Annotated in this window: 55 protein-coding genes and 1 pseudogene (1 of these 56 only partly in view); 23 read left to right on the top strand and 33 right to left on the bottom strand. The window is 67.4% G+C overall.

Going from position 1 to position 53,955, the window contains the following annotated elements; all coding sequences use genetic code 11:
* From ACGLHR_RS09730 to ACGLHR_RS09720, 3 genes and pseudogenes are all read right to left on the bottom strand, one after another.
* Positions 1-128 carry the 5' portion of a hypothetical protein gene (locus ACGLHR_RS09730; RefSeq protein WP_400093501.1) on the bottom strand. 115 nt of this gene lie to the left of the window's left edge, so the window shows 128 of its 243 coding nt (coding positions 1-128); the start codon lies at positions 126-128; the stop codon falls past the left edge of the window.
* Between the two features lie 10 nt (positions 129-138).
* Positions 139-327, bottom strand: a pseudogene (locus tag ACGLHR_RS09725) (esterase); the annotation flags it as partial.
* Positions 328-343: 16 nt separating this feature from the next.
* Entirely contained in the window at positions 344-1,252 is a 909-nt protein-coding gene (locus tag ACGLHR_RS09720; protein ID WP_400093500.1) for a LysR family transcriptional regulator, read from the bottom strand.
* Positions 1,253-1,373: 121 nt separating this feature from the next.
* On the opposite strand from ACGLHR_RS09720, the gene ACGLHR_RS09715 reads away from it, so the two are divergent.
* The 7 genes from ACGLHR_RS09715 (at position 1,374) to alaC (ending at position 7,509) form a co-directional block, all read left to right on the top strand.
* Entirely contained in the window at positions 1,374-2,261 is an 888-nt protein-coding gene (locus ACGLHR_RS09715; RefSeq protein ID WP_400093499.1) for a pirin family protein, read from the top strand.
* Between the two features lie 61 nt (positions 2,262-2,322).
* Entirely contained in the window at positions 2,323-3,012 is a 690-nt protein-coding gene (locus ACGLHR_RS09710; RefSeq protein WP_400093498.1) for an isochorismatase family protein, read from the top strand.
* A gap of 49 nt (positions 3,013-3,061) precedes the next feature.
* Positions 3,062-3,688 carry an isochorismate family cysteine hydrolase YcaC gene (gene ycaC, locus ACGLHR_RS09705; RefSeq protein WP_400093496.1) on the top strand — a complete coding sequence of 209 codons (627 nt, stop codon included), beginning with the start codon at positions 3,062-3,064 and terminating at the stop codon, positions 3,686-3,688.
* A 174-nt stretch (positions 3,689-3,862) separates the two neighbouring features.
* Positions 3,863-4,579: a PadR family transcriptional regulator gene (locus tag ACGLHR_RS09700; RefSeq protein ID WP_400093495.1), complete on the top strand. Its 717-nt coding sequence runs from the start codon at positions 3,863-3,865 to the stop codon at positions 4,577-4,579.
* A 62-nt stretch (positions 4,580-4,641) separates the two neighbouring features.
* Positions 4,642-5,463 carry a siderophore-interacting protein gene (locus ACGLHR_RS09695; RefSeq protein ID WP_400093494.1) on the top strand — a complete coding sequence of 274 codons (822 nt, stop codon included), beginning with the start codon at positions 4,642-4,644 and terminating at the stop codon, positions 5,461-5,463.
* A 149-nt stretch (positions 5,464-5,612) separates the two neighbouring features.
* Positions 5,613-6,074, top strand: a complete 462-nt coding sequence (locus ACGLHR_RS09690; protein ID WP_400093492.1) for a winged helix-turn-helix transcriptional regulator — start codon at positions 5,613-5,615, stop codon at positions 6,072-6,074.
* Between the two features lie 178 nt (positions 6,075-6,252).
* Positions 6,253-7,509 carry an alanine transaminase gene (gene alaC / locus ACGLHR_RS09685; protein ID WP_400093491.1) on the top strand — a complete coding sequence of 419 codons (1,257 nt, stop codon included), beginning with the start codon at positions 6,253-6,255 and terminating at the stop codon, positions 7,507-7,509.
* Positions 7,510-7,574: 65 nt separating this feature from the next.
* On the opposite strand, the gene ACGLHR_RS09680 is transcribed toward alaC, so the two are convergent.
* The 5 genes from ACGLHR_RS09680 to ACGLHR_RS09660 form a co-directional block, all read right to left on the bottom strand.
* A complete protein-coding gene (locus ACGLHR_RS09680) occupies positions 7,575-8,732 on the bottom strand; it encodes an enoyl-CoA hydratase/isomerase family protein (RefSeq protein ID WP_400093490.1) in 1,158 nt (385 codons plus the stop codon).
* 10 nt (positions 8,733-8,742) lie between these two features.
* Positions 8,743-9,513: an enoyl-CoA hydratase gene (locus ACGLHR_RS09675; RefSeq protein ID WP_318232679.1), complete on the bottom strand. Its 771-nt coding sequence runs from the start codon at positions 9,511-9,513 to the stop codon at positions 8,743-8,745.
* Positions 9,510-10,409 carry a 3-hydroxyisobutyrate dehydrogenase gene (mmsB, locus tag ACGLHR_RS09670; protein WP_400093489.1) on the bottom strand — a complete coding sequence of 300 codons (900 nt, stop codon included), beginning with the start codon at positions 10,407-10,409 and terminating at the stop codon, positions 9,510-9,512. Before mmsB ends, ACGLHR_RS09675 begins: the two co-directional genes overlap by 4 nt.
* A 385-nt stretch (positions 10,410-10,794) precedes the next feature.
* Positions 10,795-12,315 carry a CoA-acylating methylmalonate-semialdehyde dehydrogenase gene (locus ACGLHR_RS09665; RefSeq protein WP_400093487.1) on the bottom strand — a complete coding sequence of 507 codons (1,521 nt, stop codon included), beginning with the start codon at positions 12,313-12,315 and terminating at the stop codon, positions 10,795-10,797.
* Between the two features lie 64 nt (positions 12,316-12,379).
* Positions 12,380-13,513: an acyl-CoA dehydrogenase family protein gene (locus ACGLHR_RS09660; RefSeq protein ID WP_400093485.1), complete on the bottom strand. Its 1,134-nt coding sequence runs from the start codon at positions 13,511-13,513 to the stop codon at positions 12,380-12,382.
* A gap of 223 nt (positions 13,514-13,736) precedes the next feature.
* Here ACGLHR_RS09660 and ACGLHR_RS09655 point away from each other — a divergent pair, with 223 nt between their 5' ends.
* From ACGLHR_RS09655 to ACGLHR_RS09645, 3 genes are all read left to right on the top strand, one after another.
* Entirely contained in the window at positions 13,737-14,774 is a 1,038-nt protein-coding gene (locus tag ACGLHR_RS09655; RefSeq protein WP_400093483.1) for an AraC family transcriptional regulator, read from the top strand.
* Positions 14,775-15,527: 753 nt separating this feature from the next.
* Positions 15,528-16,487 (top strand): LysR substrate-binding domain-containing protein, encoded by a 960-nt coding sequence (locus tag ACGLHR_RS09650; protein ID WP_400093482.1) that lies wholly within the window; start codon positions 15,528-15,530, stop codon positions 16,485-16,487.
* Between the two features lie 232 nt (positions 16,488-16,719).
* A complete protein-coding gene (locus tag ACGLHR_RS09645; protein WP_400093550.1) occupies positions 16,720-17,490 on the top strand; it encodes a substrate-binding domain-containing protein in 771 nt (256 codons plus the stop codon).
* 10 nt (positions 17,491-17,500) lie between these two features.
* Here ACGLHR_RS09645 and ACGLHR_RS09640 read toward each other — a convergent pair whose 3' ends face one another.
* Positions 17,501-18,421: a LysR family transcriptional regulator gene (locus ACGLHR_RS09640; RefSeq protein WP_400093480.1), complete on the bottom strand. Its 921-nt coding sequence runs from the start codon at positions 18,419-18,421 to the stop codon at positions 17,501-17,503.
* Between the two features lie 105 nt (positions 18,422-18,526).
* Here ACGLHR_RS09640 and ACGLHR_RS09635 point away from each other — a divergent pair, with 105 nt between their 5' ends.
* Together ACGLHR_RS09635 and ACGLHR_RS09630 are read left to right on the top strand one after the other, a co-directional pair.
* Positions 18,527-19,885, top strand: a complete 1,359-nt coding sequence (locus ACGLHR_RS09635; RefSeq protein ID WP_400093479.1) for an FAD-dependent oxidoreductase — start codon at positions 18,527-18,529, stop codon at positions 19,883-19,885.
* Between the two features lie 36 nt (positions 19,886-19,921).
* Positions 19,922-20,890 carry a tripartite tricarboxylate transporter substrate binding protein gene (locus ACGLHR_RS09630; protein ID WP_318234840.1) on the top strand — a complete coding sequence of 323 codons (969 nt, stop codon included), beginning with the start codon at positions 19,922-19,924 and terminating at the stop codon, positions 20,888-20,890.
* A gap of 262 nt (positions 20,891-21,152) precedes the next feature.
* Here ACGLHR_RS09630 and ACGLHR_RS09625 read toward each other — a convergent pair whose 3' ends face one another.
* The 8 genes from ACGLHR_RS09625 to ACGLHR_RS09590 all read right to left on the bottom strand — a co-directional run bounded on the left by ACGLHR_RS09625 (position 21,153) and on the right by ACGLHR_RS09590 (position 28,579).
* Positions 21,153-21,614, bottom strand: a complete 462-nt coding sequence (locus tag ACGLHR_RS09625) for a hypothetical protein (protein ID WP_400093477.1) — start codon at positions 21,612-21,614, stop codon at positions 21,153-21,155.
* A 246-nt stretch (positions 21,615-21,860) separates the two neighbouring features.
* A complete protein-coding gene (locus ACGLHR_RS09620) occupies positions 21,861-22,037 on the bottom strand; it encodes a hypothetical protein (protein WP_400093476.1) in 177 nt (58 codons plus the stop codon).
* Positions 22,001-23,353, bottom strand: a complete 1,353-nt coding sequence (locus ACGLHR_RS09615; RefSeq protein WP_400093474.1) for an FAD/NAD(P)-binding protein — start codon at positions 23,351-23,353, stop codon at positions 22,001-22,003. The genes ACGLHR_RS09620 and ACGLHR_RS09615 overlap by 37 nt, the downstream gene beginning before the upstream one ends.
* 7 nt (positions 23,354-23,360) lie before the next feature.
* Positions 23,361-24,677, bottom strand: coding sequence for an acyl-CoA dehydrogenase family protein (locus ACGLHR_RS09610; protein ID WP_400093473.1), 1,317 nt, complete (start codon positions 24,675-24,677; stop codon positions 23,361-23,363).
* A gap of 50 nt (positions 24,678-24,727) precedes the next feature.
* Entirely contained in the window at positions 24,728-25,672 is a 945-nt protein-coding gene (locus ACGLHR_RS09605) for a substrate-binding periplasmic protein (protein ID WP_400093471.1), read from the bottom strand.
* A 3-nt stretch (positions 25,673-25,675) separates the two neighbouring features.
* A complete protein-coding gene (locus ACGLHR_RS09600) occupies positions 25,676-26,506 on the bottom strand; it encodes an ABC transporter ATP-binding protein (protein ID WP_400093469.1) in 831 nt (276 codons plus the stop codon).
* Positions 26,500-27,534: an ABC transporter permease gene (locus ACGLHR_RS09595; RefSeq protein WP_400093467.1), complete on the bottom strand. Its 1,035-nt coding sequence runs from the start codon at positions 27,532-27,534 to the stop codon at positions 26,500-26,502. Before ACGLHR_RS09595 ends, ACGLHR_RS09600 begins: the two co-directional genes overlap by 7 nt.
* Complete coding sequence (locus ACGLHR_RS09590; protein ID WP_400093466.1) at positions 27,515-28,579, bottom strand: ABC transporter substrate-binding protein; 1,065 nt, start codon at positions 28,577-28,579, stop codon at positions 27,515-27,517. Before ACGLHR_RS09590 ends, ACGLHR_RS09595 begins: the two co-directional genes overlap by 20 nt.
* Before the next feature lie 227 nt (positions 28,580-28,806).
* On the opposite strand from ACGLHR_RS09590, the gene ACGLHR_RS09585 reads away from it, so the two are divergent.
* On the top strand, positions 28,807-29,805 hold the full coding sequence (locus ACGLHR_RS09585) for a GlxA family transcriptional regulator (RefSeq protein ID WP_400093464.1): 999 nt from the start codon (positions 28,807-28,809) through the stop codon (positions 29,803-29,805).
* An 8-nt stretch (positions 29,806-29,813) separates the two neighbouring features.
* On the opposite strand, the gene ACGLHR_RS09580 is transcribed toward ACGLHR_RS09585, so the two are convergent.
* From ACGLHR_RS09580 to ACGLHR_RS09565, 4 genes are all read right to left on the bottom strand, one after another.
* Positions 29,814-30,311 (bottom strand): hypothetical protein, encoded by a 498-nt coding sequence (locus tag ACGLHR_RS09580; protein WP_400093463.1) that lies wholly within the window; start codon positions 30,309-30,311, stop codon positions 29,814-29,816.
* Between the two features lie 53 nt (positions 30,312-30,364).
* A complete protein-coding gene (locus ACGLHR_RS09575) occupies positions 30,365-30,733 on the bottom strand; it encodes a VOC family protein (RefSeq protein ID WP_318234849.1) in 369 nt (122 codons plus the stop codon).
* A 270-nt stretch (positions 30,734-31,003) separates the two neighbouring features.
* Positions 31,004-31,855, bottom strand: a complete 852-nt coding sequence (gene fghA / locus ACGLHR_RS09570; protein WP_400093461.1) for an S-formylglutathione hydrolase — start codon at positions 31,853-31,855, stop codon at positions 31,004-31,006.
* Between the two features lie 8 nt (positions 31,856-31,863).
* Positions 31,864-32,970, bottom strand: coding sequence for an S-(hydroxymethyl)glutathione dehydrogenase/class III alcohol dehydrogenase (locus ACGLHR_RS09565; protein ID WP_318234851.1), 1,107 nt, complete (start codon positions 32,968-32,970; stop codon positions 31,864-31,866).
* A gap of 324 nt (positions 32,971-33,294) precedes the next feature.
* Between ACGLHR_RS09565 and ACGLHR_RS09560 the strand changes: the two genes are divergently transcribed.
* A complete protein-coding gene (locus tag ACGLHR_RS09560; RefSeq protein WP_400093460.1) occupies positions 33,295-34,077 on the top strand; it encodes an IclR family transcriptional regulator in 783 nt (260 codons plus the stop codon).
* A gap of 24 nt (positions 34,078-34,101) precedes the next feature.
* Here the strand turns inward: ACGLHR_RS09560 and ACGLHR_RS09555 are convergent, their stop codons facing one another.
* Entirely contained in the window at positions 34,102-34,617 is a 516-nt protein-coding gene (locus tag ACGLHR_RS09555) for a hypothetical protein (protein WP_400093459.1), read from the bottom strand.
* Between the two features lie 19 nt (positions 34,618-34,636).
* Complete coding sequence (locus tag ACGLHR_RS09550) at positions 34,637-35,326, bottom strand: flagellar brake protein (protein WP_400093458.1); 690 nt, start codon at positions 35,324-35,326, stop codon at positions 34,637-34,639.
* Positions 35,327-35,698: 372 nt separating this feature from the next.
* On the opposite strand from ACGLHR_RS09550, the gene ACGLHR_RS09545 reads away from it, so the two are divergent.
* Positions 35,699-36,418, top strand: a complete 720-nt coding sequence (locus ACGLHR_RS09545) for a flagellar brake protein (RefSeq protein WP_400093456.1) — start codon at positions 35,699-35,701, stop codon at positions 36,416-36,418.
* A gap of 37 nt (positions 36,419-36,455) precedes the next feature.
* Here the strand turns inward: ACGLHR_RS09545 and ACGLHR_RS09540 are convergent, their stop codons facing one another.
* The 8 genes from ACGLHR_RS09540 to ACGLHR_RS09505 all read right to left on the bottom strand — a co-directional run bounded on the left by ACGLHR_RS09540 (position 36,456) and on the right by ACGLHR_RS09505 (position 44,108).
* Positions 36,456-37,439, bottom strand: coding sequence for a GNAT family N-acetyltransferase (locus ACGLHR_RS09540; RefSeq protein ID WP_400093455.1), 984 nt, complete (start codon positions 37,437-37,439; stop codon positions 36,456-36,458).
* A gap of 109 nt (positions 37,440-37,548) precedes the next feature.
* Positions 37,549-37,899 (bottom strand): hypothetical protein, encoded by a 351-nt coding sequence (locus ACGLHR_RS09535; RefSeq protein WP_400093454.1) that lies wholly within the window; start codon positions 37,897-37,899, stop codon positions 37,549-37,551.
* 48 nt (positions 37,900-37,947) lie between these two features.
* Entirely contained in the window at positions 37,948-39,300 is a 1,353-nt protein-coding gene (locus tag ACGLHR_RS09530; RefSeq protein ID WP_400093452.1) for an acyclic terpene utilization AtuA family protein, read from the bottom strand.
* Positions 39,301-39,341: 41 nt separating this feature from the next.
* On the bottom strand, positions 39,342-40,328 hold the full coding sequence (locus tag ACGLHR_RS09525) for a Bug family tripartite tricarboxylate transporter substrate binding protein (protein WP_400093450.1): 987 nt from the start codon (positions 40,326-40,328) through the stop codon (positions 39,342-39,344).
* A 542-nt stretch (positions 40,329-40,870) separates the two neighbouring features.
* On the bottom strand, positions 40,871-41,269 hold the full coding sequence (locus ACGLHR_RS09520) for a mechanosensitive ion channel protein MscS (protein ID WP_400093449.1): 399 nt from the start codon (positions 41,267-41,269) through the stop codon (positions 40,871-40,873).
* A gap of 125 nt (positions 41,270-41,394) precedes the next feature.
* Positions 41,395-41,673, bottom strand: a complete 279-nt coding sequence (locus tag ACGLHR_RS09515; protein ID WP_400093447.1) for a hypothetical protein — start codon at positions 41,671-41,673, stop codon at positions 41,395-41,397.
* Between the two features lie 124 nt (positions 41,674-41,797).
* A complete protein-coding gene (locus ACGLHR_RS09510) occupies positions 41,798-43,165 on the bottom strand; it encodes an NTP/NDP exchange transporter (RefSeq protein ID WP_400093446.1) in 1,368 nt (455 codons plus the stop codon).
* 7 nt (positions 43,166-43,172) lie between these two features.
* The gene (locus ACGLHR_RS09505) at positions 43,173-44,108 is read right to left on the bottom strand and encodes an aldo/keto reductase (RefSeq protein WP_400093445.1); all 936 of its coding nucleotides are present in this window, start codon (positions 44,106-44,108) and stop codon (positions 43,173-43,175) included.
* A gap of 160 nt (positions 44,109-44,268) precedes the next feature.
* On the opposite strand from ACGLHR_RS09505, the gene ACGLHR_RS09500 reads away from it, so the two are divergent.
* The 7 genes from ACGLHR_RS09500 (at position 44,269) to ACGLHR_RS09470 (ending at position 49,995) form a co-directional block, all read left to right on the top strand.
* The gene (locus ACGLHR_RS09500) at positions 44,269-44,448 is read left to right on the top strand and encodes a hypothetical protein (RefSeq protein WP_400093444.1); all 180 of its coding nucleotides are present in this window, start codon (positions 44,269-44,271) and stop codon (positions 44,446-44,448) included.
* Positions 44,449-44,677: 229 nt separating this feature from the next.
* Positions 44,678-45,868, top strand: coding sequence for a 4-hydroxybenzoate 3-monooxygenase (pobA, locus tag ACGLHR_RS09495; protein WP_400093442.1), 1,191 nt, complete (start codon positions 44,678-44,680; stop codon positions 45,866-45,868).
* Positions 45,869-45,947: 79 nt separating this feature from the next.
* Complete coding sequence (locus tag ACGLHR_RS09490; RefSeq protein ID WP_400093440.1) at positions 45,948-46,814, top strand: branched-chain amino acid ABC transporter permease; 867 nt, start codon at positions 45,948-45,950, stop codon at positions 46,812-46,814.
* Complete coding sequence (locus ACGLHR_RS09485) at positions 46,811-47,827, top strand: branched-chain amino acid ABC transporter permease (RefSeq protein WP_400093439.1); 1,017 nt, start codon at positions 46,811-46,813, stop codon at positions 47,825-47,827. The genes ACGLHR_RS09490 and ACGLHR_RS09485 overlap by 4 nt, the downstream gene beginning before the upstream one ends.
* Positions 47,824-48,576, top strand: a complete 753-nt coding sequence (locus ACGLHR_RS09480) for an ABC transporter ATP-binding protein (RefSeq protein WP_400093438.1) — start codon at positions 47,824-47,826, stop codon at positions 48,574-48,576. The genes ACGLHR_RS09485 and ACGLHR_RS09480 overlap by 4 nt, the downstream gene beginning before the upstream one ends.
* A complete protein-coding gene (locus ACGLHR_RS09475) occupies positions 48,569-49,270 on the top strand; it encodes an ABC transporter ATP-binding protein (RefSeq protein WP_400093436.1) in 702 nt (233 codons plus the stop codon). The genes ACGLHR_RS09480 and ACGLHR_RS09475 overlap by 8 nt, the downstream gene beginning before the upstream one ends.
* Before the next feature lie 125 nt (positions 49,271-49,395).
* Positions 49,396-49,995: a DUF6869 domain-containing protein gene (locus ACGLHR_RS09470; RefSeq protein ID WP_400093434.1), complete on the top strand. Its 600-nt coding sequence runs from the start codon at positions 49,396-49,398 to the stop codon at positions 49,993-49,995.
* Here the strand turns inward: ACGLHR_RS09470 and ACGLHR_RS09465 are convergent.
* Complete coding sequence (locus ACGLHR_RS09465; RefSeq protein ID WP_318234870.1) at positions 49,976-51,151, bottom strand: ABC transporter substrate-binding protein; 1,176 nt, start codon at positions 51,149-51,151, stop codon at positions 49,976-49,978. The genes ACGLHR_RS09470 and ACGLHR_RS09465 overlap by 20 nt on opposite strands.
* Positions 51,152-51,347: 196 nt before the next feature.
* Between ACGLHR_RS09465 and ACGLHR_RS09460 the strand changes: the two genes are divergently transcribed.
* Positions 51,348-51,908, top strand: a complete 561-nt coding sequence (locus tag ACGLHR_RS09460; RefSeq protein ID WP_400093433.1) for an NADPH-dependent FMN reductase — start codon at positions 51,348-51,350, stop codon at positions 51,906-51,908.
* Between the two features lie 42 nt (positions 51,909-51,950).
* On the opposite strand, the gene ACGLHR_RS09455 is transcribed toward ACGLHR_RS09460, so the two are convergent.
* Positions 51,951-53,495 carry a methyl-accepting chemotaxis protein gene (locus ACGLHR_RS09455; RefSeq protein ID WP_400093432.1) on the bottom strand — a complete coding sequence of 515 codons (1,545 nt, stop codon included), beginning with the start codon at positions 53,493-53,495 and terminating at the stop codon, positions 51,951-51,953.
* Positions 53,496-53,955 lie beyond the last annotated feature (460 nt).

Raw genomic sequence — 53,955 nt, 5'->3', positions numbered from 1 at the left:
GACTGGCCCTTGTCGGTCTTGCTGCGCAGTGGCGTCAACTGGCCTTCGATCGGCTTGCGCTTGCCTTGCGCCGGAGAGGTCCAGGACGCCATGGTGCCGTCGGTGCCGTCATTCAGCACCTTGCCCACAAGGCGTTAAATCCGAACTCAGGCCCAGCCCGAAACGCAGGTCATTCGGGCCGTAGGATTTCTCGATGACTTGATCAACCGAGAGGATGCGCTTGCCAGGTTCCTCGAGGAAACGATAGTTGACGTGCTCGAAGTCGCCGGTGCCGAACAGCCGGCGCATATCCTGGTCGAGCTCCTCCTGGTGGATTGGCTCTCCGGGCGCCGGCTTGCGAGGCCTATTCCTCCACGAGCTGCTCGAAACGCAGGGCGAGAAAGTCGATCAAGGCACGTACCGCGGGCAGCAGGCCCCGCCGCGAGGGATAGACGGCATGGATGACGCCGCCCTTGGGCCGCCATTGCGGCACCAGCATGACCAGCCGGCCCTGCTTCAACTCGTCCTCCACCACCATGCTTGGCAATGCCACCGCGCCGACCCCCGCCAGCGCGGCGAGGCGCAGGGAAAGCATGTCGTCGGTAACCAGCCGCGGGTTGTGCCGGATTTCCATGCTGGCGCCTTCCGGCCCTTGCAGTTGCCAGCCATGCATCGATTGCGGCGGGCCCCAGTCCAGCGTCGGCAGCTGCGCCACGTCGGCCGGCACCGCGGGCAGGCCGCGGTCGGCGAGCAGCGCGGGACTCGCGACCAGGCACCACGCACGGGTAGCCAGCGTGCGCATCACCAGGTCGCTGTCGCTCAAGGGCGGCACGCGCACCCGGATCGCCACGTCGATGCGCTCGGCAATCACGTCCACGCTGCGGTTGGTGGCCTCGAGATGCACGACCACCTTGGGGTAGGCGGCCATGAACTCCGCCACCATGGCGCCGATCCGCGCGTGCAGCAGGGCCACCGGGCAAGTCACACGGACGATGCCCTGGGGCTCGGAACGCGTCAGGTCGATGGCCTGCTGCGCGGCATCGGCCTCGACCAGCATGGCCTTGCAGTGCCCGTAGTAGCTCTGCCCGATCTCGGTGACGCTCAAGCGCCGCGTCGAGCGCTGGATCAGGCGAGTGCCCAGGCGCTCTTCCAGCACGCCGATACGGCGGCTCAGCTTCGACTTCGGTATGCCGAGGGCGCGGCTTGCCGGCGCGAAGCCTTGATGGTCCACCACCTGGGCGAAGTAAAAGAGGTCGTTGAGGTCGGGGTGCATCGGGTCATCGTCCTATCGATAGGACACTGAGGATAGCGCACAGCGACTACCGCCGCGCCTGTCCACGGCCTAATCTCTTCCTCACCAGGCGAAGTCAGCCCGCCATCGTTCAGGAATCCCCATGAAGCAGATCATCGGCACCTACAGCAGCCCGCATGCCCATTGGGTGGGCGACGGCTTTCCCGTACGCACGCTGTTCTCCCAGCAGAGCCTTGGCAGCCACCTGAGCCCGTTCCTGATGCTCGACCATGCGGGCCCGGCCGAGTTCGCGCCGGCCACCCGGCGGCGCGGCGTCGGCGAGCATCCCCATCGCGGCTTCGAGACCGTGACCATCGTCTACCAGGGCGAGCTGGAGCACCGCGACTCCACCGGGCAGGGTGGGCGCATCGGCCCGGGCGACGTGCAATGGATGACGGCGGCGTCCGGCATCCTGCATGAAGAGTTCCACTCGGAGGCCTTCACCCGCACCGGCGGCACGCTGGAAATGGTGCAGCTGTGGGTGAACCTGCGCGCCAGCGACAAGATGGCCGCGCCGGGCTACCAGACCATCGTGTCGTCGGATATCCCGTCGCTGCCATTGCCGGGCGGCGCAGGCGAGATGCGCGTGATCGCCGGTGAATTCCGGGGCGCCCGCGGGCCGGCCCACACCTTCACGCCGATGGATGTGTGGGACATGCAGCTGCGCAAGGGCGCGGATGTCGACCTGGATGCGCCGGCGGGCCGCATCGTGGCGCTGGTCGTGCTGCGCGGCAATGTGCGGGTCAACGGCAGCCAGGCCGCGCAAGCGGGGCAGATGGTCTTGCTCGATCGCGCCGGCACCGCGTTTTCGGTGGAGGCCACCAGCGATGCCATGGTGCTGGTGCTGCACGGCGACGCCATCGACGAACCGGTGGCGAGCTACGGGCCGTTCGTGATGAACACCGAGGAAGAAATCGCGCAGGCGCTGCAGGATTTTCGCAGCGGCCGCTTCGGGCATATCGAGGCAGCGCACGAGCGGCGCTTGCAGTGAGCGCACCTGAGGATCGGGCGGGCCGTGGGCCCGCCGCAACCAAACCGGAGAATCCATCAACATGAACGCCTTTGCCAATATCGCCAATTTCAACGGGCAGAAACCGGTGATCGATCCCGACGATGCAGCCATGCTGCTGATCGATCACCAGAGCGGCTTGTTCCAGGTGGTCAAGGACATCGACCTGCCGCAACTGCGCGCCAATGTGACCGCGCTGGCCAAGGCGGCCAGCCTGCTCAAGATGCCGGTGATCACCACCGCGTCGGTGCCGCAAGGCCCCAACGGGCCGCTGATCCCCGAGATCCACCAGGCCGCGCCGCATGCCAGGTATGTGGCCCGCAAGGGGGAGATAAATGCCTTCGATAACCCGGAATTCGCGGCCGCCGTCGAGGCCACCGGCAAGAAGACCCTGGTGATCGCCGGCACCATCACCAGCGTGTGCCTGGCGTTCCCCTCCCTGAGCGCGGTGGCTGCGGGCTACAAGGTGTTCGCCGTGGTGGACGCTTCGGGCACGGTGTCGAAGATGGCCTCCGACCTGACCATCGCGCGGCTGGTCCAGGCCGGCGTGGTGCCCATCGACACCATGGGCACGCTGTCGGAAATGCAGAAATCGTGGAACCGGCCGGATGCCCAGGAATGGGCGGAGGTCTACGCACAGGCCATGCCGCACTATCAACTGCTGATCGAAAGCTACATCAAGGCGCAGCAGGTTGCATCCGAACACGAGACGCTGGATTCGCAGCGTAGCTGAGCGTCAATCGTCGAACACCGATCCTCAAATCCTCAAGAAGGAGATTCGCATGACTACCCCATACAAGCGCCTGGACAAGAGCCAGGCCGCCGTGCTCCTGGTCGATCACCAGGCTGGCCTGCTATCGCTGGTCCGCGATATCGAACCCGATAAATTCAAGAACAACGTGCTTGCGCTGGCGGACCTGGCGAAGTATTTCAATCTGCCCACCATCCTGACCACCAGCTTCGAAGACGGCCCGAACGGACCGCTGGTGCAGGAACTGAAGCAGACCTTCCCCGATGCGCCTTATATTGCGCGGCCGGGCCAGATCAACGCCTGGGACAACGAGGACTTCACCAAGGCGGTAAAGTCCACCGGCCGCAAGCAACTGATCATCGCCGGCGTGGTGACCGAGGTGTGCGTGGCGTTCCCGGCCTTGTCCGCGATGGCCGAAGGCTACGACGTCTTTGTGGTAACCGACGCCTCGGGCACCTTCAACGAGATCACCCGCAATGCCGCGTGGACCCGCATGGCGGAAGCCGGGGCGCAGATGCTGAGCTGGTTCGGCGTGGCTTGCGAGCTGCATCGCGACTGGCGCAACGATATCGAAGGACTGGGCACGCTGTTCTCCAATCACATTCCCGACTATCGCAACCTGATGGCGAGCTACAGCACGGCGAAGGGCGCCAGGTAGCCCTGCGTGGCCGGCGCATGTGGCGCTGGCCATCCATGTTTCATGGGCTTTGCGCCTGCCATGGCGCAGTCCCGGCGGGCCGGCTTCTCCAGCCGTGCCCGCAAAGATCGCCTTGACATCCTTACTTACGATATATATCTTACGATATGTCTTTCGATAGTAGGAGTCGCGATCATGCGTCACCATCCGCTTCTGGGCAGGCTTAGCCATCACATGCTTGCCCACCTGTCTTCCCAATTTTCCTTTCCCTCTTCGTCCCACGGGGCGCGTCATGCCATTGGCCGTCACCGCCACGGCGGCGGTCCCGGCGGCTTCTTTGGCGGTGGCGGGGATGGCTTCGACGGCGACGGCGATAGCTGGCGGCGCGGCCGCAAGTTCAGCTCGGACGATCTCCAGTTGATGCTGCTGTCCCTGCTGGAGGAGAAGCCCAGCCACGGCTACGAACTGATCAAGGCACTGGAGGCCCGCACCAACGGCTTCTACAAGCCCAGCCCGGGCATGGTCTATCCCGCGCTGACCTTCCTGGAGGAAGTCGGCTACGCCACCGTGGATACCGAGGGCAACAAAAAGCGCTACCAACTGGCCGGGCCGGGCCTGGCGCACCTCGAAGCCAACCGCGAGCGGCTGGCGATGATGCTCAACAAGCTCAAGCATGTGGCGCGCAAGATGGAGTGGGTGCGGCGCGCGCTATCGGGCGAGGGGGCCGAGGCTGGCAACGAGGGTGAAGCCGAAGGCGGCTGGCTGCCCGAGTTCGTCGAGGCACGCCTGGCGCTCAAGCGGGCGCTGCTGCTGCGCACCGAGGCCACGCCGGCCGAGCAGCGGCGCATCGCCGCCATCCTTGCGCGAGCCACCGCCGAGATCAATGCCGGGCCACACCGGCAGGGCGCCTAGTGCTGAGCCGCATCCCGACACTCCATCTCCCGTATCCCATATTCCAGTCACCCAGGAAATCCATGAGTACTCGCGACCTTACCGTGCAACGTGTTCGCCATGAACTCAAGATGCGCTTGCTGCAAGTCGTGCGCACCCAGTCGGTTTCGCCGCAGTTGCTGCGCGTCACGCTGGCCGGCGACGACCTGAAGGGTTTTGTCTCCGCTTCCTTCGATGATCACGTCAAGGTGTTTTTCCCGGCGCCCGGGCTGGACAAGCCCGCGCTGCCCGAACCTGGCCCCAACGGGCCGGTGTTTCTAGAGGGCGCGCCGAAGCCCGCCGCGCGCGACTACACGCCGCGCCGCTATGACGCGGCTGCCGGCGAGCTCGATATCGAGTTCGTGCTGCATGGCGATGGTCCGGCATCCACCTGGGCCGCGCAGGCAGCGCCCGGCCAGTATCTCGGCGTGGGCGGCCCGCGCGGCTCGTTCGTGATTCCCGAGGCCTTCGACTGGCACCTGCTGGTGGGCGATGAAACCGCGCTGCCCGCGATCGCCCGCCGCATGGAGGAACTGCCGGCCGGCGTGCGCGCGCTGGTGGTGCTGGCGGTGGACAACGCCGCCGCCGAAATCCCGCTGCCCAGCCGCGCCGATGCCGATATCCGCTGGCAGCACCGCGATAGCGCGCCGGCGGGTGCAACCGCCGGCAACCTGCTTGAGCAAGCCTTGCGCGAGCTGACGCTGCCGCGCGGCGAGGGCTATGCCTGGGCCGCCGGCGAAGGCGCGGCGATCCGTGCCGTGCGCCAGTACCTGGTGGGCGAGCGCGGCATTGAGAAGGGACGTATCCGCGCCGCCAGCTACTGGAAGGCAGGCGCCGCCGCCGTGCACGAGAATATCGACGACTGACGGCCGCCGCGGCGGTTTGCCCGGAGGTTGAAGACTGGATCGGCTGGTTTTACAATGCAACCGCCTCGCCGTGGGCGCCGAAGCCGGCGCCATTGCAGCGCGCCGCATCCCGCGGCGCCGTGCCGGCGGCGAGCAGATGGAGTTGCGACATGGTTCGGCGAACCAGCCTGGAAGGCGCGGAGTGCCCCGTGGCCCGCTCGCTCGATGTGATCGGCGACTGGTGGTCGCTGTTGATCGTGCGCGACGCCTTCGACGGCCTGCGTCGCTTCGGGGAGTTCCAGCGCAGCCTTGGCCTGGCGAAGAACATCCTGGCCGATCGGCTGCGCACGCTGCTGGCGCACGGCATCCTGGAGCAGGTGCCGGCATCGGACGGCAGCGCCTACCAGGAATATGTGCTGACGCAGAAGGGGCGGGCCCTGTTCCCCGTGGTGGTGGGTTTGCGGCAATGGGGCGAGGCGTTCTTCTTCGCGCCTGGCGAACCGCATTCGGTGCTGGTGGATGGCAAGGCCGGCAAACCGGTGCGGCAGCTCGAGGTGCGCGCCGAGGATGGCCGCCTGCTCGGGCCCGGCGATGCCGTGGTGAGGAAGGTGGGCGAGGGGACGTTGAAGTAAGCGCGGCGCATGACGGCGCATGACGGCGCATGACGGCGAGATTCGCCGACGCGCGGCGCTGTGTTGCAAAAGCCGTAGACGCCGCTTGCATTCGCCGCTAAGATCTTTCCGGTTAGCCGCACCAACGGCTGGCAGCGTCGCTCGGACGGTTCCGGGCGCTTACGTTCAAGGAAAATCCATGTCAGCCTCCGCAGGCAAGCGCCGCTTCGCGCGTATCGATCGTCTTCCCCCGTACGTCTTCAATATCACCGCCGAGCTGAAAATGGCGGCGCGCCGTCGTGGCGAAGACATCATCGACATGAGCATGGGCAACCCGGACGGCGCCACGCCGCCGCACATCGTTGCCAAGCTCACCGAAGCCGCGCAGCGTCCCGATACCCACGGTTACTCCGCCTCCAAGGGCATCCCGCGCCTGCGCCGCGCCATCTCGCACTGGTATCGCGAACGCTACGACGTCGAGATCGATCCGGACACCGAGGCCATTGTCACCATCGGTTCCAAGGAAGGGCTGGCCCACCTGATGCTGGCCACGCTCGATCGCGGCGACACCGTGCTGGTGCCCGATCCGAGCTACCCCATCCATATCTACGGCGCGGTGATTGCCGGCGCCGATATCCGCTCCGTGCCCCTGGTGCCAGGCGTGGACTTCTTCGCCGAGATGGAGCGCGCCATCCGCGGCAGCTATCCCAAGCCGAAGATGATCGTGCTGGGCTTTCCGTCGAATCCCACCGCGCAATGCGTGGAGCTGGATTTCTTCGAGCGCGTGATCGCGCTGGCGCGCAAGCACGATATCTTCGTGGTGCACGACCTGGCCTATGCTGACATCGTGTTCGATGGCTGGAAGGCGCCGTCGATCATGCAGGTGGAGGGCGCCAAGGACATCGCAGTGGAGTTCTTCACGCTGTCCAAGAGCTACAACATGGCGGGCTGGCGCATCGGCTTCATGGTGGGCAACCCGGACCTGGTGGCGGCGCTCACGCGCATGAAGAGCTATCACGACTACGGCACGTTCACGCCGCTGCAGGTGGCCGCCATCGCCGCGCTGGAAGGCGACCAGCAATGCGTCAAGGAGATCGCCGCGCACTACCAGACGCGCCGCGACGTGCTGGCGCGCGGGCTGATCGAATCCGGCTGGCCGGTGGAGATTCCCAAGGCGTCGATGTATATCTGGGCGCGCATCCCAGAGCCGTATCGCGCGCTCGGCTCGCTGGAGTTTTCCAAGCAGCTGCTGGCCAAGGCCAAGACCTGCGTCTCGCCCGGCATCGGTTTTGGCGACTACGGTGACGAGTACGTGCGCTTTGCGCTGATCGAGAACGAGGCGCGTATCCGCCAGGCCGTGCGCGGCATCAAGGCGATGTTCCGCGCGGACGGAGTGGTGAAGGTGCCGGTGGACGAGCACCTGCCGCACGGCCACGCGCCGAAGCCCAAGGACTGAGCGTCTTCGGCGTCTTCGGTGTCTTCAGCCTGGCCACACGCCGGCCTCGTGCCGGCGTGCAACGATCAGGCAGTACGTCCTGATCGGCCAAGCAGTGCCAGCGGGTGGGACTCACGCGGCCATGGGCTGTCGAAGAACGACCGCACCACGGCCTCGCTGAGCTCGCTCGCATCCTTCACGCGCCAGCACGGCGCATTGTCCTTGTCGACGATCAGCGCGCGCACCCCCTCGATGAAATCGCCCTGCGTGAACGCGCGCGACACCACGCCAAGTTCCATGCGAAAGCACCCGGCAAGGTCCAGGTCGCGGCCGCGCAGCAGCAGTTCCCGCGTGACCGCCATCATCAGCGGCGAGCGCCCGCGCAGGATATCCAGCGTGCGTGCGGCCCAGTCGGCATATGCCGGGTCCGATTCCGCGGCCAGGCTGTCGAGCAAACCAGCTACGCTCGCATCTGCCCGGAAATGCCGCAGCACTGCAGGCAACACCGACTGCAGCGGCGCCTCTTGTGCGCTGGCGGCAGGCGTTGCCTGTAGCGTGGCGCGCAGGTCCGCCAGCACATCGCCTGTCCAGCTGATGTCAGCTAACGTCTGCTCGAGGTGCTCCAGGCTCGCGGCGGGCACGACGATATCTGCCAGCTTGCACAGCAGCGTATCGGCAGCGCCGAGCGTCACACCCGTCAGCCCGACGTAGAGCGCCAGTGGCAGCGGTAGCTTCGACAAGAAATGGCTCGCGCCCACATCGGGGACCAGGCCGATGCCGGTCTCCGGCATCGCCACGCGCGAGCGCTCGGTGACCACGCGCAAGTGCGCGGCCTGCGCCAGGCCCATGCCGCCGCCCATGACGATGCCGTCCATCAGCGCCACCACAGGCTTGGGGTAGCCATGCAGGCGGTAGTCGAGCTGGTACTCGTCCACGAAGAACTGGCGGTGCAGCGGCGTGCCGGCGTGGAAGCTGTCGTATAGCGCGCGGATGTCGCCGCCGGCGCAGAGCGCCTTGGGGCCCGCGCCGCGCAGCACCACCGCGGCGATGTCGTCGCGCACGGCCCAGTTGGCAAGCCGCGCATCGAGCATGCCGATCATGGGGTAGGACAAGGCGTTCAACTGGCGCGGCCGGTTGAGCGTGACCAGGCCGATGCCGTTGATCTCCTGGAAGCGCACCTCCTCTTCGGCGCTCGGCGTGGCCGCGGGGCGTTCTTGCGCGGCATCGTCCGGGTTCAGGCGCATGGCGTCTCTCCTAGGCATTGCGCCATTGCGGCGCGCGCTTCTGCAAGAAGGCGTTGACGCCCTCGCGCTGGTCCTCGCCGTCGAACAGGTCGACAAAGCGCTCGCGCTCCAGCGCCAGCGCCGGGCCGCGCGGCACGCCCTGGCGGGCCAGGTGCACCAGTTGCTTGCTGTAAGCGGCCGCCCGCGGGCTTACATTGCTGGCGCGCTCGGCCAGCCGAAGCGCGGCGTCGAGCGCGTGGCCGGCAGGCACCACCTCTTCCACCAGCCCGATGCGCAGCGCGGTGGCGGCATCGATGCGTTCATTGGCCAGGATCATGCGCTTGGCCCAGCCTTCGCCAACCAGCCAGGGCAGGGTTTGCGTGCCGCAGCCACAGGGCAGCAGGCCGACGCCGGCTTCGGGCAGTGCCATCTGCGCTTGTTCTTCGGCAATGCGCACGTCGCAGGCCAGCGCGCATTCCAAGCCGCCGCCCATCGCATAGCCGTTGATCGCCGCGATCACCAGGGGGCGTGCGTTTTGCAGCGCCTCAAAGGCCGCGCCGAAGCGCTGCGCCATCAGCCGGGCGTGAGCGCGATCGCCATCGGCAAAGCCGTTGAGGTCGGCCCCGGCGCTGAAGAAGCGGCTGCCGTCGCCGGTGATCACGATGGCGCGCACGCCCGTGTCCGCGTTCAGCGTGGCCACCAGTTGCTGCAGCTGTGCCAGCCCTTCGGCATTGAACGCATTGGCGGGCGGCCGCTTGAGGGTAAGGCGGGCGATATGCCCGTCGATGACGTGCTCGATCATGCTTTCGGCTCCTCCTGCGTCAGGTACTGGCGGATCACGCCCGAGAAGTCGAGTTGGCCGTCGCCCGCCTGGCTCACCGCCTGGTAGATCTGCTGGGCCAGCGCACCGAGAAATAGTGGTTGCCGCACGCTGCGCGCGGCATCCGTGGCCAGGCCCAGGTCCTTGAGCATCAGGTCCGCGCCAAAGCCGCCGCTGTAGCCGCGCGAGGCCGGCGCGGTCTCGATCACGCCCGGGTAGGGGTTGCAGGTGTCGGCGGCCCAGCAGCGGCCGGTGGAGGTGTTGACGATGCCGGCCAGCACGCCAGCGTCGATGCCCAGCTTGACGCCGAGCGCCATGGCTTCCGACACGCCGATCATGGAGATGCCGAGGATCAGGTTGTTGCAGATCTTGGCGACCTGGCCGGTGCCGGTGCCGCCGCAATGGACGATGTTTCTGCCCATGCCGGACAGCACTGGTTTCAGTTGTTCGAACAGGGCCTGTTCCGCGCCCACCATGAACGTCAGCGTGCCGGCCTGCGCGCCGCCGGTGCCGCCGGAGACGGGGGCGTCGGCAATCGGGTTGCCTTGCTTGCTTGCCTCGACGGCCAGCGCGCGGATGGTGGCCGGGTCGATGGTGCTGGAGTCCACCAGTGGCACGCCGGGGCGCACGCCCGCCAGGACGCCTTCCGGTCCGAGGTAGGTGGCGCGGACGTGGGCGGCGGCCGGCAGCATGGTGATGACGAAGTCGGCTTCGGCGGTGGCCTTGCGGGCGGATTGGGCTACGGCTGCGCCGTCGGCTTGCAGGGCTGATAGTGCGGTGGCGTTGAGGTCGAATACGGTGAGGGTGTGGCCTGCCTTGAGCAGGTTGCGGGCCATGGGGGCGCCCATGTTGCCGAGGCCGATGAAGGCTATGTGCATGTTGGCTCCTTACTCTTGGTTGTGTTTTTGCTGTCGCGGGTTGGCGGCTGGCACAGCGTCGAAGGCTTGACTGCAACTGCAACTGCAACTGCTTAAAGTCAACGGCAGTTTCACCCCCCCTGCGGGGCGGCGACCTACTTTCTTGTCTTGCCAAGAAAGTAGGCAAAGAAGGCGCGCCGTATGGGGCGACACCCCCTCGCCCCATACGGCCTTGGCACACCTCCACGGCTCGCTTCGCATCGCGCGTGGGTGTTTCCCGCCCCTTCGGGCGGGAAACACGGCTACCACAGTTGGTTGATCTTGCCGTTGATTGGCTCCCCTCTCCCGCCTGCGGGAGAGGGGCTGGGGGAGAGGGCGGGCGCTGGCCGAAGCCGATGCGTGCCAATCAGCGCAGGCTGATCGTCGTATTCACCCCATCATTCACCGTTGCATCGTCAAACCACCTTGCCGTGACCGTCTTCGTCTGCGTATAGAACTGCACCACCTGCTTGCCATAGGGGCCGAGGTCGCCCAGCTTGGAGCCGCGCGAGCCGGTGAAGCTGAAGTAGGGCACGGGTACCGGGATCGGGATGTTGATGCCGACCTGGCCGACGTCGATCTCGCTCTGGAACTTGCGGGCTGCCGCGCCGCTTTGCGTGAACACGCCCGTGCCGTTGCCGAAGGGGTTGCGGTTGACCAGGGCGATGGCTTCATCCAGCGTGTCGACGCCGATCACCACCAGTACCGGGCCGAAGATTTCCTGGGTGTAGATCGACATCTCGGTCGTGACATCGGCAAACACGGTCGGGCCGATGAAGTTGCCTTCGGGGTAGCCATCCACCTGCACGTTGCGGCCATCGAGCGCCAGCGTGGCGCCTTCGCGTTCGCCGGCTTCGATCAGGCCGAGCACGCGCTGTTTTGCGGCGACGGACACCACCGGGCATACGTCGGTGCCGGGCTCGTTGCCGGCGCCGACCTTGAGCGTGGCGGCCTTTTTCACCAGTTCGGGCAGCCATTCGCGCGCGGCGCCTACCAGCACCGCTACCGAGGTCGCCATGCAGCGCTGGCCGGCGGCGCCGAAGGCCGCGCCGGCCAGCGCGTTGAGCGTGTGCTCGCGGTGCGCGTCGGGCAGCACCACGGCGTGGTTCTTGGCGCCCATCATCGATTGCACACGCTTGCCGTGCGCGCCGGCGAGGTTGTAGACGTGGGTGCCCACGGCGGTGGAGCCGACGAAGGAAACCGCCTTGATGTCCGGGTGCGTGCACAACGCGTCCACCACCTCGCGCGCGCCGTGGACCACGTTGAGCACGCCGGCGGGCACGCCAGCCTCGATGGCCAGCTTGACCAGTTCCATGGTGGACAGCGGGTCTTGCTCCGATGGCTTGAGCACGAAGGTGTTACCGCACACGATCGCCATGGGAAACATCCACAGCGGGATCATGGCCGGGAAGTTGAACGGGGTGATGCCGGCGCACACGCCAATCGGTTGCTGCAGGGTGTAGGTGTCGACGGTGGCTGCCACGTTCTCGGCAAAGCCGCCTTGCTGCAGCGTGCCGATCGAGCAGGCATGCTCCACGACCTCGAGCCCGCGGAAGATATCGCCTTCGGCGTCGGCCAGGGTCTTGCCCTGCTCGGCGGTGAGGATGGCGGCGATGCGCTTGCTGTGCTCGCGGATCAGCGCCTGGTACTTGAGCATGATGCGCAGCCGCGCACCTAGCGGCGTGTGGCGCCAGGTGGCAAAGGCGCGCTGCGCCGCACCCACGGCGGCATTGACCTCGGCCGCGGTGGCCAGCGGCACCCGCGCCAGCACTTGCTGGGTGGCGGGATTGACCACGGGGCGGAATTCGCTGGCGGCGGACTCCACCCACTCGCCGTTGATCAACAGCTTGACGGTGGGTACGGCGGCATTGGGGTTCTGGGCACTCATGGGGTGGTCTCCGTCGGTTTTAGGTGTGGGTGGTGCAAGGCTGGAAAGTAGTCAGGCAGACGGCTCAAAGGGTGCGCGCGATCAGCATGCGCTGGATTTCGCTGGTGCCTTCGTAGATCTGCGTGATGCGGGCATCGCGGTAATGGCGCTCGACCGGGTAGTCCTCCAGGTAGCCGTAGCCGCCGTGGATCTGCAGCGCCTTGGAGCACACGCGCTCGGCCAGCTCGGAGGCATAGAGCTTGGCCTGCGAGGCTTCCGACAGGCAGGGTTGGCCGGCCGTGCGCATATGCGCGGCGCGGTGCACCAGCAGGCGCGCGGCGTTGAGCTCGGTGGCCATGTCGGCCAGCATGTTGGCAATGGGCGGATGCTCGCGCAGCAGGCGGCCAAACTGCACGCGCTCGGCGGCGTAGCGGCAGGCGGCCTCGAAGGCCGAGCGGGCAATGCCGAGCGCTTGCGCGCCGATGCCGATGCGCCCGCCTTCCAGGTTCGACAGGGCAATGCGCAATCCCTCGCCGGGCTCGCCGAGCAGCGCGTCGTGCGGCACGTGGCAGTCGTCCAGCGTGATGGCGCAGGTGTCGGAGGCGCGGATGCCCATCTTGCGCTCGGGCGTGTGCACCGAGAAGCCGGGCGTATCGGTGGGCACCACGAAGGCCGAGAGCCCGCGCTTGCCTTGCGCCGGCTCGGTGGCGGCAAACACGATGGCCACGCCGGCGCGCTGGCCGTTGGTGACGAACTGCTTGCTGCCCGAGAGCACCCAGCCGTTGTCGGTTGCGCGCGCCCGGGTGCGCAGGTTATGCGCTTCCGAGCCGGCCTGCGGCTCGGTCAGGCAAAAGGCGCCGATCATCTCGCCGCTGGCCAGGCGCGGCAGGTAGCGCGTTTTTTGCGCCTGCGTGCCGTAGTGCAGGATCGGCCCGCAACCCACCGAGTTGTGCACGCTCATCAGCGTGGCGCAGGCCGCGCAGCCGGCGGCGATCTCCTCGATGGCCAGCGCGTAGGCGATGTAGTCGGTATAGGTGCCGCCCCATTCCTCGGGCACGATCATGCCGAGCAGGCCGAGCGCGCCCATTTCCGCCACCACCTCTGGCGGCAACTGGCCGGCGCGGTCCCACTCGGCGGCGCCGGGTGCCAGCCGCTCGGTGGCGAAGGCGCGCGCGGTGTCGCGGATCATGGCTTGCTGTTCGCTGAATTCGTGATGCATGGCGGCTCGGGTTGGGCCGGGATTGGCGTGGGGACGCGCGATCCAGGTGAGGCTGGCGGTCTGGTGGCCCGCGCGGGGCGGGAGTGTTGGTAGCAAGTGTAGGAAGACAGGCGGGGCGCTCCTATGCCAGAATCCGCCAACCTTGCTGAACTCGTTTGCCACTGCCGGCCACTGCCGGCAAGCCCGGGCCAGCAAGCCATCCGGTCCAGATCCTTGCCTTTCCATGGAAAAACACAGCGTCGCCATCTGCTTCGTGCATCACGCCATCGCGGGCCTGCGCGCACGCGGCATTGCGCCGGAGCCGGTGCTGCAGGCGGCGGGCATCGTGCCCGCGCTGCTGGCGGTGCCGCAGGCGCGCGTGTCCGCGGCAAGCTATAGCGCATTGTGGATGGAGGTGGCCGCCGCGCTGGACGATGAGTTCTTTGGCCAGGACTCGCGCCGCATGAAGTGCGGCAGCTTTGCCATGCTGTGCCACGCGATCGTGGGCAGCAAGACGCTGGCGCAGGGGCTGGAGCGGGTGGTGCGTTATTTCGGCTTGCTGCTGGACGATATCGGCGTGCGGCTGGAGCGCGAAGGCGTGGGCGCCGAGGCCGGGGCAGGCAAGCGGGGCAGGGCGGCGCTGGTGCTGAGCGCCACCTCAAGCCGGCCGCCGGGCGTGTTCGCCCAGGAGACCATGCTGATCATGCTGCACGGGCTGATGAGCTGGCTGCTGCGACGGCGCGTGCCAGTGCTGCTGGCTGCGTTCAGCTATCCGGAGCCGGCCTACAGCGCGGAGTACCGCCTGATGTACTCGCGCCACCTGGCGTTCGACCAGCCGGCCACGGCGCTGGTGTTCGACGCGGCCTGGCTGGACCAGCCGGTACACCAGGACGAGCGCAGCCTCAAGGCCTTCCTGCGCGACGCACCGCACAACGTGGTGGTGAAGTACACGGACCGCACCAGCATCATGGCGCGCGTGCGGCGCCAGTTGCGCGCGCAGTCGCCGGAGCAGTGGCCCACCTTTGACCGGCTGGCGCACGACTTGCACATGTCGTCATCCTCGCTGCGGCGCCGGCTGATGGAAGAGGGCGGGACCTACCAGCAACTGAAGGATGAGATGCGGCGCGACCTGGCCATCGAAGCGCTCAGCCATTCCAGCCGGCCGCTGGCGGAAATCGCGGCCGAGCTTGGCTTTGCCGAGCCGGGCGCTTTCCATCGCGCGTTCCGGCGCTGGACCGGGCTGCGGCCGGGGGCGTACCGGGGTACCCCGGCGCAGGAATAGACGCGCCCGCCCAGCGGCGCTCAATGATTTCCAGTGGCCAATTCCGCGGCGCGGGCGGTACCGCACCAGCACGTAGCCCGCGCAGGCGCAGAACGTGGCATGGAATGCCGAGACGATGACCACGCGGGTGTTGAGGTCGTCGAACACATAGCGCCACGCCACGATCCCGGCCACCACGGCGAGGGTGCCGGCGGCCATGGCTCGCCACGGCGGCTCCCGTCCACAGAAGCGCGAGATGCCGGCATGGAACAAGGCCAGGGCCCAGGCCAGCGCGCCGTTGGCCACCACGATCGACAACACGTCGGGGATCATGCCGCGCAGTGTAAAAAGCAGCAGTGCCGCCATGCCCGTCAGGTTGGCCTGCCACCACAGCGTCACACCCGGCTGGCCGCAGCGCCGCAGCGACCAGACGATCGCCAGCATCATGGTGCCAAGCAGCGTCGTAACGGCTTGCAAGGCGAACGGGTCCGACACTACGAACTTTCTCCTGTGGCGGTTGGGGGGCGAGGTGAGGCTGGATTCATCGCCTGGGCCGGCGCGAAGCTCCGGAGAATACCCTAGCAGCGCGGGCGACATCCACCCACGTGCGCAGGGGTGCCGGCCAGCCGCCTGCGCTGGCCGGCACAAGAGGGACGCAGCGGGGCATGACGGCTAGAATGGCGGATGGCGCGTTTTGATCGGCGGGGCGCATCAATGCGAGCCCTTTCCTTTTACTCTCCTCGCACCCATCCCGCTGCCCTAGCCTGGAACACAATGCAACCGATCAGATTCGACCTCGGCGACCTGCAGGCCATGGTGGCGGTCGTGGAGCAAGGCGGCTTCCGCGCCGCGGCCGAGGCCCTCAGCCTGTCGCAACCGGCCCTGTCGCGCCGCATTGACAAGCTGGAGCAGGCGCTCAATGTCAGGCTGTTCGAGCGCACCACGCGTCGCGTCGCCCTTACCGTGGTGGGCCGCGAGTTTGTCGGCAAGGCACGCACGCTGCTGGCGGAAGTGGAATCTTCCTTGATGGGCATCGGTGACGCGGCCGCGACGCGCTCAGGCGAAGTGACGGTCGCCTGCGTGCCTTCGGCGGCGCATTACTTCCTGCCGGCGGTGATCGCGCGCTTTCATGCGCAATTCCCCAACGTCCGCGTCAAGATGGTGGACGAAGGCGCCAATGTCGTACTGCACAGCGTGGCCAGCGGCGAGGCGGACTTCGGCCTGAACTTCATCGGCACCCAGGAGGCCGACCTGCTGTTCGAGCCCTTGCTGCGCGATCCCTTCGTGCTGGCCTGCCGCCACGACCATCCGCTGGCCCGGCGCCGCTCGGTGAAATGGGCCGAACTTGGCGCACACACGCTGGTAGCGTTAGCCAAGTCGAGCGGCAACCGGCTGATGCTGGATCTTGCCCTGGCCGAAGTGCCGCTGCGGCCGGCCGCCTTCTATGAGGTGCGCCATGTCAGCAGCGTGCTGGCGCTGGTGGAGGCCGGGCTGGGTGTTGCGGCCGTGCCGCGCCTGGCGTTGCCCGGTGGCGAGCGCGCCGCGCTGGTCGCGGTCCCCCTGCGCGCTCCCGCGGTGTCCCGCACGCTGGGCATCCTGCGCCGCCGGGGGCGCACGTTGTCAGCGCATGCGCAGGCGCTCTATGACATGGTTGGGCAGGCGGTGGCAAGGCGCGGTCGGAGCACGGCGGCTTCGGCGCACGGCGGGGGCAGCGGCGCCGGAATTGATGCATAAAACCGATCAAAGCCAAGAAATATTGCATTATCGCCGTGCGCGGTGCTTGCATAGAATGGTCGGCCTGCCCCGCGGAGACAAAAAGCGGGCAGGCCGAATCCCAGATCAATGCCCACAGAGAGCGCATATGACCCAGCCGACCATCGCCGTGGCTTGCCCCGTCAAGGCAACCCGCACGCCCGTTTCCCCTTTGCATCCCCCCCGGCAGCACCAGCAGCCCTGGCTGGCGCTCATGCTGGCCGGCGTAGCCAGCCTTGCGCTGGCCACCGGCAATGCGTTCGCCGACGAGGTCAAGGTCATGAATTCGGGTGGCTTTACGGCAGCCTACAAGGCGCTCGGCCCGAGCTTCGAGAAGGCCACCGGCAATACCTTGTCCACCGCGTGGGGCCCGTCGATGGGCAAGTCGCCCGAGGCCATTCCCAACCGGCTCGCGCGCGGCGAGCATGCCGATGTGTTGATCATGGTGGGCTATGCGCTGGACGACCTGATCAAGCAAGGCAAGGTGGTGCCGGACAGCCGGGTCGACCTGGCCGATTCGCGCATCGGCCTGTCGGTGCGTGAAGGCGCCCCCAAGCCGGATATCAGCACGGTCGATGCATTCCGCAAGACCTTGCTGGATGCCAAGTCCATTGCCTACTCGGACAGCGCCAGCGGCGTGTATGTCGAGACGGAGATGTTCAAAAAGCTGGGCATCGAGGAGCAGGTCAAGGGCCGTGCCCATCGGATCGAGAAGACGCCGGTGGGCAGCGTGGTGGCGCAGGGCGATTACCAGATCGGACTGCAGCAGGTCAGCGAGTTGCTGCCGGTCAAGGGCGCCAGCTTTGTTGGCAAGATTCCCGAGCCGATGCAGAAGATCACTACGTTTGCCGCCGGCGTGCCGGTGGGGGCCGAGCATCCGGAGGCGGGGCGCGCGTTGATTCGCTATCTGGCTTCGCCCGCGGCGCGGGGCGAGATCGAGCGCAGCGGGATGGATCCGGTCGTGGGTGCCAAAACGGCGCAGTAAGGGCGCGTTCTCATTCGCCGGTAGCCGCTGCCGCGTCTTTTTCCCAAGGTGGCAGCGGCGACAGGCTCTCCCGCAGCAAAGCCAGGAACACCTGGATGGGCCGCAACGCCATCTTGCGCACGGGCACCTGGGCTTTGAGCCAGGTCGCGTGCAGCGGATAGCCACCCATCAGGCCGATCAGCTCGCCTTTGCCGAGCGCGCCGGCGGCAATATAGGTCGGCAATATCGCGATGCCGTTTCCCTCGCAGACGGCAGAGTAAAGCACGTGGTTGTCGTTTGACGACAAGGCGGTGGGTACATCCACACTGACCTGCCCCGAGACGCTATCGAACAGCCAGGTGCTCCCGGTAGGATTGAACACCAGGCACTCGTGATCATGCAGGTCGCGCGGATGCGCCGGTGTCCCGGCGCGAGCCAGGTAGGCCGGCGTGGCGCACAGGATCTGCTTGAGCTGGCACAGCGGCTCGTCGTGGACCCCGTCGTAGGTTGACGGCAGGCCGCCAAGCGCAATGTCGAAACCTTCTTCGATCGGATTGACCGAGCGGTCCACCAGCACCACATCCATGGTGACCTTGGGGTGCAGCCTCTTGAAGCGGGCAAAGATGGTGCCCAGGTAAAGCACGGTGAGCGACGTCGGCGCCCGCACCCGGAGGTGCCCCTCGAGCGCGTCGGACTCCTTCCCGAAATCTTCCACCAGGCTGTCGAAGTCGCCCAGCAGCGCGCTGGCCCGCGGCTGGAACTTCTGCCCGGCAACGGTTAGCTCCATGGTTCGCGTGGTCCGATGAAACAACGCCGTGCCGAGCGTCCACTCCAGGTGCGCCACGCGCTTGGCGATGACGGAAGGCACCACGTTGAGCTGGCGCGCGGCTTCCGAGAAGTTGCCTAGCTTGGCGGTCACCAGGAACGCCCGCAGATTGGCGACTGTGTCCATATTTATTCCAAATCGCGATAACTGTACTGGCAATTTAGCAGAAGCAACGCCGAATCGCAGCAAATAGAATGGCACGCATCAGGCAAGGCCCATGGAGACGAAGCGATGAAAGAGGCAGGCGCTGGAATCGTGCGGGAACAAGCACGTGAAACCGAGATACTCGGCGAATTCGATGTGGTGGTACTGGGCGGCGGGCCGGCCGGCATTGCCGCGGCGGCGGCGTCAGCCCGCGCCGGGCAGGCGACGCTGCTGGTGGAGCACTATGGCTTTCTTGGCGGGATGGGGACTGCCGCGGGCGTCACCAACTTCTGCGGCCTGCACGCCAATGTGTTCGGTGAGATCCAGCAGGTCGTGCATGGCGAAGCCGACGAACTGCTGGCGCGCCTGCGGCACTTGGGCGGGCTCAATGAGCCGCACGTGCTGTTTCAAGGCAGGATCGCAGCGCAAGCCTATGACAACGCGGCATTGAAGGTGGCTGCCGACCAGCTGGTGCTGTCCAGCGGCGCCCGGCTGCTGTTCCACGCGCGGGCGGTGGGCGTGCAGATGGCCTCGCCGGCGACGATCGGCGCGCTCCTGATCGAGACCAAGTCCGGGCGGCGCGCCGTGGTGGCAAAGACGTATATCGACTGCTCCGGCGATGGCGACCTGGCGGCATTCGCCGGCGCCCCTTTCGAGAAGGGGGACGACGGCGAAACGATGCTGTACCCCTCGACCATGTTCCGCATCAATGGCGTGGACCCGGTGCTGGCCGGCGACGCCTGGAATCATTTTGGAAAATGGATGGAAGAGGCGGAGGCCAGGGGCCGGACTTTCCCGCGCAAGACCCCGATCATCCGGCCGCAGAAGAACCCGGTGGAATGGCGCGCCAATGTGACGCAGCTGAGCTTGCCTGACGGCTCGCCGGTGGATTGCACCGACGCCCTCCAGCTGAGCTGGGCCGAAACGGAAGGCCGCCGCCAGATCGTCGATTTCTTCCAGTTCCTGCGCGAATCCGCGCCCGGTTTCCAGAATGCCTATCTGCTGGAGATTGCCCCGCAGGTCGGCGTGCGCGAGACACGGAGAATCATCGGCGAGTATCAGCTGACGCAAGACGATGTGCTGCAATGCGCCAGCTTTGACGACGCGATTGGCGTCAACGGGTGGCCCATCGAGGCCCACGTGGCGGGCAACATCGTGTTCAAGTGGCAGGACACCCCGCATTGCCGGGGATTCAATCACCTGCCGTATCGCATGATGGTGCCCAAGGCGATCGACAACCTGCTTGTCGCCGGGCGCTGCGCATCCATGACCCACATGGGGCAGTCGGCCGCCCGCGTGTCCGGCGCCTGCTTCGTGATGGGCCAGGCTGCCGGCACGGCCGCTGCCTTGTCCGCCGCCACCGGCACCATCCCGCGCGCCGTCGATATTGGCCGCTTGCAGGAAACGCTCCGGCAAAACGGTGCCTACCTGGGCCTTCCCGGCTGACGGGATACCAATACAAAAAGATAAAGGAGACACAACATGAGAAAGCCATTGCTGCTCTTGCTGGCGGCGCTCGCCGCCATGATCGGTACCGCCTTTGCCCAGGACAACTGGCCCACCAAACCGATCAAGCTGATCGCCCCGTTCGCGCCCGCGTCCACGCCCGATACCCTGGCGCGGATACTCGCAGAGGGCCTGCGAAAACGGCTTGGCCAGCCGGTCGTGGTGGAGAACAAGGCCGGCGGCGCCGGCATGATCGGCACGGACGCGGTCGCCAAGGCGGCGCCGGATGGCTACACGATCGGGGTAAGCGCAGTCGGGCCGCTGGCTAACAATGCGCTGCTTTACAAGAAGATGCCTTACAACCCCGAGCGCGACCTGATCCCTGTCACTGTCGCGGTCAACCAGCCCAGCTTGCTGGTGGTCCGCAGCGATCTGCCGGCAACCAACCTGAGCGAGCTGATTGCCGACCTCAAGAAGCGGCCGGGCAAAGGCAACTACGCCTCCATCGGCAACGGTTCGCTCTCGCACCTCACCATGGAACTGGTGGCGACGCGCAGCGGCACCCAGATTGTCCACGTGCCTTATGCCGGATCCAGCCAGGCGGTCATGGCGGTGGTGTCCGGCGAGGTCGACATGGCCTGCCTGCCGGCGCTCGCGGTGAAGCCGTTCATCCAGTCGGGCAAGCTACGCGCGCTTGGCGTGACCACCGCAAGGCGGTCCGCTTTGTTGCCATCGATTCCCACACTGCGCGAACAGGGCCTCACCGATGTGGATGCGGGCGCCTGGATCGGGGTGGTGGCGCCGGCCGGCACGCCCGGGGCCATCGTCGACCGGCTCTATCGCGAGATCGGCGCGGTGCTGAAGGACCCTGCCACGGAGAAATTGCTGGCGCAGCAGATGATGGAAGTCGTCGGCACCTCGCCGCAGGCGTTCGCTGCGCTGCTGCGGGATGAGCGCGCACGGTGGAAGCCCGTCATCGTTGCCAACGGGATTCACCTCGATTAGTGCTGGATCTGCGTCGTCTCGCGCCCCTGTCTGGGAGGTGCTTGGGGGAGAGGGCGGGCGCTTGTTAGGCCGTTGTCCATCGCAGGCGCCCGGAATGCTCGCCGTCGAAGAGGGATTCAGCATCTACAAGATCTGGAACTACGTGCGGATGAGGTGACGCATGGAAGATGAAATTGGCGCCGGCCCATTCCCGGGCCGGCAGGAATCCCCTGTTACCTCTATTTCTCAGGGTCTTCGGCCCGAGCCGTGGTTCTCCCCCCGGTCAGTCACGCATTGCCGGCATGGCGTTGCCCGTCAGCAGTACCGCCGCTTGTTCGCCATACGTGACCACGTAACCGCCGTTGGACGCTTGCCATGCCTGGGCGCCTTGCCGGTCGGCGAACCAGAGTTGCTGGTAGTCGCCGAAATGACCGAGGTCGAGGCGGTAGCGGTCCAGTACCCTGGCGGGCCGCCCGTCGATGTCGCGTTTGCATGCGGACCAGCTGGTGTAGCCCAGTTCGGCCGCCAGCAGTTGCAGGCAGTGCTTGAGCTGCAGGGTGTGGCGCAGCCGGTAGAGTTCCGCGATGCTTTGCGTGCGTACCTGCGCACGGTGGATGCGCCGGATTACCGGTAGCGCCTGCATGGCTTGTTCGGCGTGGAGCTGGCGCAGCAGCCTGCGTGCATGGCGTCGCAGGAAGTCGCTATTGGGAAGGCGGGTTGGCGTGTTGAGCGTTGTGAGCCACATGTCATGTCCTTTGCAATGCCGTTTCCCGCGGCGGCAAAAAAGGTCAACGGTGTGGTTCTTGCAACGAACTGGCGGTGCCGGGCTGGATCGCTCGGCGCCGTGCGGTACGGGCAGGCAGGTGCGCTGGCTTTTGCGGGAGCGGGCGCCCTGCCGGCGCCCGGACCAGATTATATGCCAACGGCGGGTGCGCTTGGCAAGCGTTGCCGGTTTCAGGCTGCGCGTTCCCTTTGGCCGGATACCAGGCTGCTAGGCTGCCTGCGCCTCGATCTCGGCCGTTAGTCCGAGTTCCTCCACCAGCCGCGCCGCCAGCGCTGCCGCCTGGTTGCGCACGTCGATGATGGTGCCGGACTCCCACAGCGCCCCGCGCAGTGGAGCGCCCAGTGCGCTCAGGCCGGGAACCGTGCGTCCGCCCCGGTCGAACACATTGCCTTGCGCATCGCCGTCCAGGCCGGAGCCGGCTGCGGCGGGGCGCACCAGGCCGCGTGCCAGCAGGCTGCGCACCAGCGGCCGGGTGTTGCCGGCGTGCCAGCCGTATTCCGCCCGGTGCAGTTGATGGCTGCGTCCACCGTGGCAGGGGCTGGTAGTTCGCGGGAGAGGTGCAGAGCCACCCGGACGTGTTTCTCCGCTTTGCCTGTGGGGCCGCATTGCCAACCGTTGGCGTCATTCGCTTCATTCCTGCTGCCCACGGCTTCGAGCGCGGTGACGCGGGCGGCGTGCACATGCAGGCGGCCCTGCGTGCGCACCGCCTCGAAGACTGCGTGCGTGGGCGGTGCCGCGCGATGCAGCAGGTTGTCCCAGAAGGGGCGCACATGGCGCAGGAAGCGTTGGCGCTCCGGCACGCTGGCGGCTGCCCACAGCGGGCCGATGTAGGTGCGCAGCGCGGGCGGCACGCTTTGCCAGTCGAGGCCCTGGGCGGCCAGCTTGTCGCGTTGCCGGCGCACCCGTCGCACCACGTCGCGGGCGGTGGGTGCGGCCAGAGCCTCGGGCCCGGCGGCGGCGAGGAAATCGTCGCAGGGGCCGGCGTTGTGGCGCAGCCAGGGCACCAGCGCGCGCCGCGAGAACGCGTGGTAGGTGCCGGTGAAGCCGAGCCGTTCCAGCGTGGCAACCTCGTCGAGCATGGTCAGGCTGGTGCCGATCAGGGCAATTTCGCGTGCGCTTGCGAGCCGGGCCAGTGCATCGGGTTGCCAGGGATCCGGGATGTAGCGGCCGACGGTTTCCAGTGTGTCGTCTTGTGCCAGCGCTGGCTGTGCCTGCTGCACGCCGGTGGCCAGCACGATGTGGTCGGCTTCCCATGCGCGGCCGTCGGCGCTGCGCACGCGGTGCGGCACGCCGATGGTCACGTCGGTGATCTCCGTGCGCACATGTTCCAGCGTGGCGCGTCCGGCGGCGCTGTCCAGTGCGCGCGCCAGGGTGTCTTGCAGGTAGTCGCCGTAGACGCTGCGCGGGGCGAAGGCGTTGTCGGCCTCGGCGGCGCCGGCATGCCCGTGGCGCACCAGCCACTGCGAGAAATCCTCCAGCGCCTCGGGGTAGAGGCTGAAGTTCAGCGCTGGCCCGTTCAGGTAGTGCGCCGAGTCCTGCGTGCTGTAGGCCAGGCCGCGCCCCGGTTCGGCGCGCGGCTCGAACAGGTGGATGGCAAGAGGGGCGCTGCTGTCGCGCAGCAGGCGGATGGCGGTCAGGGTGCCGGCCATGCCGCCGCCTACGATGGCGATGCGGCGCGGCTGGGAATGGGGTCGGGTCATGATGGCCTCAGGCGTGGGTGCAAGACGGGCTGGTTGCCGCGGCACTTGTTGTCGTTTCGGCTGCCGCACGCAGGGCGTGCGCGCCGGCGCCGACCAGGATCGCGTCGTTTTGCGGTGTGTGGATGCGGCTGCAGAGCACGTTGCGGTAGTGGCGCTCAAGCGGGTTGCCGCGCGACAGGGCGGGGTTGCCGGCGTGCCTGAGCGCGAGCTCGACGGCGGCGATGGCGTTGTCGGTCACGTTGAGCTTGAGCAGGTTGCTGTCGGTGGCGCTGGCCGGCGCGCCGGCATCGGCATCCGCGCTGAAGCGCTCCAGCAGGAAGCGGTTGGCCAGCAGCCAGCCGTCGATGCGGCCCACCGCCTCCTGGAAGCGCGGCAGGGTGGCCAGCGGCGCGCCCAGGCTGCCGGGGGCGCGCAGGTTGAGCCAGGCCACGAACCAGTCGCGGGCGCTGCGCGCCACGGCGTCATAGAGCGTGCCGAGCAGGGTCGACGTCCACACGGCCCAGGCCGGGTCGTAGCGCTCCGCCCACGCCGCGGGCAGGCGCAGGTCGACCGCGTAGGCGGCGGGCAGCGGCGTGTTGTCGAAGACCACGTCGTGGCTGCCGGTGGCGCGCATGCCGAGGTGGTCCCAGGTGGGCACCACGGTGATGCCGGGCGCGTCGCGCGGCACCAGGAACACGCCAGTGCGCGGGACCGGCTCATCGGTGCGCCCCCACACGGCCAGCCAGCTCAGGGCTGGGATGCCGGTGGCGTAGATCTTGTGGCCGGACAGCAGCCAGCCGTCGCCGCGGCGGCGCGCCACCGTGGCCGGCAGGCCGCCGCGCGCGGGAGACCCCAGCTCGGGCTCCACGCGCAGCGAGTTGATCAGCGCGCCTTGTTCCACCGCGCTGCGCTGCACCTGCTCCCGCACCGCCGCCGGCCATTGCGTGTCTTGGGCCAGGTTGCGGTGGCCAAGGATCTGCATCACCAGCACCAGCGCGGTGGACGGATCTGCGGCGGCAACGTGATGGACGATGCGGCGGGCCTCGGCTAGTCCCGCCCCGGCACCGCCAAGCGCGCGCGGCACGGTGAGGGCGAGCAGGCCAAGCTGGTGGAGCTCGGCGATGTTCTCGAAGGCGAAGGTGCCATCGCGGTCATGGGCGGCGGCGCGCGCGGCGAAGCGCCCGGACAATGCGCGCAGTGCTTCGTCGCAGGGGAGGACGGGCGCTGCGCGAGCCGCGTCGGGCGGTGGCGGGGCCGGGGCCGGACCTGCTGACGCAAAGCCGCTCTCGCGATGCCACTCGGAAATCCGCTGCCGGCTGGTGGTGCCGGCGGACTGCAGACTCATGGTTGCTCCTGTCGTGTGCTGTTTTGTCTTTGGCTTTGGGTGGCGGGTGCTTAATGGCAAATCAGCCCGCTTTCCACCAGCATCATGTTGAAAGCGGCGTCGCCGGCAGCTGCGTCGCGCAGCCGCGCAAGGCGCCCGTCGCGCTGCCAGCGCGCCAGCCATTGCGCCAGGTAGCGGGCGGATTGCACGTTAGGCTGGCGCAGCGTCGGCGCTGCGCCCTCGCCGTCGAGCACCAGCGGCGCCGCGGTAAAGAAACGCCATTCAGGCAAGCGCATCACGCGCGCGATCAGCGCGGCGTCTTCCGCTACCGCCGCGCACTCGCCGCGGCGAAACGCCAGCAGCGCCTGCAGCGGCGAGGGATAGCTGCGCAGCGCGGCGCCGGCGCGGGCCAGGGCGGGTTGAAAAGGGCTGCCCGCGCTCACGCAGGCCGTCTTGCCGTTGAGGGCATCGAGCCGGCTGACCGGCGTGTAGCGCAGCGTCAGCAAGGTGCCGCGCGGCGTGCGCGGTGCCGGCACGGCGGCTGCGCGCGGATGTCCGGTGTCCTGCGGCGCGCCGAAGGCAAGGTCGATATCGGCTTGGGCGTTGTTGCCAAATCCCGCTGCCGGCAGATGGCGTAGCCTCACCGGCACGCCCATGGCGCGGCCGAGTTCGGCGGCTAGTGCGGCCTCGCCCGGGTCGGGCTCCGCTATCAGGGGCCGGCCCGGTGGCGTGGGACGGGGATAGGCGTGCACACCCACCACCAGCTCGCCGCGCGCCTGGGCCTGCAGGAGCAGCGGGCCAGGCTCGGCCGGTTGCGCTTGCCAGGGCGCGCCCGTGAACAGCCAGAGCGGCACGGCGATTACGCTAGCGGCCAGCCCAAGGGCGCCTGCCGCGCGACGCGCAGCGCGCAGCGCAGCCGGCGCGGTGCGGGGCAAGGCGCTGCCTGGATTGCCTTGGGCCACCGGATGCGGCCCCAGCCACCATGTGCCATTCAGATGCCAGAGTTCATCGGGCATGGCTTACCATCCCTGGCCCAGCCCCAGCAGGCCCAGGATCTCGCGGCGCAGCCGGATCAGCTCGGGATCGTCGCGGTGACGCGGGTAATCGCGATCGATCTTGATTTCCGCCGTGATGCGGGCAGGGCGCTCGCTGAACACGATCACGCGCGTGGCCAGCAGCAGCGCTTCCTCCACGTCGTGCGTGACCAGCAGCGCGGTAAAGCGCGAGCGCTGCCATAGCGAGACCAGCTCGCCCTGCATGCTCAGGCGCGTGAGGGAGTCGAGCTTGCCCAGCGGTTCGTCGAGGATCAGCAAGCGCGGCTCGTTGACCAGCGCGCGCGCCAGCGCGGCGCGTTGCGCCATACCGCCGGACAACTGGCGCGGATAGGCCCGCGCGAACTCGGTCAGGCCGACGCGCGCCAACGCATCGTCCACCCGCTCGCGCTGGCTGCTGAGCAAGCCGCGCGCCTCCAGGCCAAGCGCGGCGTTGTCCCATACGGTGCGCCACGGGTACAGCGTGGGGTCCTGGAACACCACCACCCGGCTGGGGTCGGGCCCGCCGATCGGCACGCCATCCACCGCCAGCGTGCCGCGCCGTGGCGGCTCCAGCCCGGCCACCAGCCGCAGCAGGGTGGACTTGCCGCAGCCGCTGGGGCCGAGCAGGGCCACGAACTCGCCCGGCTCGGCCGTCAGGCTGACGCGGCTGAGCACTGGCAGCACCTGGTCGCGCAGCGTGAAATGGTGGCTCACCTGGTCGATCGCCAGGCGCACGCCGTTGCTGGCGGCGGCCCGGTCGGTGGCGGCTTGCGCCGGCTGGGCCTGGGCGGGTTTGTCGAGCACGGCGCTTACCATTTGACCACTCCTTTTTGCCATGCCAGCAGGCGATCCCGCGAGCGGAACAGCAGTGTGATGAGCCCCGAGAAGAGGATCGCCATGACCAGCAGCGCGCCGTACATGCTGGCGTAGGCGGCCCAGCCCTGGGCCCACTGCAGGTACCACCCCAGCCCGGACTTGACGCCAAGCATCTCGGCCACCACCAGCACCGAGAACGACGCGCCAAGGCCCATGAACAAGCCGACGAACACGCTCGGCAGCGCCGCGGGCACCGCCACCTTGAGCACCAGGAACCGCTCCTTGGCACCGAGCGTGCGCGCCACGTCGTAGTACGCCGGGTCGACCGCCGCCACACCGGACCAGGTCAGCACCGTGACGGGGAACCACGTGGCCAGCGCCACCAGGAAGGTGGCGGCGCTGGCGCTGCTGGGAAAGGCGAAGAACACGATCGGCAGCCAGGCCGTGGCCGGCAGCGGCCCCAGCAGGCGCAGCACCGGGTGGACCCAGTAGCCCGCGCGGGTCGACCAGCCGATGGATACGCCGGTGAGGAAGCCCGCCAGCGCGCCCAGCAGGTAGCCGGTGGCCAGCAGGCGCAGCGAATGTGCCACCGCCTCTGCCAGCCGCGCATAGTCCTCGACAAAGACTTCGACAAGCGCCTGCGGCGGCGCGAAGAAGGGGCGCGGCAGCAGCCCGAGCTTGGCGGTCACCACTTCCCAGATAAACGTCAGCACTGCCAGCACCAGCAGCCATGGCCCCGCGCGGCGCAACGAGGCGCCGATGCCGCCCAGCCGGTGCTGCACGAACGCCAGCACCAGCAGCACGGCGGCAATGCCCGCGAACAGCGAGGCGGTCTCATGGGTCAGCGGCCAGTCCTCCGGCTCCGGCCAGAACTTGACGATGGCAGCCACGCTCAGCCAGGCCGCCGCGGCCAGCGCGCCACCCAGCCAGACGCGCGGCACGGCGGGTGCGGGCGCGGCCAGGAAATCATCCTGCCCATCATGTACGCCATGCGCGCCGCGTTGTCCTTCAGCCGAGAACGTTGGCATAGATGCGCTCCGCGAACTTGTTGGAATCGGTGCCCGGCCGGATGACCGACACCAGCTTGAGCTCGTCGGTGTATTGCGCCAGTTCCTTCTTCAGGTCCGCGCCGACCGGATGATGGCCGTGGGTATGGCTCTTGAGCATGGCCACCACATCGGCCTGCGGCACCTTGGCGAACTCGGCAAAATGCCGGGCGGTTTCCTCCGGGTGGGCTACCGTCCAGTCCTGCGCCTGCAGCACCGCATGCGTGAGCGCGGCGGCCGCCGGCTTGTCCTCGCGCAGCAGGCTGCCGCGAATGCCCAGCACGCAGCAGGAGCGGTTGGCGTATTCATCGGACAGGTTGGTGGCCACCTCGACCAGGCCGCGCTCCTTGCGCAGCAGGTAGGTGCGCGGATCGCCATCGGCGGCGGCCTGGGCCTCGCCCTTTTCCAGTGCAATGCCGAGCAGGTCCGCCGGGTATTGGCGCCACTGCACGTCGCGCACGGGGTCGATGCCGCGCTTGGCCAGCAGGATGGAGAAGAAGTTCTTGGCCGGGCTGGCCATGTCGCTGACCGCGACCGTCTTGCCCTTGAGGCTCTTCAGGTCGGTCACGCCGGAGTTGCGCAGGGTGAGCAGCCGCATGCAGCCGCCGTGGGTGGCGGCGGTCAGCTTCACATCGAAGCCTTGCTCGAGCGGCTTGAGCCAGCGCAGCGCCATGCCCACGCCCGCGTCCGCCTTCTTGGTGGCGATGGCTTCCAGCAACTGGTCGGTGGAGCCGCCGAAGTTGATCAGCTCCACCTCTAGCCCATGATTGCGGAAGATGCCTTCCTTCACGGCCGCGGCGACCGGCGCCAGGCACACGCCGCTGGCGTTCCAGGCCAGCTTGATCGGCTTGAGCTGCCCCGCGGCGCTAGCCCGGGACGTCCAGATAAAGGGCGCGACGCCACTGGCCACGGCCAGCGTGCCGGCTGCCTGGAGCCAGCCGCGGCGGCTCAGGGTGCCGGTGCTGCGCGGGGTGTCCGCGGAGACGGGAAGATGGTCGGCGGGCGGCTGCTCTGGCTCTTGATGCATGACACTCCTCGTTGGGCTGCTGTAGGTCTTGGATGTCCGGCATGCCCGATGTGGTGGGATGTGGACGATATGCACCATGCTAAGAACAGGTTCACTGCAACAGAACGAATTTGTTGGCACAAGCTTGCACGTCCAGCGACTAATGCGGCCGCTGCATATGCTTGTGCCCGCACGGTGGCGGATGGCCCGCTGGGTTAAGATCGCCGCTTTGTGCTCCGGTCAGATCAATGCAAGCGCAGGCAGTCTCCGCCCCAAGGCGGGTGGATATCGTGGTGTACCCCGGCTTCAAGGCCATGGAGGCGATCGGCCCGCTGACGGTGTTCGACTACGCCAATGTGCGGCTGGCCCAGCTCGGGCAGCCGCCAGCCTATGTCACGCGGGTGGTGGCGCTGGAGGCTGGCCCGGTGCGCTCGGACACGCTGATGACGCTGGAGGCCACGGCTCGGCTCGATACGGTGCTGCTGCCCGATATCGCAGTGATCGTCGGCGCGCGCGACATCGAGCGGGCCATGGGGGAGGCGCAAGGCATCGTGCCGTGGGCGCGCGCGGTGGCGCCACGCATCGGGCGGCTGATTGCGCTGTGTTCGGGCACGTTCTTCCTGGCGGCGGCGGGCGTGCTGGACGGGCGCCGCGCCACCACGCACTGGAGCGTGGCCACGCTGCTGCGCCAGCGCTTTCCGGCCGTGGAGGTGGATGCGGATGCCATCTTTATCCGCCAGGGCAACCTGTGGACGTCCGCCGGGGTGACCGCGGGCATCGACCTGGCGCTGGCCGTGGTGGAGGAGGATCTCGGGCGGGAACTGGCCCTATACCTGGCGCGTGAGCTGGTGGTCTACCTCAAGCGTCCAGGGGGGCAATCGCAGTACAGCCTGCACCTGGCCAGCCAGGCGACCAGCCATGCCGGCATTCGCGGGGTGCAGGACTGGATCCTGTCCGACCTGGCGCACGATTTCACGCTGGAGGAAATGGCGGGGCGGGTGGCGATGAGCGAGCGCAATTTCCGGCGGGTGTTTGCGCGGGAGGCGGGTACCAGCCCGATGGCGTTTATCGAGTCGGCACGCATAGAAGGGGCGCGGCGGCTGCTTGAGCAGGGAGAACTGCCGCTCAAGGCCGTTGCGGCGCGCACAGGCTTCGGTTCGGACGAAGGGCTGCGGCGCGCGTTCCTGCGCCAGTTGGGCATCACGCCCCGTGAATACCGCGAGCGTTTTGGAGCCGCGCAGGCATAAAGCGAGCGCTACTGGCTGGCCGGAGCGGTTGCCCCGGCAGTCGAGGGGGCGTTAGCGTGAAGGCCCGGATCCTGGCTGGCCGGCGGCGTAGCCGCGGTGGTGCCGGCCGTGCCATTCTGGGTGCTGTCCTGCGAGCGCTGGCGACCCCGGCCGCGGCCCCCGCCACGCCCGCTGGCGCCCATCGGCGCGGCATGGTTCTGCCGCAGCTCCTGGTTGATGCTGTCCACCGTGCGCGGCGAAGGCGTCATGCGCGCGAAATTGCTCTGGATCGCGTTCATGGCTTCGTCGCCGCCGGCGGGCGAGCCCTGCGCAAAGGCGGCGGATGCCAGCCATAACGTGGCCGCCACGGGAATCAGGCGGGAAGTACGGGCGCTGCGGATCATCGTGATGTCCTTCGTGATGTCCTTCGGGGTGGTCGCCGGGGTTGTCGCATTCCCGGCGGATGCTAGCAGCGTGGCCTGCCGGCGGGCAACGCGGCGCCAGGCCGATTCCGTTTCAGTGTTCACCGGCTTGTTTCAACGTATTACCAAGCGGCGCCACGTGCCCAAGCGAGATGGCCTTACGCCAGGTTCTGCCCGATACGCCACAGCACCCCTGACGGATCCAGCAGCACGAAGTCCCGCATCTTCCAGGCCTGGTCCTGCGGCGGTACCAGCCGCACGCCGTAGCGCCCCGCGAGGTCCTGCGCATTGACCTTATCCCACCAGGCCTCCACGTCCTCCACCAGCAGGTGCATCATCAGGTTTTCGGCCAGGTCCTGCACGTAGAAATTCTGCAGCATGAAGCTGCATGACCCGCAGTGCAGGTAGGCCAGGCTGTCGTCGCTCCACGGCATGACGAAACCCAGGTCCTGGTAGAACTGCTTGGAGAGCGCGAAGTCCCGGGCGGGCACGAAGGCCTTGAGTTCGATGGCGGTCAGGTTGCTCATGGTGTCGGTGTCATCAAGCCTGGCCCATGCCGGTGGCTTTGGCTGGCTTTAGTAGGAACGCAGGGCAATGCCCCAGCGCTGCTGCACGCGCGTCACGATCCAGACATTGTCGTGTTGGCTCAGCACGGTGCCATCGGCGCCGCGCCGTGTGTAGATCACACGGAAGTGTACCTTGTCGGCACTCGCCAGGATGGGCGTCTTCTGCTGGCGGTCATGGCTATGGCGTGCGGGGGCCGGCCCCCTGCCGTGCCCCCTCGCCAGCGGCGCGGTTCAGAGCTGCGCTGCGTGATGCCGGATATGGTTCTCCATCAAGGTCGAGATGAAGTAGTAGCCGTGGTCGTAGCCCTCGTGCCGGCGCAGCATCAGCGGCTGCCCAACGGCGGCGCACGCTGCCTCGAACGCCTCGGGATACAGCTGCTCGGCAAGGAATTTGTCGGCGAGGCCCTGGTCGACCAGGATGCCGCGCGGGAAGGGCGCCTTTGCCTGGCGCGCCATCAGCGCCGAGGCATCGTATTGCTCCCAGCTGGCGCGATCCTCGCCCAGGTAGCGGCTAAACGCCTTCTCGCCCCAGGGGCAACGCGTGGGCGCCGCGATTGGCGCAAACGCCGATACCGAACCGAATCGCCCGGGGTGACGCTGCGCCAGCACCAGGGCCCCATGCCCGCCCATGGAGTGGCCAAAGACCCCGACGCGCTGCGGATCCGCGGGCAGCGCCGTGGTGACCAGGTCGAACAGCTCCTGCGCCACGTAGCTTTCCATGCGCCAGTGCTGGCTCCACGGCGCCTGCGTGGCGTCCAGGTAAAAGCCCGCCCCCACGCCGAAATCCCACGACTCGGCCTCGCCGGCAATGCCGGTGTCGCGTGGGCTGGTATCCGGCGCCACCAGGATCAGGCCGTGCTCGGCGGCATAGCGCTGCGCGCCGGCCTTGATCATGAAGGTCTCTTCCGTGCAGGTCAGGCCGGCCAGGTAGAACAGCGCGGGCAGGCGCTGTTCGGGCTGGACCAATGCCTGCGCCGGCAGGAACACCGAGAAGCGCATCGGCAGGCCGATGGTGGCCGATGCATGGCGATAGAAGCGCTGCACGCCGCCGAAGCAGCCGTGCTCGGAGAGGAGTTCGAGCATGGCCGGCCTCAGTACAGCACGACCGAGCGGATCGACTCGCCGCGCTTCATCAGGTCAAAGCCCTCGTTGATGCGCTCCAGCGGCAGGGTGTGGGTGATCAGGTCGTCGATGTTGAGCTTGCCTTCCATGTACCAGTCGACGATCTTGGGCACATCGGTGCGGCCGCGCGCGCCGCCGAAGGCCGAACCTTTCCATTCGCGCCCGGTCACCAGCTGGAACGGACGGGTGGAGATTTCCGCGCCGGCCTCGGCCACGCCGATGATGATCGACTTGCCCCAGCCCTTGTGGCAGCACTCCAGCGCCTGGCGCATGACCTTGGTGTTGCCGATGCACTCGAACGAGTAATCGGCGCCGCCATCGGTCAGCTGCACGATATGGTCCACCACGTTCTCGACGTCGTTCGGGTTGATGAAATGCGTCATGCCGAACTTGCGCGCCATGGCTTCGCGGCCCGGGTTCAGGTCCACGCCGATGATCTTGTCGGCGCCCACCATCTTGGCCGCCTGGATCACGTTCAGGCCAATGCCGCCGAGGCCGAACACCACCACGTTCGCACCGGCTTCCACCTTGGCGGTAAACAGCACCGCGCCTACGCCGGTGGTCACGCCGCAGCCAATGTAGCAAACCTTGTCGAACGGCGCGTCCGGGCGGATCTTGGCCAGCGCGATCTCCGGCACCACGATGTGGTTGGCGAAGGTGGACGTGCCCATGTAATGGAAGATCGGCTTGCCGTCGATGGAAAAGCGCGAGGTGCCGTCAGGCATCAGGCCCTTGCCCTGGGTCGAGCGAATCGCCTGGCAAAGGTTGGTCTTGCGCGACAGGCAGAACTTGCACTGGCGGCATTCCGGCGTGTAGAGGGGAATCACGTGGTCGCCCGGCTTGAGCGAGGTCACGCCCGGTCCCACGTCGGTGACGATGCCGGCGCCTTCATGGCCGAGAATGGCCGGGAAGATGCCTTCCGGGTCGGCGCCCGACAGCGTGTAATAGTCGGTATGGCAAATACCAGTGGCCTTGATCTCCACCAGCACCTCGCCGGCGCGCGGGCCGTCCAGGTCCACGTCTTCCACGGTCAGCGGGGCACCGGCTTTCCATGCGATGGCGGCTTTGGTCTTCATGATGTTGTCCTTGGTGATGGCAGGCAGCTCGGGCGCCGGCTCGATGTCTGGGGACGTAAGTCAGCACCGCGCGGAGCGAGCCCTGGCGCGGCGTCTTTCGTCAGCAGAGACTATACGTCGATCCGGTTGGCCATGGACGCCCGAAGCGGCGGATTTGGCCCTGGGCGCCACCAGTTTGGCCAAAATCGTGGGGTGGCTGGCCGGGGCGGTTGACCCGGCCGGTGGCTGCGGCTTAAATGCCGGTTCTACCCATGCGCTGCAGCACATGCCAATGCACTCGCCATATTGCCTTCCCGCCTCGCCCGCTCGCTCCCGGGTAAGTGCATGAACGCCGTCCAGGAGCCTGCGGCATCTCGCGCCTCGCCAGTACAACGCGCCCTCTGGATCCTGCGTGCCCTGTCCGACCCGCAAGTGCGCCGCCTGTCCGACGTGGCGCGCGCCACCGGGCTGGACCCGGCCACCGCGTCGCGCTTGCTGGAGCTGCTGGTGGCGGAGGGCTTCGTGACCCGCGATGCGAGCCGGCGCTTTGGCATCGGGCCGGAGATCTTCCAGCTGGCCGACGTGGCCCAGCGCCGGGTCGACCTGCGCGCGCTGGCGCGGCCGAGCCTGGAGCGGCTGGTGGAGGAGTTCGAGGATACCGCCGTGCTCACCCTGGCGAGCCGGGGCGAATCGGTGGTGGCGGATATCGAGCTGGGCACCTTCCCGATCCGCGCCAACTATGTCGAGATCGGCACACGCCGCCCGCTCGGGGTGGGCGCAGGCAGCCTGGCGGTGCTGGCCTGGATGCCGGAAACCGAGCGCGCTGCGCGGGCCACGCTTGGCAAGGTGCAGCGCGCGCGTTACCCGCGCCTCACGCCCGAGGTGATTGGCGAGCAGATCGAGGCCGCCCGCGCGCGCGGCTATGCCTTGTTCCTGGATTGGGTGGTCGACAAGATGGGTGGCATCGCCGTGCCGTTGCTTGACTACGAAGGCCGCCCGCTGGGCGCGTTGAGCGTGGCGGCGCTGAGCGAGCGGATCTTGTTTCGCGAGGCGAAGATGGCGCGCAGGCTAAAGGAGGAGGCGCGGCGCATCACTAGTGCGTGGGCGCGCCGGGCGCTAGGCGAGTAGCGAGTATCCAGGCCGGCCGCGCCCTCAAGGCATGTCGAACTGTTCCGTCGGCTTGCTCTGGTCCAGTTCCGGCAAGCCTGCGGAATACATCACCGCCCAATTGTCCGGGCCCAGCCCGCCATCACGACAAGGCAGGCTGGCGATGCGCTTTTGGTCTTTCTCCACGACCAGCCCTTCCTTCTCCCAGCCCTTGCCGCTGCCGGCATAGACCACATAGTCGTAGCCGCCGTTGGAGAACCTGAAGTAATCGGTGCCGCCGCCGGAGTATGCCGTGACACCCCACCGGAAGTGCTTGCGCGGATCCTCCGTGAGTTTCGGATACGCCAGCTCGACGGCGCCCTTTTTTCCGAAGCGGTACTGCACATACCCCTTGGTCTTGGAGAGATCCGGCGAAGCACAGAGCGACACAAGCTTGTTGCCCTTGACCGTGCAGGAGAACGCAACCTGTTCGTCCTTCGTGCAAAGCGAGTCGCGGGCCGTGGCCGTCAGCGAGAACATCGAAAGCAGCAGGGCGCCAATGGCGCGATGCGGGTGGGGCATGTATGACTCCAAGGGCGGATCAGGCGAGCAGGGCAGCTTGATCGAACGCGACGAATTCGCAGCCGTAGTGGTGTACCACATCAGCGCCTGTGTTCACCAGCTGGTAACGAACCACGCGAACACCTACCTCGAGCCTGGCCAGCGTGCCGAAGCTGAGGATGCCTTTGGGGAGCACCGTTCCGACGGCCAGCGCAGTTGCATCCGGTGCGCGCGAGCGCAATCCCACGCCAGAAGTCGACAGGTCGGCAATGTCCAGGATGAGCGCGCTGCCGTCAGGCAGCCCGGTCTTGAACGTGTACTTGAAATCCAGCGTCTCCGCCCGGTAGTCCCGCCGCCGCTGCACCTGCGACAGCCTCTGCGGGAACGGCACGGCGAATGCGGGGGCGCCGGCGAATACGCAGCGCTGCGGGGCGCCGAGGGCAAGCGTGACCGATACATCATCGAGCACAGTCGAAAGCTCGCTCTGCGCGCTGGCCAGTATCGCCTGATTGTCAGGCTCGCTCTCGCATCCCTCAAGCGTAAACAGGCGCGCTGCCGCATCCACGAACAACACCCGCGAGCGCAGGGTGCGCCCGTCCGGCAAGCGCAAGTCAAGGTAGCGCTCCTGCGTGGCCAGCACGTCAAGCATCTCGCGGATCTCGTCCTCAAGCGCGTGCTGGAACCCATCCGGTGACGGCGGGCGAATCGAAGCGGGATCAAATGTGTGCATGGGTTGGTCTGGCTGGCAGGCGAAGGCGAAGGGCGACCGCAAGCATGGCCGCCAAACGTTGCCTAACGGCAGGAATATGCGGATCTTTAATCCGGGCGCGCGAGAGGATGACCCGCATGGTAGTGCCAGGAAATTGGCGGGAAAGAGGCAGACGCCTCAAGAACCCGTTCGGCGATGCCGTTAGAGCCGTCGCCATGCAACGAAAAGTGAAAACTACGAAGCCGAGCATGCAGCCTCGAAGCTGGACGCGTGGTGCGTCGTCCGATCCAATACCTAAAATGAGTTAGTTGCAATGAATCGTAGCGCTAGCGCCGCAGTTTTCCCGGGCCACCCGGCACCACTACCATGGCCTCGACAGCCATAGGCACGTCCTTGCCGCTTCCATTGGCGGCAAACGGCGATATCGAGCGGATCAGCGATCCGGGCCAGGTGCTTGAGATCCTCCAGGATCTGGTGCGCAAGCGCATCCGGCTCCATCTCCATCCTGCGCAGCAGTGCCGGGTGGCCTCGAGCTTTCTGTTTATCGCCCCATCCAAAGGCACCTGCGTGCTCGCCTGGTGCCGCAACGGCGTGGAGCTGGAGGCGATCCTGAACGCCAGCGATATGGCGGCTTCGGCATCGATGGGCGACATCACGTTCCAGTTCCGCATCGCTTGCGCCGCCGTCACCCGTTTTGATGGCGGACCGGCATTTCTCGCCCCGTACCCCACCGGGATCTACCAAGTCCCGCGCCGCAGGCATTTCCGCGTCCGCCCGCAGGAGGACAAGAACTTTCGTTGCCAGCTTCTGTTAAGCGACGGCCAGCTTGTGGAAATGGAAGTGGCTGACGTGTCTGTGTCCGGCGTGGGCTTGCGCTCCATGCGAGTTGGCCCGGATCGTTTGCCGGTCGGTACGCGAATCCCGCAATGCCAGCTGGACTTTGGCGAACTGGGCGCGCTGAACCTGGCGCTGCAGGTGGTGCGGCATCGAAAGACCTGGCGCGGCGATGAGGCCCACCATCATTTTGGCTGCTACTTTGGCCGCGTTGATGTCCAGACCGAAAAGTGGCTGCAGCGCGTGGTGTTTGCCTTGGAGCTGGCTGGCCGCGAGTGAACAGGCGGCTGAGCATGGCCGCGGCCCTTGCCGCACATCAAGATGGCCCCTTGCCGGCATTGCGCACAAAGCGCTGCTCTGTCACCGCAGCCCCCCATTGCTGGCCTGGTGCCTCCTCCGCAAGTTGAAAGCCATGGGACTCATAGAGATGGCGCGCGGCATCGAGCCCCTTGAATGTCCACAGGTAGGTTTGCTCGAAGCGGGCGTCCGCGAAGGCCAGCGCGCGTTCCAGCAATTGGCGTCCGATGCCGGTGCCCCGCAAGGCGTTGTCGACGATAAACCAGCGCAGGTGCGCGAGCCCGGTGGCCGGGTCGCCATCGATGGCGATGCTGGCCAGCGACCGGCCGCCCTCCAGGCACAGCCACAATTGCTTGTTTGTCGAAGGAAGGCTGGTGGCGAAGCTGGCGAGTTCGGTGGCCACCTTGTGCTCGAAGAAGCTGCCGAAGCCTGCCAGTTGCGAATAGAAGCGGGCATGCAGGCTGGCGATGTCGCCGATGCACCCCGGCCGATAGCCTTCCTGTATCCCGCTGTGCGCGTCGGCATCGTCCGCAGTTGTTATTTGCGCGTTGTCGGCTGCGAGCGCATCCGCATAGATCGCCAGGGAGCGCACCAGCAATTGCTGGTCGGCCGGGGTCAGCCGCCGCAATGCGCTGGAGACCTGTTCCGTGGCAAAACCATCAATCTGGTGGTGCAAGCGGGTGCCTGCCTCGGTCAGGTACAGGTGGGACGAGCGGCCGTCTTCATTGGCAGCGGTGCGAACCACCAGCCCTAACGCTTCGAGCTTGGCGAGCTGCCTGCTGGTGTTGGACTTGTCCAGGCGCAGGATGCTGGCCAAGTCGCGCGCCTGCAGCCCCGGTGCCAGCCCGATCTCGATGATGGCGTGCACCGCGGAGGGCGCCAGCTGGCTATCGGCCAGGGTGGTCCGCATAAAGCCAAGCTCGCGGACCAGCTTTCTGGAGAACACCCTGAGCGCAGCGATGGTGTCGTCACGCGACTCGGGCAGGGACTCGACGATATCCATGGTGGCTCCATTGGTTGCGGATCGCAACCATATTAGTTGCGAACCGCAAACTTTTCAAGGAAGCCAGTAAAGAGGTGAAAACGGCAGCTAAGCAGCAGCTAAGCAGCAGCTATTGCACCGGACCCCGCAGCAACGGCGCCAATGCCTCGGGCACCTCCACCTCGAACCGCAGCACCGCGCTGGCCAGCGCCTTGCCATAATTGTCGAGCGCCAGGCTGCGCGAGACCCCGCCGCCCAGCGCGCCATGCGCGACGAAGTTGAGCACCTCCAACCCGTCGGCTTCGAAGCGCTCGACCTTGCCGGTGACCACGCCGCCATACAGGGTCTTGAAGGCTTGGGCGGTGAGCTGCGCCTTGAGATACGGGTAGAACGCGGCGTCGTAGGCGATGACCGAGGTATTCGAGATATCGCCCTTGTCGCCGGAACGGGTATGCGCCACGCGCCGTAGCAGAACTTTCATGTCATGTGCCTCGCAGCGAATCAAAAGGAGTGGATCCAAGAAAGGGGATCAAAGGAAGTGGATCTCGGACCTGATCTGCACGCGCGGCACCAGGGCCGACCACACGCCGATGATCTCGCGCGTGCGCTCCTGGTGCGGTACGCGCTTGCCGGTGGAGGCGAGCCCGCACACGGCCATGCTGTCGATCTCGCGGCCGACCTTGGCGGCTTCGGCGCGGGTGAGGGTGCGCGCGGCCACGCGCACCGCGATCTCGTTGGGCTCGCAGGACGGCGCCGGCGAGGCCTCGCCGTGGATGGCGTTGACGCCGAGGAAGTCGATGCGCAGCGCCTGCGCGTCCAGCGCGGCCAGCTGGAACCGGTGCTCAAGGATGGTCTTGGCCAGCCGCGCCTTTTCCAGGCAGCCGGGGCCGGCGTAGAAGAACATGTCCTCGCCGATAAAGCCCTCCGTGCAGCCCAGCGATACCTTGAGCGTGGGCGTGCGCGGCGATCCGCTGATGCCGCTCACGCGGACCTGGTCGGGCGCAAGCTGCTCCAGTTGCGCCGTGGTGAAGTCCACCACCACGTCCGGCGTGATGTAGCGTCGCGGGTCGTGCACCTCGTAGAACATCTGCTCCTTGACCGTTTGCAGGTCGATGCGGCCACCGGTGCCGGCCACCTTGGAAATCACGGCCGTTCCGCTCGCGTCCACCTCGGCAATCGGGAAGGCCAGGTTCCACGGCTCGGGCACGTCCTTGTAGCCCGGATCGCCAAAATAGCCGCCGGTCACCTGTGCGCCGCATTCCAGCAAATGGCCGATGGCGCTGCCGCGCGCGAGCAGTTCGGTGTCTTCAGTTTTCCATCCGAACGCATGCATCATCGGTGCGAGAAACAACGAGGGATCGGCCACGCGGCCCGTCACCACGATCTGCGCGCCGGCTTCCAGCGCGCGCACGATCGGCTCCGCGCCCTCATACGGCTCGGCCGAGATCAGCGAGTCGCGCAGGGTGGCGATGGGCGCGCCGGTTTCCAGGATTTCCAGGGGCTGGTCGCAGATGGAGCTGGTCAGGTCGGTGGTGGTGATGGCCGCGACCTTCACGCCGGCCAGGCCGAGCTCCTCGCACAGCCGGGCGATGCGCCGCGCAGCGCCCAGCGGATTGATCCAGCCCTGGTTGCTGACGATGCGCGTGCCGTTGGCGATGCAGTGCGGCAGCACGGCGCGCATGCGTTCATCGAGGTAGGTGTCGTAGCCTTCGAAGGCGGGGTCGCGGCGCTTTCGCACCTGCGCGGCGCTGACGGTGGCCTCGGCCATGGTCTCGAAGCAGAGGAAATCGAGCTTGCCGTGCTGCGCGCTCAGCGCTGCGGGTTCGACGCGGTCGCCCCACCAGCCGGAGCCCGAGCCGATGCGGAGGGTCTTTGCTGCCATGACGGGATCCTTGGTTTGTTGTCTTGCGTGGCGTCTTGGGGTTACTGGGCCTGGATGCCTGCGCTTTTGATCACGCGCGACCATTTCTCGGTATCGGCGCGAATCACGGCGGCGAAGGCGGCGGGGGATTCGCCGCCGGGCACCGCGCCAAGCTGCTCGATGCGCTGCTTGACCTCGGGCGTGGCCAGGATCCTGGCCACGGTTTGCTGCAGGCGCGCCACCAGCGCGGGCGGCGTGCCGGCCGGGGCCAGGAGGCCGAACCATGAGTTCACCACGTAGCCGGGCAGGCCGGATTCCGCCACGGTGGGCACATCCGGCAGGATGGGCGAGCGCTGCGGGCTGGTCACCGCCAGCGCGCGCACCTTGCCGGCCTGGATTTGCGCCAGCGCCGAGGGCAGGTTGTCGTACATAAGGTTGACCTGGCCCGCCAGCAGGTCGGTCATCGCGGGCGCCGCGCCCTTGTACGGCACGTGCTGCATCTTCACGCCGGCCATGCTGTCGAGCAACTCGCCGGACAGGTGCGGCGAGCCGCCGGTACTGGTGGAGGCGTAGTTGAGGCCGCCCGGCCGCTGCTTGGCCAGCGCGATCAGCTCGGCCACGGATTTGACCGGCAGCGTGGCATTGGTCAGCAACACATTGGGCGAGTTGGCAACCAGCGTCACCGGCGCGAAGTCCTTGGCCGAGTCGTATGGCATGCGCGCGTAGATGAACTGGTTGGTGACCTGGGTGCCGAGCGTGCCCATCAGCAGCGTGTAGCCGTCCGGCGCGGCCTTGGCCACGGCATCTGCGCCGATGTTGCCGCCCGCGCCGGGCCGGTTGTCCACCACCACGGTTTGTCCCAGCGCCTCGCCCAGCTTCTGCGCCACCAGGCGCGCGAGGATGTCGGTGGTGCCACCGGGGGTGAAGGGCACCACCAGCCGCAGCGGCTTGGCGGGGTAGTTGTCCACTGCCCGTGCCGGCAGCGCAAGCTGGGCGCACAGGGCGGCGCAGGCCATGGCGGCCAGGCGGAGGGTGGCGCGTCGGTGCATCGTTGTCTCCTCGCAGGCGCCGCCTTGGCGGCAGTGCCCGGTGGTTGTGCCGTGTGCGCGGGTGCGCCGCAGCATTTCGTTTAATGAAATCTTTTGTGGATGATCTTATGCATGAGCCGGTTTGCAGGTCAAACAAAGGCTATGAATTTTCATTGAGTGAAAATTCGATGCATCGCCAAGTGGCTCTGCGGCCCTGGTCCCGGTGGTGCCGCGCGAGCTGCCGATGGAGCTGGCCGCGCGGTTGGGCTGCGCGGTGATGACGGGCCCTGGCGCGGTGGTCAATACCGCGCAGGTACGCATGGGGCGTGGCGGTGGTGGGGACGGCGGCGTGGGTTTGTCGGCCGTGCCGGGCGCGCTGGCGGCGGGCGCCTCGCGCGTAGATCGCGCTGTACCGCCAGGGCAAGCTGCCGGTGGACCGTTTGCTGACTGGCACGCTCCGGCTCGAAGACATCAATGAAGGCTTCGACCGGCTACGCACCGGGCAGGCGATCCGGCGGATGGTAACGATGGGGGACTAGGGCGGTGCTTGCCAGTAGCCGCGCTCAGTACCCTTGATACCCCTGGTACCCCTGGTACCCCTGGTATCCCTGATACCCCTGGTATTGCGGCTGCGGCGCCTGCTGATAGTAATAAGGCGCCGGCTGCGGCCCGCATGGCACGTACGCGCGATCGTAATCCCGATAGCAGTATCCCGGCGGGGGGCCATATGCCGGCTGGGGCGGCGCGGCTACGACGACCGGCTGGCTGGCCATGGCGGTACCGACGACTGCCAGCCCGACCAAGGCGCCGATGGCCAGCGCTACCGCGCCGGCCGAACCGCCACCGCCATGGTAGCCGCCATCGTGGTAGCGGTCGCGTGCCGAGGCAGGTCCTGCGGCCAGCAGCGCGGCGGCGATGAGGCCCGCGCCGATGACGCGGGTGGCACGATGGGTGTTGCGCATGACTGACTCCTTGAGACGGCCAGCGAGGGCGGCTGGCCAATGACGTCATCTTAGGGGTCAGGCGTCTGCGGAATATATTGGCGCGGTTAGCAGATGTAACGCCAATGTCACCGTGAGCACGCCGGTCAGGGGGCGGGGCGCGGCGGCGGTGGGGGCGATTGCGGGGCCGGAGGAGGCGGCGCAGCGTCGGCGCCCGGGGCAGCCTGGGGCGGCGCCTTCTTGTGATGGTGCTTGTGCTTATGCTTCTTGTGCCGCGCCGGCTGGGCCGGCATGGGCGTTCTCGTGGCCCGCTCGCCCTGTGGCTGCTGCGGCTGGGGCGGCGCAAGCTGGGCGTGGGCGATGCCGCCAAGGGCAAGGGCGGCAGCCAGCGCGGCTGCCTTGAGGCTTGTTATTCCGGGTTTCATCGAGACTCCTCAAAAAATAATCCGTCACAACAGTCACAATTATCCGCACTGCGACGGCGGATGCAGTGTAGGACAAAGCCTGATTCGCGTATCGTGTTTGTCGCCGCTGCATCAACAAGCCGGCTCAGGCGCCGCTGCGATCGCGCGGCACCGGCGCCATGCCAGCGCGGGACACCGACGGCGCGGTCCCGGCCTGGCCTTCATGCTGCCGGCCAAGCCACCATCCCAGCCAGGCCCATCCCAGCGCCAGCACGGCGCCGGTGAGCGCCACCACGGCCGGGTGGCCGGAAAGCCCATCGATGGCGGTCTTGATCCAGGCACTGACGGCATCGCCGGCGCGATAGACCGCGGTGTCAATCACATTCTTGGCCTTGTACTTGGTCTCGGCATCCACCACGGTAAACAACATCTCCCGCCCTGGGCGCAGCAAGGCGTATTCCCCAACGCGGCGCAGGATCATCACGCCGGCCAGCACGCCGAATGCCGGCCACAGCGCCAGCACCAGGAAGCCCGCCGCCACCGCCAGCGGCACCGCCGTGAGCAGGGAGGTCACGCCATAGCGCCGGGCGATGCGCCCCGACAGGAACACCTGCACCAGGATGGTCAGCGCCTGCACGATGGCGTCGATGGCGCTGAACACCTGGGTCTGCTGCATGCGGCTGGGGAAGGTCTGCGCTACCAGCCTGGCCTGCTCGAAGTAGAGAAAGGTGCTGGCCGTGGCCAGCAGGATCACGAACAGGCTGATGCCAAGCAGGTAGCGCGACCGCGCCACCAGTGTAAGCCCCGCCCAGAGCCCGCCCCCGATGGGGTGGGCCGGGTCCTGCACCGGCACCGGATCGTCCGCCACCGGCACGCCCGCGCCGGCGCGCTTGCGCCAGCCAAACAAGTAGCCCACGCCGGGCAGCGTGGCCGCCAGCAGCGCGGCCGACAGCACCATCAGCCCGGTCAGGCCGATGCGCGTCACCAGCCAGCCCCCTAGCAGCGGGCCGGCCAGGCCGCCCGCGCTGGCCCCGGCGGCCAGCAGGCCGAACACCCGGCGCGCCTGGCCGGGACGGAACACATCCGCCATCAGGCTCCACGCCACCGACACCACGAACAGGTTGAAGACCGACAGCCAGACGTAGAACACCCGCGCCAGCCAGATGCTGTCCGGCGCGCCACGCGTGGCCACCGCAAAACCCAGCAGGTTGGCGATAAAGAACGCATAGACCCAGGGCACGAAACGCCGGCGGGGCAGCCGCGCGCTGCACAAGCCATAGAACGGGATGGCCACCAGCATGACCACGAAGGTGGCGGTAAACAGCCATTGCAGGTTTTGCACGCCGCCGGCAATGCCCATGGTTTCCCGCACCGGGCGCAGCATGAAGTAGCTGGCGAACAGGCAGAAGAAGAACAGGAACCCGGCCACGACGGCGCCGCCTTCGCCGGGCTGGATGCCAAGCCCGTGCCGGGTGGCCTGCGTGGTGTTCGTGGGGCTCGTGGGGTTTGCCATGATGGGCTCAGGCAGCCAGCAGCGCGGCAATGCGCTCGCGCTGGCGGGCATCGGGCATGCGGCCAAGGCCCGCGCCGAGATTGTCCTGCATGTTGCGGGGCTTGGAGGTGGCGGGGATCGCCGCCGTCACCGCGGGGTGGCTGACGATGAATTTCAGGAAGATCTGGGCCCATGACGCACTGTCGATCTCGCCGGCCCAGGGGGGCAGCGGCCGGTCCTTGACGGCGCGGAACAGGCGTCCGTCCTGGAACGGGCGATTGACCAGCACGGCGACGCCGCGCTCCTGGCACAGCGGCAGCAGCGTGCGCTCGGCATTGCGCTCGGCCAGGGAGTAGTTCAGTTGCACAAAATCCAGGCGTTCACTGCGCACGATCTGCGCCAACGCTTCGTGCGCGTCCTCGCGATAGTGGGTGATGCCGACATAGCGCGTCTTGCCCTGATCCTTCAACTGGCGCGCAAAGCGCAGGTTGTCGCGCCAGTCGATCAGGTTGTGGACCTGTAGCAGATCCACGGTATCGCTATGCAGGTCGCGCAGCGACTGTGCCCATTGCGCCTGCGCCGAACTGCCGGCGGAGGTGGAGATCTTGGTGGCCAGGAAGACCTTGCCGCGGGCATTGGCGTCTTTCAGCAGGTCGCCGGTGACGCTTTGCGCGCTGCCGTAGCTGGGCGCGGTGTCGATCACCGAGCCGGGGGTTTGCAGCAGCAGGGCCAGGACCTCGGCCAGCGGGGCGCGTTCGGCGCGCTCGGTTCCTACGTTGAAGGTGTTGGCCGTGCCCATGCCGATCACCGGCAGGGTTTCGTGGCCGCCGGGCAGCGGGCGGCGCAACGGGCCAGGTGCGGCCAGCGCCGCGAGCGCGCCGGCGGGCAAGGCGCCGCAGGCCATGCCGAGTGCGGCGGCGAGGCATGCGCTGCCGCCAAGGAAGCGGCGTCGGTCAGATGACATGGCGATCTCCTTGCGGAAGGGCTCGGATCCTCGCTGCCCAAGCCGCGGCAAGCGGTGCGGCATTTCGTCACTGCCCGGCAGGGCGCCGCGTGGCTGGCTTAAGCTGGTGGACCCGAACCGGGTCATCTTCTCACAGATCACAGATAGGAATCCTGCCGCCATGGTCGCACTTGCGGTTACCTGCATCTATCTGCTGCTAGCTGGCGTGCACGTGTACTGGGCGCTGGGCGGCCGCCTGGGCAAGCACGCGGCGGTTCCCCGCCCTGCCGCGCAAGGCCAGCGCCGGCGCGACGGTGCCAGCGGAGCCGGTCATGGTGCCCGCCTTCACGCCCACGCGTAACGGCACGCTGCTGGTGGCCGCCGGGTTGGCGGGGCCTGGCGTACGTGGCGATCCTCCCGCCCTGAGCGTTGCCGCAGTCCCGGCAGCCGTACGCGCCGTATCGCAAGAACCCCCGATTGCAAAATGAAGTGGCGCGTCTGACAATGCCCAGCATCAGAGGCCGGGCGCTGCCGCCACGGCCCATCCGGGCGGCCAGGCGGGCAACGAAAACGGGAGGCGGGAGACCAGGATGCGCACCCAGGTCGCGATCATCGGCGCCGGGCCGGCAGGCTTGCTGCTGGGCCATCTGCTGCACCGCGCCGGCGTCGATGCCGTGGTCATCGAGGACTGCAGCCGCCAGCACGTGGAAGGACGCATCCGGGCTGGCGTGCTGGAGCAGGGGACGGTCGACCTGCTGGTGGCATCCGGCGTGGGCGAGCGCCTGCAGCGCCAGGGCCTGCGCCACCATGGCATCGACCTGCTGTACGACGGGGTCCGCCACCACATCGATCTGTCCGGCCCAACCGGCGGCCGCGCCATTACGGTGTATGGCCAGCACGAAGTGGTCAAGGACCTGATCGCCGCGCGCCTGGCGGATGGCGCGCCCATCTTGTTCGAGGTCGGCGGCGTGGCCTTGCATGGCATCGACGGCGGCAAGCCCAGCGTCACGTTTGCGCACGGCGCGAGGCGCCACACGCTGCATTGCGACTTCATCGCAGGCTGCGATGGTTTTCATGGCGTCTCGCGCGGGGCGATTCCGCCGGCTGCGCTGCAGGTGTTCGAGCGGACCTATCCGTTTGCGTGGCTGGGCATCCTGGCCGAGGCCGCGCCCGCCGCGCAGGAACTGATCTACGCCAGCCATGCGCGCGGCTTCGCGCTGTTCTCGATGCGCTCGCCGCAGATCACGCGGCTCTACCTGCAATGCCGCCCCGACGAGGATCTCGCCCAGTGGCCCGACGCGCGGATCTGGCAGGAACTGCACGCTCGCCTGGAGACGGGCGACGGCTGGCGGCTCAACGAGGGCCCGGTGCTGCAAAAGGGCGTGACGCCGATGCGCAGCCACGTGGTGGAACCCATGCAATATGGCCGGTTGTTCCTGGCCGGGGACGCCGCCCATATCGTGCCGCCCACCGGCGCCAAGGGCATGAACCTGGCCGTGGCCGACGTGCGCACGCTGGGGCGGGCACTGGCCGCCCACTATGGCGAGCGCCGCGACGACCTGCTTGCTGCATACTCCGCCACTTGCCTGCGGCGGGTCTGGCGCGCCGAGCATTTCTCCTGGTGGATGACCTCGTTGCTGCATCGTTTTCCCGACCAGACCCCGTTCATGGCGCGGCTGCAGCAAGCCGAGCTTGAATACGTTACCGCTTCGCCCGCCGCCGCAGCGACCCTCGCGGAGAACTATGTCGGGCTGCCATTCGCCACCTTCGAGGGCGCGTGAGTGCCCGCCTCGACCGGACCACAGGAGACGTCATGACAAAGGTTGGTTGCCCGCCATCGTGGCCGGGGGAGGGCCGGCGATGATCGCCAGTTTCCTCGGCGTGCTGTTCGACGGGCTGGCCTATGGCTGCCTGCTGTTCCTGATCAGCGTAGGGCTGTCGGTGACCATGGGCCTGATGAATTTCGTCAACCTGGCTCACGGCGCGTTCGCCATGTTCGGCGGCTACGTGGCGGTGGTGCTGATGAGCCGGGCCGGCGTGCCCTTCCTGGCGACGCTGCCGCTGGCCTTCGCGCTCGCGGCTGCCGTGGGCTGGGTGCTGGAGCGCACCCTGTACCGGCGCCTGTACCGCGCCAGCCATCTCGACCAGGTGCTGTTCTCGATCGGGCTGACCTTCATGGCGATCGCGGGGGCCACCTACGTGTTCGGGCCGGGACAGCAGCCGGTGGCGCTCCCCGCCTTCCTGCTGGGCCAGGTGCGGGTGGCGGGCCTGGACCTTGGGGCCTATCGCCTGTTCCTGATCGGCGTGGTGGTGGTCATCACCGCGGCGCTGGGCTGGCTGGTGGCGCGCACGCGCTTTGGCGCGCAGGTGCGCGCGGCGGTGGATAACCAGCAGGCGGCGCGCGGCCTGGGCATCAATGTGGAGCGGGTATTCAGCCTGGCCTTCGCGCTTGGGTCCGGGCTGGCCGGGCTGGGCGGCGGGCTGGGCATCGACGTGCTGGGGCTCGATCCGTCGTTTCCGCTCAAGTACATGGTGTATTTCCTGCTGGTGGTGGCGGTGGGCGGCGCGGGCACCATCCGCGGGCCGCTGGTGGCGGCGCTGCTGCTGGGCGTGGCCGATGTGGCCGGCAAGTATTACGTGCCGGCGGTAGGCGCCTTTGTCATCTACGCGCTGATGGTGGTGTTGCTGGTGCTGTTCCCGGCCGGTCTCTACGGGAGGCGGGCATGAGCGCCGTTGACGAGGTACCGAATCGCCCGAGCGTGCGGCGCGCCCGTCTGCCCGACGGGCGCTGGCGCGCTGGCGAGATCGTGTTCTGGCTGGTGCCGGTGGCGGTGTTCTTCCTGTTGCCCGGCTACCTGATCCTCGGCAGCCAGGTGCTGATCACCGGGCTCTTCGCGCTGTCTTTGGACTTGCTGCTGGGCTACGCCGGGATCGTCTCGTTGGGGCATGCGGCCTTCTTCGGCCTCGGCGCCTACACGGCCGGGCTGCTGGCCGCGCATGGCTGGGGCGAGCCGGTCTCGGGCCTGCTTGCGGCCGGCGCGGTGGCCGGCCTGGCGGGCTGGCTGGCGAGCTTCCTGGTGGTGCGCGGCGGCGACCTGACCCGGCTCATGGTCACGCTGGGCATCGGGCTGATGCTGTTCGAGGCGGCCAACAAGGCGGCCTTCCTGACCGGTGGCGTGGATGGCCTGTCGGGCGTCGCGATGGCGCCGTTGCTCGGGCTGTTCGAGTTCGACCTGTTCGGCAAGACCGCCTACCTTTACAGCCTGGTGGTCACGTTCCTGTTGTTCGTGCTGGTGCGCAGGCTGGTGGCTTCGCCCTTCGGGCTGTCGCTGCGCGGCATGCGCGAGGGCGCGCGCCGCATGCCGGCGCTGGGCGTAAACGTGCCGCGCCGCCTGGGCGCGGTGTTTGCCGTGGCGGCGGCGCTGGCCGGCGTGGCCGGCGGGCTGCTGGCGCAGACGACGCAGTTCGTCGGCATGGACGTGCTGGGCTTTCCGCGATCGGCGGAGCTGCTGGTGATGCTGGTGCTGGGTGGCGCGGGCCGGCTGTATGGCGCATTGCTCGGGGCGGCCGTGTTCATGATCGCGCAGGATGTGCTGGCGGGCATCAATCCGGTGTACTGGCAGTTCTGGATTGGCCTGCTGCTGGTGGTGATCGTGCTGTTCGCGCGCGGCGGGCTGATGGGCGCGCTGGATGCGCTGCGCCGCGGCATGCGCCGCAAGCCGGGAGGAGACCGGCCATGACCAGGTTGCTGCGTACCGAGGGGCTGTCCAAGTCCTGGGGCGGGTTTGCCGCCAATAGGGATATCTCCCTGCAGTTCCCGCCGGGCGCCCGCCATGCGCTGATCGGGCCAAACGGCGCTGGCAAGACCACCTTCATCAACCTGCTTACCGGCGCCTTGCCGGCCACAAGCGGCAGCATCTGGCTCGGCGACGAGGACATCACGCAACTGCCTCAGCACGCGCGGGTGCGGCGCGGCATGACCCGAACCTTCCAGATCAACACCTTGTTCCCTGGCCTGACGGTGCTGGAATCCGTGGTGCTCGCGGTGGCCGAGCGCAGCGGCGCCACCCGGATCTGGCATCGCACCGTGGCCTCGCAGCAGGCTCTGGCCGACGAGGCCATGGCGGTGCTGGCCAGCCTGCGGCTGGACGCCGATGCCGATACCGAGACGCGCAGCCTGCCATACGGCAAGCAGCGTTTGCTGGAAATCGCGCTGGCGCTGGCCACCCGGCCCGCCATCCTGCTGCTGGACGAGCCCGCGGCCGGCATCCCGGCCGGGGAGAGCGCTGAGCTGTTCGGCGTGATCGCCGGCTTGCCGCGCGACATCACCATCCTGTTTATCGAGCATGACATGGACCTGGTATTCCGCTTTGCCGAGCGCATCACGGTGCTGGTGGGGGGCCGCGTGCTGACCGAGGGCACGCCGGCGGAGGTCGGCGCCGATCCCCGCGTCAGGGAGGTGTACCTGGGGGAGGCCACGCATGACTGAACTGCTGCGGGTGCAGGGGCTGAGCGCGGGCTATGGCGACGCCGTGGTGCTGGACGGCATCGACCTGACGCTGGACGCCGGCGAGAGCCTGGCCTTGCTGGGCCGCAACGGGGTGGGCAAGAGCACGCTGCTGCTGACGCTGATGGGCCTGACCCGGCTGCGGCGCGGCAGCCTGTCCTGGCAAGGGCGCGACCTGGCGCGGTTGGCGGCGCACCAGCGCGCCGCCGCCGGCCTGGGATGGGTGCCGCAGGAGCGCTACGTGTTCCCGTCCCTGACCGTGGAGGAGCACCTGACGGCGGTGGCGCGTCCGGGCGTTTGGAACGTCGCGCGGGTCTATGAAGTATTTCCCCGGCTGCAGGAACGGCGCGGCAACCTGGGCAACCAGTTGTCCGGCGGCGAACAGCAGATGCTGGCGATTGCCCGGGCGCTCATGGTAAACCCGGTCCTGCTATTACTTGACGAACCGATGGAAGGATTGGCGCCTATTATTGTTCAGGAATTGCAGCATGTGATCCGCTGTTTGATCGAGGAAGGCGGCATGGCTGTGATCGTGGTGGAGCAGCACGCTCGCCTGGCGCTTGGCATGACCCGGCGCGCGATGGTGCTCGACCGCGGCAGGGTGGTGTTTGAGTCGAGCAGCACCGAGCTGCTGGCGGACAAGGGCAGGTTGGACAGGTTGCTGACGGTTGCGTGAGCCCGGCCCCGGTATGGTCAAACGGGGCAGGCGATGGCGCGCGAACGTTGGCGGTCGTTTGTGGCAACACTGCCTTCGGCCATCGGCCGTGCCCATTTTTTGCAGGCGGGTAGTATCGGGGAACTATGGAAGCCCATGAGCAAAAACGGCTCGTCAACGCCTATATCCAGCGTTACAGCCGCTATGATCCGGCCATCGGCCGGCACGAGGTTCGCTCGTTCTGGGTCTGGCAGGCCTGCGACTGGCTCGGCGTCAACGACCCCGAAGGGTTATGGCGGCTGGTGCTGGAGGTCCTGGCCCGCACCGATAGTCCCCGCGTCCTTGGCGCGCTCGCTGCCGGCGAACTCGAAGACCTGATCGAATACCACGGCCCGGCCTTCATCGACCGCATCGAGCACGAGGCTGCGCGCGACCCGCGTTTCCGGCGCCTGCTGTGCGGCGTCTGGCGCAGCGCCACGCCCGAGGTATGGGCGCGGGTGCTGGCCGCCAGCGACAGCAATTTCAACGAAGTGCCGCAGCGCGCGATGTGGATGTGCTACGACCTGCGCGGCCGGGATGCGCAGGGCGCCGCGGCGCAGCCGGATGGCGAGGCGGGCATGTCTCGCGAGGCGCAAAGACCGCCCGCCCGCGTGGTGCCATCGCCGTCGCGAATCCGGCAGCGCGAAGGCGCGATGCACGCAGACGCGCCGCATCGCGCCGCCTGGCCTACTTCCCCGGATCCTTGACGTTGTCGAACTTGTCGAACTCCACGTTGTAGAGTTCGCCGCCAACCTTTTCCACGCGCCGGATGTAGACGGTCTGGACCACGTCGCGTGTTTCCGGGTCGATCATGATCGGGCCGCGCGGGCTGGCGATCTTCATGCCCTTGAGCGCCGCGACGAACTTGTCGCCGTCGGTGGCGCCGCCGGTCTTCTTCAGCGCGTCGTAGATCGCGCGCATGCCGTCATAGGCGGCCACGGCCATGAAGTTGGGCCGGCCAGCGCCGGGGTTGGCTTCGGCAAAGGCTTTCAGGAAGGCCTTGTTCTCGGGCGAATCGTGCGCCATCGAGTAATGGAACGACGTGATCACGCCCAGCGTGGCGTCGCCCATGGCCGGCAGCACGTGGTCGTCGGTCAGGTCGCCGGTGGCGATCACGCGGATGCCGGCCTCGGCCAGGCCGCGCTCGCGAAAGCCCTTCATGAACGCCACGCCCTGCTCGCCGGCGGGCAGGAACAGGAACACCGCCTCCGGCTTGGCGTCCTTGATGCGCTGGATGAACGGCGCGAATTCCGGATTGCGCAGCGGCACCCGGATCGACTCGATTACCTGTCCGCCGCCGCCGATGAAATTGGTCTTGAATGCGGTCTCCGCATCGATCCCCGGCGCGTAGTCCGCCACCAGCGTCACTACCTTGCGCACCTTGTTCTTGATGGCCCAGGTCGCCATCGGCGCCGAGATCTGCGGCAAGGTCATCGAGACCCGCGCGATATACCCGGATTTGGTGGTGATCGAGGACGACGCCGCGTTGAAGATCACCATCGGCTTCTTGGCCTGCTCGGCAATCGGCGCCACCGCAAGGGCCTCGGGCGTGAGGCCGAAACCGGCCAGCACGTCGACCTTGTCGCGCACCACCAGCTCCTGTGCCAGCCGCTTGGCCACGTCCGGGGCCGGGCCCGTGGTGTCCTTGCTGATGATCTGCACCTTGCGGCCCGCCACGGTATCGCCATTGAGCTTCTGGAACGCCTTGATGCCGCCTTCCATCTGCTTGCCATAGTCGGCAAAACTGCCCGAGAAGGGCGCGATCAGCCCGATCTTGACGGGATCGGCGGCGTGGGCGAGCGAAGGCGCCACGGCAAGCACGCTGCAAGCCGCGATGGCACGCAGCAAGGGGGCAAAGGTCATCGATGGTCTCCTGGTTGAGTGCGCTCTGATCCCGGAACGGGCCCGGGTTGGTGACGGCGCGGGCTCTGGCAGAGGAGTGTAGGGGGCAGGGCAGTTTGGTGCAATCGGGGGTTTCGCAATGGGCTGCGGGCAGCCACGGGCATTCGCTATAGAATGCGCGCTGGCTTAGACACCACCCATGCGGTGCAAACCGGGAATGATGAAAGTACTTGCGCTATCCGGCAGCCTGCGGGCTGTATCCATCAATTCCGCGCTGCTGCGCGCGGCCGCGAGACTGGCGCCACCGGAAGTGTCGGTCGCCGTGTTTGACGGCCTCGGGGCGTTGCCGCTGTTCAATCCGGACGACGAGGCTTGTCCGCCTGCCAGCGTCACACGCTTGTTCACCGAGGTGGCGCAAGCGGATGCGCTGCTGATCGCGAGCCCCGAGTACGCGCACGGCGTTACCGGAACGATCAAGAACGCACTGGACTGGCTGGTGGGGTTTGAGCCGTTCGCTTTCAAGCCTGTCGCGGTACTCAATGCATCGCCGCGCGCGCACCATGCCGATGCGGCCCTGCGCGAGACCTTGAAGACGATGGCCGCCGTCATTATCGAGCCGGCGTCCATCACAGTGCCATTGCTGGGCGCCAGGCTTGATGAAGATGGCCTGGTCTCGACGCCGGGCATTGCCGCTTCCATTCAAGACGCGCTGGTGTCGCTGTACGATGCCGTCGTCCTTCACAAGACGACGGCCCTTGCCACATTTCCGCTTGCGTGACTGGCAAGCGGCCGGCGGCGCGCCATAGGGCGATCAGGCGGTTCAGGCGGCCACGAGTCGGAACGTGGATACCGCTTCCTTCAGGCGCTGGGCCTGCTCCTCCAGGGAGCCTGCGGCGGCCGCGGCTTGTTCCACCAGGGCGGCATTCTGCTGCGTGACCGAGTCCATCTGCGTGACAGCCTGGTTGACCTGCTCGATGCCGGCGCTCTGCTCGGCCGAGGCAGCGCTGATCTCGCCCATGATGTCGGTCACGCGCTTTACCGCGCCCACGATCTCGTCCATGGTCTGGCCGGCCTTGGTGACCAGCTGCGAGCCCTTTTCCACGCGCTCGACCGAGTCGCCGATCAGCGACTTGATCTCCTTGGCGGCGGTCGCGCTGCGCTGGGCCAGGCTGCGCACCTCGCCGGCCACCACCGCGAAGCCCCGGCCTTGCTCGCCGGCGCGGGCGGCTTCCACCGCGGCGTTGAGCGCGAGGATGTTGGTCTGGAAGGCGATGCCCTCGATCACGGCAATGATGTCGACCACCTTGCGCGATGCGCCGTTGATTTCCTGCATGGTGTCGACCACCTCGCCAACCACCGCGCCGCCCTTGATCGCGATCTCGGAGGCGTTGACGGCGAGCGAGCTGGCCTGCTTGGCGTTGTCCGCATTCTGGCGGACGATGCTGGTCAGCTCTTCCATGCTGGAAGCCGTTTCTTGCAGCGACGACGCTTGTTCTTCCGTGCGTTGGGACAAGTCCGTGTTGCCTGCGGCGATCTGGCTCGTGCCGGACGCAATGGATTCGGTGCCGGTGCGCACCTGGGTCACGATGCGCAGGATGTTGCCATTCATGTCGCCCAGCGCCCGCAGCAGCTGGCCGGTCTCGTCCTTGCTCTCCGAGCGGATGTGGCTGGTCAGGTCGCCCGACGCCACCTTGCGTGCGAAGCCAACGGCGCGATGCAGCGGCGCGGTGATGCCAACCGTCAGCCATACCGAGAACGCGACGCCAATGGCCAGCACCAGCACGCCAAGCGCGATCAGCCGATTGCGCACGGAGAGGTAGATCTCGTTGATGGCCAGCGCGGTCTGGTCGATGCTGGCCCGCTGGATATCCAGCAGCTTCTGGATCTCGGCAAGATAGGCGTTGCCGGCGGGCACGAACTCGCTTTCGAGCACCTGGTTGGCTTCGTCGGTCTGGCCGGCTTCCTTGAGCTTGGTGATCTTGTCGCGCGATTCGTTATACGGTTTGCGCACGGTCTGGATCGTTTTGAATGCAGCCTTTTCCGCGTCGGAGGAAAGCAGCGGCTCGATCTTGTCGCGCAGCGCCGCGATGGCGTCGACCGAACCCTTCGTTTCAGCGGCAAAGAAGGCACCCAGGCTTGGGTCGGAACTACGCGCCACCGCGGTGGTGCGGCGCACGCTCGTGTGCATCAGGCGATACCAGTCGCTGACGACGCGCTCCTTGGCCAGCGGCTGCTGCATCATGTCATGCGTGCGGCTGGCCACGTCCTGCAGCCCCAGGATGCTGAACACGGTCATGAGCGTTGACAGCAGCAGCACTACGCCAAAGCCAATCCCAAGGCGTACCCCAATTCCAAGATTTTTCATTTTCTTCTACCTGAATGGAAATAATACGGTGGCGAAATGCTGGCCCAGAGGACCCGGATTCGCTCTATTGTCAGCCGCGCCGTTTGTTGTGAACGCACCTGCGGACTATGGTGAATAACGACAATCGGGGTGGGAACTTGAGTGGCGGGGTTTGTTACCCGGCCGGCAGGCCGCGACAGCGGCCCGGCGAGGATGGTGTGGTCAGGCGGATTCGCGTCGGCTCTGCTGCGCCAGCCGCTTCCAGTTCCGCGCGGCATAAGCATGCGCCTGCCGCAGCGCCGCCCAGAGACCGACGAGCCTGATGCCCTTCAGCGCTGGTTGATCTTCATATCGTGTGCTCGATATCGGATTTTGAGCTGCAATGCAAAAGGGAGCCACGCGGGCGAGCCGTTAACAAAAAGTGTTGAAAATCGGCGGAGACCGGCCTAGGATCCTTACCCAGCCTAGGCCTTCTCTGCCG

Source organism: Cupriavidus sp. CuC1, assembly GCF_044627735.1.
GTDB lineage: Bacteria > Pseudomonadota > Gammaproteobacteria > Burkholderiales > Burkholderiaceae > Cupriavidus > Cupriavidus ulmosensis.
Note: the sequence above shows the minus strand (reverse complement) of the source record. Positions and strands in the feature narration are given on the sequence as shown.

Excerpts from the sequence above, each read along its gene's own strand:
- ACGLHR_RS09720 (WP_400093500.1), bottom strand. The coding sequence starts at position 1,252 with ATGCACCCCGACCTCAACGACCTCTTTTACTTCGCCCAGGTGGTGGAC.
- ACGLHR_RS09715 (WP_400093499.1), top strand. The coding sequence starts at position 1,374 with ATGAAGCAGATCATCGGCACCTACAGCAGCCCGCATGCCCATTGGGTG.
- ACGLHR_RS09710 (WP_400093498.1), top strand. The coding sequence starts at position 2,323 with ATGAACGCCTTTGCCAATATCGCCAATTTCAACGGGCAGAAACCGGTG.
- ycaC (WP_400093496.1), top strand. The coding sequence starts at position 3,062 with ATGACTACCCCATACAAGCGCCTGGACAAGAGCCAGGCCGCCGTGCTC.
- ACGLHR_RS09700 (WP_400093495.1), top strand. The coding sequence starts at position 3,863 with ATGCGTCACCATCCGCTTCTGGGCAGGCTTAGCCATCACATGCTTGCC.
- ACGLHR_RS09695 (WP_400093494.1), top strand. The coding sequence starts at position 4,642 with ATGAGTACTCGCGACCTTACCGTGCAACGTGTTCGCCATGAACTCAAG.
- ACGLHR_RS09690 (WP_400093492.1), top strand. The coding sequence starts at position 5,613 with ATGGTTCGGCGAACCAGCCTGGAAGGCGCGGAGTGCCCCGTGGCCCGC.
- alaC (WP_400093491.1), top strand. The coding sequence starts at position 6,253 with ATGTCAGCCTCCGCAGGCAAGCGCCGCTTCGCGCGTATCGATCGTCTT.
- ACGLHR_RS09680 (WP_400093490.1), bottom strand. The coding sequence starts at position 8,732 with ATGCGCCTGAACCCGGACGATGCCGCGCAAGAACGCCCCGCGGCCACG.
- ACGLHR_RS09675 (WP_318232679.1), bottom strand. The coding sequence starts at position 9,513 with ATGATCGAGCACGTCATCGACGGGCATATCGCCCGCCTTACCCTCAAG.
- mmsB (WP_400093489.1), bottom strand. The coding sequence starts at position 10,409 with ATGCACATAGCCTTCATCGGCCTCGGCAACATGGGCGCCCCCATGGCC.
- ACGLHR_RS09665 (WP_400093487.1), bottom strand. The coding sequence starts at position 12,315 with ATGAGTGCCCAGAACCCCAATGCCGCCGTACCCACCGTCAAGCTGTTG.
- ACGLHR_RS09660 (WP_400093485.1), bottom strand. The coding sequence starts at position 13,513 with ATGCATCACGAATTCAGCGAACAGCAAGCCATGATCCGCGACACCGCG.
- ACGLHR_RS09655 (WP_400093483.1), top strand. The coding sequence starts at position 13,737 with ATGGAAAAACACAGCGTCGCCATCTGCTTCGTGCATCACGCCATCGCG.
- ACGLHR_RS09650 (WP_400093482.1), top strand. The coding sequence starts at position 15,528 with ATGCAACCGATCAGATTCGACCTCGGCGACCTGCAGGCCATGGTGGCG.
- ACGLHR_RS09645 (WP_400093550.1), top strand. The coding sequence starts at position 16,720 with ATGCTGGCCGGCGTAGCCAGCCTTGCGCTGGCCACCGGCAATGCGTTC.
- ACGLHR_RS09640 (WP_400093480.1), bottom strand. The coding sequence starts at position 18,421 with ATGGACACAGTCGCCAATCTGCGGGCGTTCCTGGTGACCGCCAAGCTA.
- ACGLHR_RS09635 (WP_400093479.1), top strand. The coding sequence starts at position 18,527 with ATGAAAGAGGCAGGCGCTGGAATCGTGCGGGAACAAGCACGTGAAACC.
- ACGLHR_RS09630 (WP_318234840.1), top strand. The coding sequence starts at position 19,922 with ATGAGAAAGCCATTGCTGCTCTTGCTGGCGGCGCTCGCCGCCATGATC.
- ACGLHR_RS09625 (WP_400093477.1), bottom strand. The coding sequence starts at position 21,614 with ATGTGGCTCACAACGCTCAACACGCCAACCCGCCTTCCCAATAGCGAC.
- ACGLHR_RS09615 (WP_400093474.1), bottom strand. The coding sequence starts at position 23,353 with ATGACCCGACCCCATTCCCAGCCGCGCCGCATCGCCATCGTAGGCGGC.
- ACGLHR_RS09610 (WP_400093473.1), bottom strand. The coding sequence starts at position 24,677 with ATGAGTCTGCAGTCCGCCGGCACCACCAGCCGGCAGCGGATTTCCGAG.
- ACGLHR_RS09605 (WP_400093471.1), bottom strand. The coding sequence starts at position 25,672 with ATGCCCGATGAACTCTGGCATCTGAATGGCACATGGTGGCTGGGGCCG.
- ACGLHR_RS09600 (WP_400093469.1), bottom strand. The coding sequence starts at position 26,506 with ATGGTAAGCGCCGTGCTCGACAAACCCGCCCAGGCCCAGCCGGCGCAA.
- ACGLHR_RS09595 (WP_400093467.1), bottom strand. The coding sequence starts at position 27,534 with ATGCCAACGTTCTCGGCTGAAGGACAACGCGGCGCGCATGGCGTACAT.
- ACGLHR_RS09590 (WP_400093466.1), bottom strand. The coding sequence starts at position 28,579 with ATGCATCAAGAGCCAGAGCAGCCGCCCGCCGACCATCTTCCCGTCTCC.
- ACGLHR_RS09585 (WP_400093464.1), top strand. The coding sequence starts at position 28,807 with ATGCAAGCGCAGGCAGTCTCCGCCCCAAGGCGGGTGGATATCGTGGTG.
- ACGLHR_RS09575 (WP_318234849.1), bottom strand. The coding sequence starts at position 30,733 with ATGAGCAACCTGACCGCCATCGAACTCAAGGCCTTCGTGCCCGCCCGG.
- fghA (WP_400093461.1), bottom strand. The coding sequence starts at position 31,855 with ATGCTCGAACTCCTCTCCGAGCACGGCTGCTTCGGCGGCGTGCAGCGC.
- ACGLHR_RS09565 (WP_318234851.1), bottom strand. The coding sequence starts at position 32,970 with ATGAAGACCAAAGCCGCCATCGCATGGAAAGCCGGTGCCCCGCTGACC.
- ACGLHR_RS09560 (WP_400093460.1), top strand. The coding sequence starts at position 33,295 with ATGAACGCCGTCCAGGAGCCTGCGGCATCTCGCGCCTCGCCAGTACAA.
- ACGLHR_RS09555 (WP_400093459.1), bottom strand. The coding sequence starts at position 34,617 with ATGCCCCACCCGCATCGCGCCATTGGCGCCCTGCTGCTTTCGATGTTC.
- ACGLHR_RS09550 (WP_400093458.1), bottom strand. The coding sequence starts at position 35,326 with ATGCACACATTTGATCCCGCTTCGATTCGCCCGCCGTCACCGGATGGG.
- ACGLHR_RS09540 (WP_400093455.1), bottom strand. The coding sequence starts at position 37,439 with ATGGATATCGTCGAGTCCCTGCCCGAGTCGCGTGACGACACCATCGCT.
- ACGLHR_RS09535 (WP_400093454.1), bottom strand. The coding sequence starts at position 37,899 with ATGAAAGTTCTGCTACGGCGCGTGGCGCATACCCGTTCCGGCGACAAG.
- ACGLHR_RS09530 (WP_400093452.1), bottom strand. The coding sequence starts at position 39,300 with ATGGCAGCAAAGACCCTCCGCATCGGCTCGGGCTCCGGCTGGTGGGGC.
- ACGLHR_RS09525 (WP_400093450.1), bottom strand. The coding sequence starts at position 40,328 with ATGCACCGACGCGCCACCCTCCGCCTGGCCGCCATGGCCTGCGCCGCC.
- ACGLHR_RS09520 (WP_400093449.1), bottom strand. The coding sequence starts at position 41,269 with ATGCGCAACACCCATCGTGCCACCCGCGTCATCGGCGCGGGCCTCATC.
- ACGLHR_RS09515 (WP_400093447.1), bottom strand. The coding sequence starts at position 41,673 with ATGAAACCCGGAATAACAAGCCTCAAGGCAGCCGCGCTGGCTGCCGCC.
- ACGLHR_RS09510 (WP_400093446.1), bottom strand. The coding sequence starts at position 43,165 with ATGGCAAACCCCACGAGCCCCACGAACACCACGCAGGCCACCCGGCAC.
- ACGLHR_RS09505 (WP_400093445.1), bottom strand. The coding sequence starts at position 44,108 with ATGTCATCTGACCGACGCCGCTTCCTTGGCGGCAGCGCATGCCTCGCC.
- ACGLHR_RS09500 (WP_400093444.1), top strand. The coding sequence starts at position 44,269 with ATGGTCGCACTTGCGGTTACCTGCATCTATCTGCTGCTAGCTGGCGTG.
- pobA (WP_400093442.1), top strand. The coding sequence starts at position 44,678 with ATGCGCACCCAGGTCGCGATCATCGGCGCCGGGCCGGCAGGCTTGCTG.
- ACGLHR_RS09490 (WP_400093440.1), top strand. The coding sequence starts at position 45,948 with ATGATCGCCAGTTTCCTCGGCGTGCTGTTCGACGGGCTGGCCTATGGC.
- ACGLHR_RS09485 (WP_400093439.1), top strand. The coding sequence starts at position 46,811 with ATGAGCGCCGTTGACGAGGTACCGAATCGCCCGAGCGTGCGGCGCGCC.
- ACGLHR_RS09480 (WP_400093438.1), top strand. The coding sequence starts at position 47,824 with ATGACCAGGTTGCTGCGTACCGAGGGGCTGTCCAAGTCCTGGGGCGGG.
- ACGLHR_RS09475 (WP_400093436.1), top strand. The coding sequence starts at position 48,569 with ATGACTGAACTGCTGCGGGTGCAGGGGCTGAGCGCGGGCTATGGCGAC.
- ACGLHR_RS09470 (WP_400093434.1), top strand. The coding sequence starts at position 49,396 with ATGGAAGCCCATGAGCAAAAACGGCTCGTCAACGCCTATATCCAGCGT.
- ACGLHR_RS09465 (WP_318234870.1), bottom strand. The coding sequence starts at position 51,151 with ATGACCTTTGCCCCCTTGCTGCGTGCCATCGCGGCTTGCAGCGTGCTT.
- ACGLHR_RS09460 (WP_400093433.1), top strand. The coding sequence starts at position 51,348 with ATGATGAAAGTACTTGCGCTATCCGGCAGCCTGCGGGCTGTATCCATC.
- ACGLHR_RS09455 (WP_400093432.1), bottom strand. The coding sequence starts at position 53,495 with ATGAAAAATCTTGGAATTGGGGTACGCCTTGGGATTGGCTTTGGCGTA.